The organism is Sinorhizobium sp. 6-70, assembly GCF_030124375.1.
Lineage (GTDB): Bacteria > Pseudomonadota > Alphaproteobacteria > Rhizobiales > Rhizobiaceae > Sinorhizobium.
This window is the reverse complement of the sequence record NZ_JASKLS010000015.1, coordinates 1-57529: the sequence shown is the minus strand read 5'-3', so window position 1 is coordinate 57529 and position 57529 is coordinate 1. Positions and strand designations below refer to the sequence as shown.

Sequence of the window (57529 nt, the reverse complement as noted above, 5' to 3'; positions counted from 1 at the left end):
ACCATTTCGCGTGTGGCCGGATCGGGAGCGGCAAACGGTGGAACGTCCGCGAACGTGGCACACCGAAGAGTCTTGGATGACATGATGTTGTCCAGCTGATCAGCCTTTGCGGGCGCTACGGCGCTCGCGCCGGCAAGGACAACGCCAAGCGTGATGCATTTCCATTTCATTTGCTGTTCTCCTTTGTTGATTTGATTAGTGCCGCAAGTCCGCGAGGAAACGCTGCGCACGCGGATGCTGCGGATTCTTGAAGAACTCGTCCGGAGTTGCGGTTTCCAGGATCTGGCCTGCATCGATGAACCAGATGCGATCCGCAACATCGCGGGCAAAGCCCATTTCGTGGGTGACGCAGAGCATCGTCATGCCCTCGGACGCCAGGCTCTTCATCACGCTCAGCACCTCGCCGACCATTTCCGGGTCGAGAGCACTCGTTGGCTCGTCGAACAGCATGACCGGAGGTTCCATGGCCAGCGCCCGGGCAATTGCCACGCGCTGCTGCTGACCGCCCGACAGTTGCCCCGGATAGGCGTTCTGCTTGTCGGCGAGACCGACCCGCTCGAGGAGCTTGACGGCCTTGGCGCGGGCTTCTGCCGCCGGCACACCCTTCACGCGAATGGGCGACATCGCAATGTTGTCGAGCACGGAGAGGTGCGGGAACAGATTGAAATTCTGAAACACGAAGCCGATCCGGCTGCGCAGGAGGTTGAGCTCCTTCGTGCGCATCGGGGCATGAATGTCGTGGCCGTTGAAGCTGATCGAGCCGCTGTTGATCTCCTCGAGACGGTTCACGGTCCGGATCAGGGTCGACTTTCCCGAGCCGGACGGACCGCAGATGACGACGACTTCGCCACGGGACACTTCGGCACTGATGTCCTTCAGAACCTTGTACTGGCCATAGCTCTTGCAGACATTGGAGATTCGAATGGCCTGCGGATCCCGCGGCTCGTTGGCTGATGTGCTCATGGCTGCTCCGTTATCATCTTGGTTGCCTGCGCCGTCTCCGAGATCGTGGCACTGACGGTACCCGCCCGGCGGCGTGCGATGCGCCGCTCGATGCGGTTTGCAACATGGGTCAGGCTCCAGCAGAGCGCGTAGTAGACAAGCGCGAGGATCAGGAAGACCTGGAACGGCTGGGTCAGAAGCTGGTTGTTCACCTGGCTCGCGGCAAAGGTCAGATCCGGCACGTTGATCACGTATCCAAGCGTCGTGTCCTTGATCGTCGACACGAAGGTGGAGAGGATGCTCGGGATCATGTTGTAGAGCGCCTGCGGCAGGATGACGAAACGCATCGCGCCGAGATAGCTGTGCCCAAGGGCCCGGGCTGCGTCCATCTGGCCATGACCGAGCGAGACGATCCCCGCCCGTACGACTTCGCTCAAGAACGCGCCTTGATAGACCACGAGCGTCGTCAGCATGATCACGAAGCTCGGAACATCGGTGCCCGTCACAAGCGGCACGACAAAGTAGCACCACAGGATCAGCATCAAGAGCGGCACGCCCCGCGTCACATAGACGAGCATCGTGACCGGCCAGCGCAACGGCGTCCATTTCGAAAGTCGTGCCAGCGCGAGCAGGATGCTGACCGGGAATGCAAGCGCGATGCTCAGCGCTGAAAGGATGAGCGTGTTGGCAAGGCCGCCCAGCGGTCCATTCGGGTACTGGCCGATCAGAAGCAGCAGCCAGTAATCGCGGATGATGGCGATAAGGTCGGTGATCATGCGTGCCCCCCTACCGCCGGGTTCGCCCGCATCGACAGGTAAGCGCCGCCCGCCATGATCAGGAGTGAGATGAAGAGATAAATGAGCGTCCCGACCAGATAGATTTCGAAGGTCCGGAAGCTCAGGTTCTCGATCTCCTTGATCGCGTGCGTCAGCTCCGGCGCACCTATGACAAGCGCAAGGCTGCTGTTCTTGAAAAGCGAAACGCTGTGATTGACGAGCGGCGGCAGTGCGTTGCGCACACCCTGCGGCATGACCACGAAACGCATGGCGGAGACATAGCCATGCCCGAGCGCCTTGGCGGCCTCCATCTGGCCGGGGCTGACGGCTCTTAGACCAGAGCGAAGATCCTCACTGAAATAGGCGGCCTGGCAAAGTCCAAGGCCAATGATTGCGAAGATCACTTCGGCGTTATGGCTCGCCAGCCATCCGGTCAGCCAATCCGGCATCAGCGTGAATATACCGAAGTACCAAAGCATCAGCTGGACCAGCGTTGGGACATTGCGATGGTAGGAAACGTAAGCCGCAACCAGGCTGTTTCCGACGGGCAACGGCGAGAACCTGATGCCAAGCAGCAGGATCGCGAGCGACATCGCCAGCGACCAGGAGCCGACATAGATGATGAAGGTCGCCTCGATGCCGTGGAAGAGCATCGAAACGAATTCCGGATTCGAGAGGATCGCGGAAAGGTCAAATCCGTTCACGGCTTCGTCCCTTTCGCGCGACTGGCCGCCACAGCAGGCCCTTCCGGCTTGGCCGTTTGCAGACCGCCCATCACCTGAAGCGTCGGCGTGATCTCCATATGGCCGATATTGACCGCCACGGGGGCAGCGACGGCAAAGGCAATGGCCTCGGCAATGTCGGACGCCTGGGGCAGTTCGAAGCCATCGATGAAGCGCTCCCTCACAGAAGGGTCGTCACCGTGGACATGGGCGAAAATGTCGGTCGCGACCCGGCCGGGGCAAATCTCCGTCACCCTTACCCGCTTGCCGAAAGCATCGATGCGCAGCTGGTTCGACAGCATGCTGACGCCGGCCTTCGTAGCGTGATAGGTCGAGTTTCCGCCGAAATTATACGCGCCGGCAATCGACGAGATATTGATGACGTGGCCGCGATCGCGCTTGACCATGCCGGGCACGACCATGCGGCAAAGATGCAGCACGGCCCTGAGGTTCACGTCCACGAGCAGGTCGATGTCGCCGTCCTCGGCCTCCAGAAACTTCTTGGGGCGATCGACGCCGGCATTGTTGACGAGGATGTCGAACTCGACCTCGTTGGCGAGTGCCGACAGCGCGTGCCGGTCGGTTACGTCGATGGCATGCGGCAGACAGCCGGTGCGCTCGGCGAGCCGTTGAAGCGCCTCTGCGCTGCGCGCGACCGCATGGACCTCGAGCCCTTCACGGCAAAATCGCTCGACTACCGCAGCACCGATACCGGAGGATGCTCCTGTGACCAAAGCGGTCTTGTAATCTGAAAACGGCATCGCGCTCCCCTTTGTTTCAATCACCCTAGCGAAGCTTTGGGGCCTTGCCTAAGACCGATTATCTCTGGAGCAATAAGCAAGCCTTATGGAGCCTGGCAGGCCCCTGTCCGACGGAGGCTGGCGACGTTCGAGCAAAGCCGCCACAGCTATCACGGCGGCAAACCGCCGGCGCGCGGTTGCAAAACGACATCCAACTTGTAACATGCTAAAAAGACTTACAAATGATCCGCACGGGCCATGGACATCAGGCGCCTGAAATCCTTCATCGTCATCGTCGACAGCGGCAGCATCACACGGGCCGCTGACATCCTTCATGTTGCCCAGCCGGCGCTCAGCCAGCAGCTTGCGGCGCTGGAAGATCATTTCGGACAGAAGCTCCTGATCCGCAGTCAACAGGGGGTGAGCATGACCGATGCCGGTCATGCGGTGTACCGCCACGCCCAGATCATCCTGCGCCAGATGGAACAGGCCCAGGCCGACGCGGCAGCCGCGGGCAACTCCCTGGCCGGCCGTGTCTCGGTTGGCCTTGTGCCATTCAGCAGCGCCGCGACGCTTTCGGGCGACCTTCTCGCCGAAACCAGAAAGCGTCATCCCGGCATACTGCTCCACCTGACGGAAAGTGTCGGTCAGACCTATAGCCAGATGATCATGAATGGCCGCCTGGAGATGGCACTCCTCCACGGAACTGGGCCTATCAAAGGCGTTCGTTTTGAACCGCTGCTCAGCGAAGAGTTCTTTCTCGTCGCTCATCGGGACTTTGCGATCGAAGCCGATAACAAGCCGGTCCCGGTCGCAGCACTCGACGGCATCCCTTTCCTGCTGCCGCCCGCCTACAACTTCGTGCGCCGTGCCGTCGACACGGCCTTCACCCGGACGCGCACCAATCTCAAGGTCGTCGGCGAGGTGGAGATCGTTCGAACGCTCGCGCATGCCGTCGGCGGAGGGTTGGGGGCGACAATCATGCCCAAGGCGATCGCCGACCGTATCGTCAAGGAGTCGAGCGAGCCGCTGATATGCCGCGTGGTATCGCCGAGGATCGAGGAGACGCTGTCGCTTTGCGTCTCCGACCACACTGCGCTGTCGGAGCCGGCGGCGGCTGTCAAAGAAATTCTTCTCGAGCTGACGGCCAGGCTCAAGCCATAGCCCAGCTTCGGGCGCCGGTTCGGCTGGAACCCCGCCGCTACCTCATCTCGGCACAGAACTGGGCGATGCGCGTGCAACCTTCGGCCAGTTGCTCCATGCTCGTAGCATAGGAAATGCGGAAATAAGGGCTCATTCCGTAGGCCGCGCCCTGAACGGTTGCCACGTGATGCTCGTCGATTAATGCCGTGACGAAATCCACGTCGGTCTCGATCTTTCGGCCACCCTTGGTGGTCTTGCCGATAAACCCTGCGATGTTCGGAAAGATGTAAAAGGCGCCTTCCGGCCGGTGACAGCGTAAGCCTTCGATCTCCGCAAGCTTCTCCAAAACGAAATCCCGGCGGGCCTTGTAGATTTCCGCCCGCTCACGAAGAAGGTTCTGAGGACCGTCGAGTGCGGCGACCGCGGCTGCCTGCGTGAGCGTGGAGGTGCCGCCGCTGTTCTGGCCGTTGACGTTACTGATCGCCGAGATGAGGTCCTTAGGGCCGCCGCAGAAGCCGAGACGCCAGCCTGTCATCGCATAGGCCTTGGAGACGCCGTTCATGGTCAACACACGGTCGTAAAGCCGCGGCTCCACCTCGGCGATGGTGCAGAACTCGAAGTCGTCGTAGACAAGGTGCTCATAGATGTCGTCGGTCAGGATCCAGACATGCGGATGGCGCAGCATCACCTCCGCGATGGCGGCCATTTCGGCCCGTGAGCAAGCTGCACCTGTCGGGTTGTTCGGAAAATTGAGGATGAGCCACTTCGTGCGCGGCGTGATCGCTGCGTCCAGAGCTTCGGCACGCAACTTGAAGCCCGCCTGTTCAGGGCAGGGAACCGGTACCGGAACTCCGCCGGCGAGCTTGACGATATCGGCGTAGCTCACCCAGGACGGAGTCGGGATGACCACCTCATCGCCGGGGTTGCAAGTGGCGAGGATCGCATTGAAGATCACCTGCTTGCCGCCGCCGGAAACGACTATCTGGCTCGGTTCATAGTCGAGATTGTTGTCACGCTTGAACTTCCGGATGATCGCGGCTTTCAGCGCCGCAGTCCCGTCCATCGGCGGATACTTCGTGTCACCGGCAATGGCTGCCGCGTGAGCCGCTTCGATCGCATGGTCGGGTGTGGGAAAATCGGGCTCGCCCGAGGAAAGGCTTATGACCTTCACGCCTTGGGCAGCGAGTTCCCTTGCGCGCTGGGTCATCGCGGCGGAAGCGGAAACCGCGACGTTCTTCAATCGGTCGGCAGTAGCAGGCATGATCTTGTCTTTCGATTGGTGGAGGGAATTGGCTGGAGCCTGAGTAGAGCTACCAGGCGACCTCGGAGGCCGGAGCAAGCACACCGCCGGCGGCTTCGATTTCGCTCCGGACGATTCTGGCAAGTTCAAGGGCTCCGGGTGTGTCGCTGTGCACAAGGATCGATCGGGCTGGAACGGCGACCGTGGCACCGTCGATGGTCTTGACGGTACCGTCGACCAGAAGCTGGCGCACCCTTGCGCGAACGGCACTTTCTTCCTTGACCAGGGCACCGGGCTCGCCGCGCGGGACGAGCCGGCCACCCGCGTCATAGGCGCGGTCGGCAAGGAAAAGCGCGAGCGTCTTCAATCGGGCCCGCTTCGCGGCCGCCTCGATTTCGCTGCCGGGCATGGCAAAGACAATAAGGTCGCTATCCACTGCGCGGATCGCATCCATCATGAGATCCGCCAGCTTGGGGTCGCGACCGACCATGTTGCCCATTGCGGCGTGAAAGCTGAAGTGCGACACGCGTTGCCCCTCGCTGCGTGCGATCGCGATCAAGGCGCCGAGCTGGTAGAGCATCTGCTGGCGCAGTTCATCCGCCTGGAATGGCAATTCGCGACGGCCGAAGCCCGCTCGATCCGGCAAGCCGGGATGCGCGCCGATGCCCACACCGTTCGCCTTCGCAAGGCGCACCATGCGCGCCATCGTGTCCGGATCGCCGCCATGGAAGCCACAAGCGATGTTGGCCGACGAAACGACCGTCATCATCGCTTCGTCGTCGCAAAGCCGGTAGGGTCCGAAGCCTTCACCCATGTCGGAATTCAGATCGATCTTCACTGATTGCTCCTTTCGCCGGCTCACGCCATGGTATTCAGCGCTCGGGTGACCATTCCGCAGGTGACACGAACATCGTCGAGGAAGAGCGTCATGGCCTTTTCGACGTCGAGCGCCTCTCGATGTGTCGCCCGGACAAACCTCACACGACTGCCGATGCGGGCCTGACCGAGCCGCCACAGATCAGCATCAATCACGCCGGCGATCTTCGGATACCCTCCTGCCGTGTTCGCATCGCTCATCTGGACGATCGGCTCACCACTCGGCGGGACCTGGATCACGCCTGGAACCACGCCATGCGAGCGCATCTCGACGGGTGTCGTCGGTTTGACCGGTTCGCCAGAGAGGCGATAGCCGGTCCGGTCACTCTTCGAAGAGATCTGCCAGATCTGGGTCCAGAAACGCTCCGCGTCGTTTCCGAAGAGATCGTGCTCACCGGCCGGCAAGGCACGGATAATCAAGGATCCGTCATCGGAAGTCGGTAGGTGGTCGGCGAGAGCGAATGCCGGATCCACGACTGAAATGCCGGCGCGCGGCCGATGACCGCTTGTTTCGGCACAGAGCGCAAGCCGGTCCGTGGCCGTCAGGAACCGGCCGCCATTGCCACCGAACGCCCCGCGCAAGGACGTGCTGCGCGATCCCATGACGGGTTCGACATCCAGACCACCCGCGAAGCAAAGATAGGCGCGCGCGCCCGTGCGAGGGCGACCAAGTTCGAGTGCCTGGCCGGCATCGGCGGCATGGGTGCACCATGGCAAGAGCGGGTGCTCGTCGAGTTTCGCGCCGCAATCCGCGCCCGTTACCGTGAAGACGACCGGGCCGGTAAAGCGCAGCCTGAAGGGAAAGGTCTGAACCTCGATGGCCGCCGCCCCGGGTGCGTTGCCGACGAGCACATTGCCGATCTTGAGACCAAAGGGGTCCATGGCCCCGCTCGCGGTGACACCGATCTTCCTGTAGCCTGGGCGTCCGAGGTCCTGGACGGTGTTGAACGGGCCGGTCTCGATAATCTCGATCATAACTCCACCCTCACAGGCACGAAGCGCACGGTGTCGCCGGGGGCCATGATGGCCGGCGTTGCCGATGAAGGGTCGAACATCCGCAACTCGGCAAAACCGATGGAATTCCAGCCGTTCGGGCCGGTGAGAACAGCCACGCCCGTCTGCATGCCGCCGATCGTCACGCAGCCCCTGGCCATGTTGATCGAGGGCACGGTCTTGCGAGGCATGTAGATGCGGGGGTCAAGCCCATGCAGATACCCAAATCCGGGAGCACTGCCCAAGGCGAAGACGCGATAGGTCGCCTCGTGGTGGATGCGGATGACCTCCCGGTCGCTGAGGCCAGAGCGGTCGCAAAGTGCGGGCAGATCCGTCGCATGTTCGCCGCCGTAACAAACCTCGATCTCGATCGTCTTGCCGTTGAGATCGATGCTCCGTGCTCCGTCCCAGGCTTCCAGGATACGCGTCACGGGCGGCTCCGGGTCCTCGGGGATCTCCTTGAAAATCACGAGGAGATTGGTCATCCCCGGAACGATCTCGGAGATGTCGTCCCATGCTTCGACGGCCCTCGACAAAGCCCAGATGCGCCGCTGCGACGCGAGGTCGAATTCGCCCAGCGCCTCCAGGAGGAAGGCGCGGGCGCCGATGGCGGAGACGCGGGCGCCGCCACGGGTCGATTGGAGAACTTCCGGCGAAGACGTGAGCATGGCAAATGAAGCGTTCATGACTGAAGCTCGATTTCAAAGAGAGGGTCGCCGAAACCGACGATGGCGCCGTGCTCGGCGACACGCCGCATGATCCGGGCGGACGCTGGTGCTGTGAGTGGAACCAGGATCGGGCCTATACGCAGGAAGCCGATGATATCGCCTTGCTCCACATCATCCGAACGATGCAGGGTCGTGGGCCGCGACGGGTCGTGGGTGAGGAACACGCCCGCGATCGGCGCCTTCACGGTCGTGCGCGATGCACCAGCAACGGCGAGCCCCTCTGGCCGGCGGATGACAGCCGGTCTTCCGCGTGCGAGGATGATCCGAAGACCCTGGTCCGGGCGCTCGAGTTGCAGGCCGTCGACCCCGGCAGCTTCGAGAGCCGCCATCAGCTCGGCGATCGTGGCGGGGTCGGTGAAATCCACTTGGCTCATGCCGCGCTCCGTTCCCTCAGCCAGTTTTCGAGGTAGTGAATGTCCGTTTCGCCGCGCGCAAAGCCCTCGCCCTCGAAGAGGGCGCGAAGGAACGAAACGTTGGTGGCGATGCCCTCGAGCCTCAACTTAGCAAGTGCTCCGCGTATTCTCGCGATCGCCTCGGCACGCGTCGCGCCATGGACGATCAGCTTGACGACGAGGGAGTCGTAGTAAGGCGATATCCTATAGCCTTCGAAGACGTGGGTATCGACGCGAATGCCAGGACCACTCGGAAGCTCTAGCGCGGTGATGACGCCGGCGGAGGGCATGAAGGTCGCCGGATCCTCCGCATTGATGCGGCACTCGATGGAGTGCCCCTTACAGGTGACATCCTCCTGCGAGATACCCAGCGGCTCTCCAAGCGCCACCTTGAGCTGGGCCTGGACGATATCGATCCCGCTCGTCATCTCCGTGACCGGGTGTTCGACCTGGAGGCGGGTGTTCATTTCGATGAAATAGAACGCACCATCCTCGTAGAGAAACTCGAAGGTGCCGACGCCGCGATAGCCGATCTGCCGACAAGCCGCGACGCAGGCGCTGCCGACCGAGGCGATAAGGTCAGGTGGGATGCCGGGCGCCGGCGCTTCTTCGACGACCTTCTGGTGACGGCGCTGCATGGAGCAGTCGCGGTGCCCGAGCCAAACCGCGTTGCCGTGCATATCGCAAAGTACCTGGATTTCGACATGTCTTGGATGCTGGAGGAACTTCTCCATATAAAGCGCCGGTGAGCCGAAGGCCTTGCGCGCCTCCTCGCGCGTGAGCGTGACGGCATCCTCGAGCGCGGCTTCATTCGCCACGACCCGCATGCCGCGACCGCCGCCGCCGCCGGCGGCCTTGATGATCACGGGATAGCCGATCTCAGCCGCGATCTCGCGGATCGCTCCGGATTTGCTCGGAAGCTCCTGATCGGGCCCCGGAACACAAGGGACGCCGGCAGCCTTCATGGCCGTCTTTGCCGCGATCTTGTCACCCATGGTCGCGATGGCCGATGCCACGGGCCCGACAAAGACGAGCCCCGCCTCCTCGACCGCAGCGCTGAAGGCGGCGTTCTCCGACAGGAACCCGTAACCGGGGTGGATGGCTCCGGCACCGGAAAGCCGCGCCGCAAGAAGAAGCGCATCCTTGTTGAGGTAACTCTTCGTTGCAGCCGCAGGGCCGATGCAAAGGAACATGTCCGCACTCTGACCGTAGAGCGCATCGCGGTCGGCTTCCGAGCACACGGCAACGGTCTTCAGGCCGAGCGCATGACAGGCACGCTGTATCCTGAGTGCGATCTCGCCGCGATTGGCGATGAGAACCGTGCTGAAGCGACGCTTCGATTGCGTCGGGTCTGATCGATCGTGCATCACGCGATCTCCGCAAGCAGTTGGCCGGCCTCAACCTCGGTCGCATCGGCCACGGCGATACGGGCGATACACCCGGCTCGGGGCGCGGCAATCCTGTTCAAAACCTTCATGGCCTCGATGATAAAGAGCGTCTGGCCCTCCTCGACTTCATCTCCCTCCTTGACAAAAGCAGCCTCGCCCGGGGCCGGCGCTACATGCAGCACGCCGAAGATCGGCGAAGTAACGGGCAAGACAGACATCGCACCACCCGTCTCGGCCGGAACGGCCCGGCTATCGTCGGACGAAGCGGCAACGGACGGAGTGACGCTCTCATCCTCCAACGGCCTCTCATCGGTACGCTCGCGAAAGATCCGGACCGTCGTATCCTTCTCCCTCACGGTCAGTTCCGTGATGTTTGATCGCCCGACGAACTCGATCAGGGTCTTGATTTTCGAAAGGTCCATTCTTCAACTCGGCATTCGGGACGCAGTGCCACGCGCCATTGTTCGGGGGGCGCGGCCACTTCCCTTTCTTGGTAACACGAGCAATGAACCGATGGGGTCAGACGAAGTTTTGATGGACCGGCCGCGATCGCGGCCATCTCAATGAAAAATAAGCATACCAGGCGCTTGAAGCGCCGAAACCCGTTCGCATAGTCGCCAGCCATAAAGGGCGGCCGCGGCAGGAATTCAAAGTTCCGCGTGGCGGCGGAAGACGTCCTTCGCAGACGATGGTGATGTAAGTTCGTGGCGGCGTTTATAACGATGATCCGTCATCAGGTTGCAGCATAGATTGGACGACATCATCTACTGGATCCATCATGGGAGGGCCAAGTGCCGATCCCGGAAAGAAGCGCGGACCGCGAAACGATGTCAAACGCTGCACAAGCCGGACGCAGCCAAGGATCGCCTACTTTCAATGGAGCGGCGATTTCGGCTGGAAGCGGACTTTTGCTGCCGTTGCATCCATTCTGCTTACCGCCTCGCCAGCATTGGCAAGATCAAGCCCCATCCGGTCTCTTGAGGTGGCCCAGACGGTTCGAACCCCAACTTCTTGTAGACGGCTATCGCCCGTTCATTGTCTGGGTGCGGATCGGTCGCGATCACAGGTGCGCCCTCATCGAAAAGAGCCTGCATCCTCATTCCGATAAACACTGAACCATGTCCAACGCCGACCATTTCGGGGTCTCCGATATATTGATCAATTCCCCGCGACCCTTTGGGAAGACCGGCAAAATGGTGATCTTCCCATCCGTGCACCGTGTAGTCCTGCAAGAACGCAAAGGGCCGTTCGTTAATTGAAATGATCCAGCGAGCCACCCGAGGATCAAATAGTTCTGCTTCACCATACGGCTCACCAGAACCCCACCATTCCAGGACATGCGGGTTCGACCGCCACGCCTTGAGTAAAGCGAGATCATTGAGGGTCGCTCTGCGAAACTCGTAAGGATTGGTCGCGGACATTAGATCACCATAGCAGATTGTGGGACGGTGAGTGCGGGCCGAATCCAGACGTCTTCGACTCAGCTGTGAAAAATCGCATGACGCCGGAACGCCGACTGGAGAAGCGCCGCCCCTAAGGGCGGAAACCGGGACGACTGCCCGGCAAGTACTCCGTTTACGCGGGCGAGCCCGCGCCGCCCCTCGCTTCCCCGGCCCGCGGTCGGATCCTCCTTGTTCCACGCGACCCCAAGCCCAATCCTGAAGTCGACGCCGCTGACCTTGCGAAGCTCGAAATTGCGGTTCGGCATGCCTTGCGTCCATCCCGTGGCAAAGCCGATGCCGCGGCCGGCGGAGACCAGGGACACGAGAGAGAAGGTGTCGTCGCAGGTATAGGCGATGTTCTTCGTCAGATCGTGTTCCTCGAACTTCTCGGCAAAATAGCGCTCGGTGTAGGAGAGGTTCGCTCGGGAAAAGGAGATGATCTTCCGGTCTCTGAGATCCTCGATGCCGATCTCGTTTCGAACGCCAAGCGGACTGCTTTTCTCCACCGCCAGCAGATTGCGCTCATGGGCGATCGAAAAGAAATTACGATAAGATGTTTCACCATTTCCGGTTCTTGAGGTCCAATGTCTGAAGTCGATTGGTTAAGCCATCTCTTGCAAATCATTACCGTTACCGGCCAGCTCGAGGTCCGCTGCGCCTACGGTGCGCCGTGGCGGGTTGCCTGGAGCAGGGCGGGTGCGAACGAAATTCCCTACCACGTCATCGTCAACGGCCGGGCCATTCTCGAGGATCCGGAGACGAGGGCAGCAAGGGAGCTGGTGAGCGGAGATATTGTGCTGCTGCCTCACGGCGCGGCGCATGTGCTGCACGACGGTAGCGGGCAAACTCCTATCCATACCCGGCAACACCGGAGGTCTGCCGGATGGATGCTGAGCGAGAACGATAGCCAGGGCGAGCAACTCGATCTGTTGTGTGGTCGAATTTTTCATCGCGCCGCCCCATGATCGACTGATCCGTAACTACCTGCCCACAAATCTCGTGGCGCGGGCTATGGACGGCCGTGGAGAAGATGGTATCCGTTCCGCTTCCAACCAACTGGCCAGTCTGGTGAGGCTGATGCGAATGGAGTCCGCCGGCGACCGAGCGGGAGGACGCGCCGTTCTCAACGCCCTTTCTTCGGCCCTGTTCACACTGGTACTGCGAGCGGCGAGCGAAGCCGAGAAGGCGCCCGAAGGCTTGTTGGCCCTGGCCGGCCATCCGCGGCTGGCACCAGCAATTGCGGCGATGTTTGCCGATCCAGTGCGGTCTTGGAAACTGCCTGATTTGGCGGACATGTGCGGCATGTCGCGGGCCACGTTCATGAGGCACTTTCAAGACAGGCTAGGGTGCTCTGCCCTCGATTTGTTGACCGATCTCCGCATGAGCCTGGCCGCCAACGAGTTGAAAAAGCCAGCGATCAGCACCGAGGCTGTGGCCGAGACGGTCGGATATCAATCCGTTTCGGCATTCCGCCGTGTGTTTGCGGAAAGGATGGGGATGACACCGGGAGAATGGCGCCGACTGGCGCACAAAGGCGAGTAGGCGCGCCTGGCCTCGGAACCATAAGGACCAATTTGATCCTTTCGCGCATAATACTGAGCCAATCCAGTCTCGAATTTTGCACATCCGGCCGTAAATTGGGCTCCGTAATCACTTGATGAGGGAGCCACCCCAATGAACTACATCAGTATCGCCGCCAACGACGAACCGGCAACCGGTGCAGCCACCGAAATCTCCGCGCGGACCGAGACAAGCGGAATCGCTCTCGCGCCCCAACCTTCGCATTCGCCCACGCGGCCGATGCCGACGAACGCCGTCATCGAAACTATTCTGAGCCGTAGTGCTGCCAAGTACTACGACCCTACCGCTACCCTAAGCGACGATCAGATCCGCGACCTGGTACGGATCGGCACTTCCGCGCCGACATCCTTCCACCTGCAGAACTGGCGGTTTATCGCCGTCCGTACGCCTGAGGCCAAGGCCCGGCTACGTCCGATCGCCTGGAACCAGCCCGCGATCACCGACGCGGCCGTTACCTTCATCATCATCGGCCAGTTGGCCGATGCCAGCACCGTTCCTGAGCGCCTGGCGGCGGTGGTGGAAGCCGGCATCATGCCGGCGCACCTGGTGCCGGAATGGGAAATCCCCGCGCGCGGGCTGTATGACGGTCAACCGCAGCGGCAGCGCGACGAGGCGGTACGCTCCGCGACCTTTGGCACCGCGGCGATCATCTACGCGGCCCGCTCGCTCGGCCTGGGTTCGACGCCGATGATCGGTTTCGACGCTGAAGCCGTGCACCGCGAGTTCGGCCTGGCCGAAGACGAAGTGCCGGTGATGCTGCTGACCGTCGGGCCGGAGCGAGCCGGCAACTGGCCGCAGAAGCCGCGCCTGCCGGTGGCCGATGTGCTTGATTTCGCATAATTCCCAAATAACTCAAGATCTTATGGAGACTACGATGGCAAGAACTGCTGCTCTGAAGCCTGACCAGGTGCCGGCCGAATCGAAACCGACTCTCGATGCTTTTACAAAGAACATCGGGTTCACCCCAAATATGATGGCGGCCTTCGCGCAGAGCCCCATCGCGTTCAACTCTTGGGCCACCCTACTCGGCTCCCTGAGCAAAGCGCTCGATGTGAGGACGCGCGACAGCATCGGGCTCGCCGTCTCCGAAGTGAACGGTTGCAACTATTGCCTGACGGTTCACAGCTTCACGGCCGAACACATGGCCAAGCTATCGGCCGATGACATCATTCTTGCCCGAAAGGGCCACGCCAATGACGCGAAACGCGACGCCGCCGTCCAGTTTGCGCGTAAAGTCATCGAGACCCGCGGTCACGTCGGTGACGCCGATCTAAAGGCTGTCCGCGAGGTTGGCTACACCGATGCGAACATCATCGAGATCGTCGCACTGGTAGCCATGTACTCGCTGACGAACTTCTTCAACAACGTGTTCGATCCCGAGAAGGACTTTCCCGCCGTTACACCGGCTGGCTCGATCTGACGGACATGGGGAGGCTTCGCGGCGTCGATGGTCGCCCTGCAGTGCTCAGGCACCGGTAGACTGTGTCGCGAGGCACACCCTCTGCTTCGGGGGAGCGTCGCACCGGGAGTTCCTAAGGGCGCGCCGCAAGCTCTTGGCACGCCCTCACCATAATCCTCCGGCCTCCGCCGGACTATGAACATGAGGTCTTTTGATGATTTCACCTCCAGGTACGAGAGTAACAGCCGATGATCGCGGGACGCTTCCTCAAATCGGCGACAGGATCACCGACAAATCAGCACCACCCGATGACAGCGCCGTCCGCGAATGGATCGGACCAGATGCGTTCGAGCGTTGGGCCGAGCTGCGGAACTGGATCGACGAATTCTACCCTGGAGTTTTCGCGCCGGACTGGCTCTACGGTGGCAAGAACCGCGGTTGGTCCCTGCGCTACAAGAAGACCAAGGCGTTCTGCACCTTGGTGCCGCAATACCGGCTGTTTTCGGCTGTGGTGGTCATGGGGGGAGCAGAACGAGCGAGGTTTGAGGAGCGGCGTTATATCTGGCGTCCGCATCTGGCCAAGCTCTACGACGAAGCGAAAACATACGCAGACGGGAAATGGCTGACGATTGCCATCTCGTCGGAGGAAGATCTGCATGATGTGACGGAGCTTCTGACTATGAAGCGCCCGCCACCGTCGCGCGGTTGAAGATCACAAAACTCTGGATTCGCGGCGCGGTGGCTCCGAGAAACCGAGCAGCGGTCTCGTCGATATCACACAGCAATTCGCCATCAAAGTCGTCGCGGAAGGCGCGAGCTGAGAGCTAATTGACTGAGAGATCGAAAAGACCTTCCACGCCTGCAATTTACCCCGACCCAACAAATGTCCGAGGAGACAATTCCCATGAAAGCGATCGTAGTGACGGACCAGGCTGCGGGAACGGCCGGCATGACGCTGGTGGCGCGGCCCGAGCCACAGCCAGCGATAAACGACGTTATCGTTGAGGTTCATGCGTCGGGCTTCGTCCCGACCGAACTGACCTGGCCTTCGACCTGGGTTGATCGCCTCGAGCGTGCGCGGACGCCATCAATTCCCGGGCACGAGCTGGCCGGGGTGATCACCGCTCTCGGCTATGGCACGGCGGGGCTGTCAGTCGGGCAGCGGGTGTTCGGCCTCACGGACTGGTATCGGGACGGCACCCTGGCGGAGTACGTGGCTGTCGAGGCACGCAACCTCGCGCCGCTGCCGGGCGACGTCGACTTCACGGTTGGCGCAAGCCTGCCGATCTCGGGCCTGACCGCCTGGCAGGGACTGTTCGAGCACGGCCGCCTGAGGGCGGGCCAGAGCGTCCTTGTGCATGGCGCCGCCGGCGCGGTCGGGTCGATGGTGACACAGCTCGCAGGTGAGTTCGGCGCCTATGTCATCGGCACTGGACGCTCTGCCGACCGCCAGAACGCGCTCGATTTCGGCGCGCAGGAGTTCGTGGATCTTGAGAACGATGTCCTCGAAGACGTTGGCGGTGTCGATCTGGTGTTCGATGTCATCGGCGGCGACATCGGAAAGCGGTCCGCGGGCCTAGTCCGAGCCGGCGGAACGCTGGTATCCATCGTCGGGCCGGTCGAGGCGCGGCCCGACGATGGCTTGGCGATCGACTTCGTCGTCGACTCCGATCGCGCCCAACTGAACGAGATCGTTCAGCGGGTGCGAGATGGACGGCTGCGGACGAATATCGGCACCGTCTCGACTCTCGATAATGCCATCGCCGCCTTCAACCCGATCGAGCGACGCACCGGGAAAACGATCATCCGCGTCCGTCCGTAAGAACTTGGGGAGAGAAGGCCTTTTGGAGCGCTGGAACGACCGCATTGAAGCTGAACGCCGCTACGACGACGCCGTTTGCTCTTGTTAGCAGGTGAAACAGTATTTGCCGTGATGCCGTCCACGGCAACCGCCTTTCGAAGAAACGCGCTGAGATCGCTCCCTGCGCCGGGTCGCAGTCCCGCTCAAGACGCTGCAACCGGCCTGGTGCGAGCGTCCCAGCCCGTCAGCGCGACCTGCGCAACCGCTTCCAGCTCGGCGCGTCCGACCCCGTCGCGCGCCAGGACGGACATGCCGAACTGAATGGTCTGCACGAAGCGAGCGAGCGCATGGATGTCGGTCGAGGCTGGAATTTCGCCATCGTCCACGGCCCGGTCGAGGCGCGCCTCCAGGCGCTCGAGCGTCGCGGCGCGCGCGGTGCGAACACGTTCGCCGAGTTCCGCATGGCCCTCGCTGCCGACGGAGGAGAGCGTCACCATGCAGCCCAGCGGAAGATCCGCGACACAGCCCGTCAGGGCGGCAGCGGAGTCCATGAGTAAGGAGGCGACCGCCTCGCGCGCCGTGGCGGCGGAGAAGAACCCAGCCCACACCAGCCCCTCGTTGCTCTGGTGATAAAATTCCAGCGCCTCCGCATAAAGCGCCTCCTTCGAGCCGAAGGCCGCATAAAGGCTGGGCGATCCGATCCCCATTGCTTCGGTCAGATCGACCATCGAGGTGGCCTCGAAACCCTTGAGCCAGAAAAGGCGGGTGGCCTGAGCCAAGGCGGCTTCGCGATCAAACGCGCGACGGCGGCCCCGCGAGCGAGTGGGCGAGGATTCGGATTTCCGAAGGTCCTGGTCAGATTTCTGCATCGATCGTTATATAATCTTTCGCCCTCCGGTGGGCAACGCTCCCTATTTTGTGCTGATCGATACATAAATACCTTGACACCCCGCAACCGTTCCCCCAGTTATTCTGTGTCGACCATTACAGAAAGGTTCAATGATGACTGAATTGAGTGGTAAGCGGGCGCTCGTCACCGGCGCCTCGCGCGGGATTGGCGCCGCCATCGCAACAATGCTCGCCGACAAGGGCGCGGATGTCGCCATCACCTACGAGCGTTCGGCCGAGCGTGCCGCGGAGGTCGTCAGGGCAATCGAGAGCAAGGGTCGCAGATCGGTCGCCATCCAGGCGGACAGCGCCGATCCGGCGGCCGTGAAGCGATCGGTCGATGAGGCGGTCCAGGCGCTCGGCGGCCTCGACATCCTCGTCAACAACGCCGCAATTGCGCTCTACGATACGATTGCCAACATCAGTGTCGGCGACATCGATGCCCTGCTGAGCGTCAATGTCCGGTCGCCCCTGCTTGCCTCGCAGGCCGCCATTCCGCATCTCAAGGAGGGCGGCCGTATCGTCACCATCGGCTCGGCCGGCGCCGAACGCATCGTCGGCGACACCGGCACGGTGTACTACATGACGAAATCCGCGCTGCATTCTTTCACACGCGGCCTTGCGCGCGAACTCGGGTCCCGTGACGTCACCGTCAACCTGGTCCAGCCAGGATCGACGGATACGGACATGAACCCCGCCAATGGTGAATTCGCCGATTTCCAGCGCTCGCTCAGTCCCCTCGGCCGTTTTGGCAAACCGGATGACATCGCCGCCGCCGTGGCCTTCCTGGCAAGCCCCGCGGCAAGGCAGATCACCGGCGCGATCCTTACGGTCGACGGCGGTCAAACCACCTGATCGGGCGGCGGCGCGAAATACCGGGACCGACGAAGGTTGGTCCCAGGAGCGATAGCAAACGGCCTGGATGCCATCCCGCCTTTAAGGACTGATCCGTCGCAGCTACTCCTCCGTCTCGATCCGATGCCCTTGCGCATCGAACCGTGCCTGGCGCTCAGTTCGGCGCGTACAAGGCCGGCAAGAAATAGCGCACCTGTCTCGTGGCGAGCCACCACGGGCGAACATTGCGGCCGGGAAAGAGCGATGCCAGCCGGAATTGGAGGGGCCGACATCGCTAGTTGCCGGCCCTCGTCGGACCGGCAGCCTCCGTGAGGATCGCTAACAAAAGCGACCGATCTTCAAACGATATTTTCAGTGCATCGTTCCCCTCTTGAATGCGCATAGGACCTTTGCCCAACCTATATCGGGCTAAAGTCCCATAGATCGAATCCGCGACAGAGGCGTGCGACTCGCCTGATGCGGCTGCGCCGCTTGCCACAACTCGCCAAATTTCTTCTCGAACGAAATAGGGGAACCCTTCGTGCTCAGCACGGTTTGCTCCACAGCGCAATCAGATGCACTGCATCCCCAAACACTCGAGCGAACAGCACAATATCAATACGTCTCATAGCACTTACTGCCCTCCCGCTTCTCCTGTCTGCGCCGGCATTTGCGGACTGCCGTCAAGAACTCGATAAACTCGAGCCAGCCATCGTCTCCGCAGAAACGGGGGCGGCCGGCAGCGGCTCCGGCGCGTCCGTTACTGAGCACCAGGAAGAAGTCATGCCCGGCAAACAGAAGAAGGGCGTTGGAACTGAAATAACGGGATCAACCGGCGCCCAGACGGAAGCAACTTCACCTCATCAGGAGCAAGTAACCGGGAAACGGACCGGTCAAACTGCCGATAAACCAAGCCAGCTCGCGACAGAAGCCCGGAAAATGGCCAAGGCTGGTGATGAGCAGGGCTGCATGAAGAAGCTGGCGGAAATCAAGGACGTGATCGGGGAAAAGTGAGGACCTCCCTTAAGACGTCTTCAAGCCGATGGATGAGGCGCCTAGAGCAATTCCAGGAAAAGTGTGTAACGGTCTTCCGTCCGGAATTGCGCAGTTTCAAAGAGTTAGATCATTTCGCAGTTTCAATGAAACAATGAAATGATCTAGAACGGCGCATGCGCCCGGAATTTGCCGGATCGTAAAGGTCTGACAAGTAGCGCCGACAAGACGCCCGCGTCGGGAGAGCGAAGTTCCCAAGGCATCGAGCGCTCATGCATCCGCGCACATTTTCCCTGATGCCGCTCAAGCGCGTCGTGCGTTCAGAAGAACGCGCAATGCGTCGGTCATTCTTTCACTCCCGAGTAACCCCGCTTCCAGCGAAACCGGCCGGAAGCGGGATTGTCGTATCGTCAACCTCCGACGACCGCGCGTTCCTCCTCGACCGAAAGCGCGTCCGCGACCTCCAGTTCGCGCCGCTCCCTTTCGGTTTCGATGGCGACATCGAGCACTTTCTGCAGGTCGGCGGCATGACGGAAGTTGGGTTCGACAGCCTGACGTTCGGCGACCGCCGCGGCGAAGCGCTGGTAATTGGTCGGCACCGTGCCGGCGTCGAGGTCGCGCCAGATCGCTTTCTCGACATCGGGGCCAAGGCAGGCCTTGAGGAGCGAGCCGTCCGGCGTATGAAACACCTCCAGCGCACCCTTGTCGCCGTGCAGCCGCAGCCTCAACTCGTTGAGATGCCCCGTCGCCCAGCGGCTGGCGTGGATCACGCCCATCGCGCCGTTTTCAAACTCCGCCGTCATCGCGAAGCTGTCATTGGCGTCGAGGTCGTATTCGCCGATGCGGTTGTCGGGCGCTTTGTCGAACGCCTTCAGGCGGGCAAAGACGCGCTCGACCGCGCTGCCGGCGCCATAGCCGGCGAAGTCGAGGATGTGGATGCCGACGTCGCCGAGCACGCCGTTGGAACCGTGCTTGGTCGACAGTCGCCACAGCCATTTCGATTCGCTCGCCCAGTCGCCCCACGCCTTCGACACCAGCCAGCTCTGCAAGTAGGAGGCTTCGAGATGGCGCACCCTGCCGATTTCGCCGGCAAGCACCAGCTCGCGTGCCCGCTGAAGCGGCGCGACATTGCGGTAGGTGAGGTTCACCATGTTGACGACACCGGCGCGCTCCGCGGCTTCGGCCATTTCGGCGGCCTTGTCGTAGTTTTCCGCCAGTGGCTTTTCGCACAGCACGTGCTTGCCGGCGGCGATCAGCGCCAGCGTCGTCGGGTGATGGGCCTTGTCCGGCGTGACATTGGTCGCCGCGTCGAATTCGCCCCAGGCGATCGCGTCGTCAAGCGAGGTGAAGACGCGGGCAATGCCGTGCATGTCGGCAAAGGCGCGCGCCCGCGACGGGTCGACATCGACGGCCGCGACAAGTTCGACGCCATCGATCTTGGCAAAGGCGAGCGCATGGCTGTTGGCCATACCGCCGGTTCCGAGAATGAGCAAACGCATGATGGACCTCATCGATATCCTGCTTCGCCGGCCTGGTGGAGCTTCGGCCCCCGCTCGACGATCGGCTCCAGCGCCTTCTCCACCGGCACGTTCGGCGCGTCGTGGATCGCCTTGTACGTGCCCTGCGGATTGTGCGCCCATTTCACCGCGTTGCGCAGCACCGTCTGCACCGTCGCGTCATGATAGGTGGGGTAGGTTTCGTGACCGGGACGGAAATAGAAGATGTTGCCGGTGCCGCGCCGCCAGGTCAGCCCCGAGCGGAACACCTCGCCGCCGGCAAACCAGGAGATGAACACCGTCTCCAGCGGCTCCGGCACGGAAAACTGCTCGCCATACATCTCTTCGTTTTCCAGCACGAAATTCTCGCCGAGACCGGCGGCGATCGGATGGCGCGGATTGACCACCCAGACGCGCTCGCGCTCGCCCGCCTCGCGCCATTTGAGCGCGCAGGGCGTGCCCATCAGCCGCTTGAACACCTTGGAGAAATGGCCGGAATGGAGCACGATCAGCCCCATGCCCTCCCACACGCGCCTGGCCACCCGCTCGACGACACGGTCGTCGACGGCGCCATGGTCCTTGTGGCCCCACCAGACGAGCACGTCGGTCGAGGCCAGTCGTTCTTCGCTCAACCCGTGCTCCGGCTCCTGCAAGGTCGCCGTCGTCGCGGCAATCGCGGCGTCCTCGTTCAGCGCCGCCGCGATCGTGTTGTGCATGCCGTTCGGATAAATCTCCCGAACCACCGCATTCGTCTGCTCGTGGATATTCTCACCCCACACGATGGTGTTGATAGCCAAGGTCATTCTCCTCGTGGTTACTGCATCCGCTGCCGGATGCCCTTGTCTGGTGGTTAATTTGCGGCGAGGTTACGCCGCGCCGCGCAATTCGGTGCGGCCGATCGCGCGTCCTGCCGCATCGAAGCGATGAATTTGGCAGGCGGCAGGCGAAACCTGCACTGTCTGTCCGGGCTCGTGCCTGGAGATCCCGCTTTCCCGGACGATCAACGGCTCACCGGCGCCGATATCGATATAGACATAGCTGTCGGAGCCGAGCATTTCGGCGTGGACGATCGTGCCGTGCCATTGCCCGGCACCCTCGACGACCTCCAGATGTTCCGCCCTGATGCCGATCGTCTGCGCCTCGTAGGGTTCCGCGAAGGCGTCGGTCAGGAAGTTCATTTTCGGCGAGCCGATGAAGCCGGCGACGAAGATCGAATTCGGTCTTTCATAGACGTCGAGCGGCGTGCCGATCTGCTCGACAAGCCCGTCCCGAAGCACGCAGATCCGGTCGGCGAGCGTCATTGCCTCCACCTGGTCGTGCGTCACGTAAATCATCGTCGTATCGTGCATACTACGATGGAGCTTGGCGATCTCAAGCCTGGTCGCGACACGCAGTGCCGCATCGAGATTGGAAAGCGGTTCGTCGAAGAGAAAGACCTTCGGGTCGCGCACGATCGCACGGCCGATCGCCACGCGCTGCCGCTGCCCGCCGGAGAGCTGGCGGGGCAGACGCTTGAGATAGGGGGTAAGCTGCAGCATTTCGGCCGCCGCCTCGACCCTTTTTCTGCATTGTTCCTTGTCCTTGCCGGCGAGCTGCATGCCGAAGGCCATGTTGTCGAAAACGGTCATGTGCGGATAAAGCGCATAAGACTGAAACACCATGGCGATACCGCGGCGGGACGGGGCGAGCTGATTGACGATCTGCCCGTCGAAGGAAAGCGTTCCGGAGGTGATTTCCTCCAGACCCGAAATCAGGCGGAGCAGCGTGGACTTGCCGCAGCCCGACGGCCCGACGAAGACCATGAATTCGCCCGCGCGGATGTCCATGCTGACACCCTTGATGACCTCGAACGAGCCGAAGGACTTGCGAATGTCCCGCAATTGAAGCTCTGCCATTTCCTTCTCCTAAATCAAGCGGGATGCGGGTGGAAAACCGCTCACACGTCCCCTCATCGCCTAGCCTTTGACGCCGCCGGCCGTGAGCCCGGAAATGATGCGCCGCTGAAAGATCAGGACGAGGACCACGAGCGGCACCGTGACAATCACCGAGGCCGCCATGATGTTGCCCCAGGGGACTTCGAACTGGCTGCCGCCCGAGAGCAGCGCGATCGCGACCGGCACCGTGCGCTGCGTGTCCGACGACGTGAATGTCAGTGCGAAGAGGAATTCGTTCCAGGAAGCGATAAAGGCGAGCAGCCCGGTCGTGACCAGCGCCGGCCACATCAGCGGCATGAACACGCGGGTGATGATCACCCAGGGCGAGGCGCCGTCGACAATCGCCGCCTCCTCGATTTCGACCGGCAGATCGCGCATGAAGGTGGTGAGCACCCATACCGTGAACGGCAGCATGAAGATCATGTAGGAAAAGATCAGCGCCAGCGGCGTATTGAAAATGCCGATCCAGCGCACGAGCTCGAACAGGCCGGCAAGCACGGCGATCTGCGGAAACATCGACACCGACAGGATGGCGAGGAGAAGCAAGCCCCGGCCCCGGAAGCGGACGCGCGCAAGCGCGAAGGCGGCGGTGATCGCCAGCAGCAGCGACACGGCGACGACCAGCGTCGCAACGAGCAGCGAATTGCCGAGATTCCTCAGGAAACTGCCATGCGTCAGGATCTCTTGGTAATTGGCAAGCGAGGGCGTCGACAGCCAATAGTCGACACGGAACAGCGCCGTACCGGATTTGAAGCTCGTCAGGATTGCGTAATAAAACGGGAACACCGCGACGACGACGATGACGGCGACAAGCGCATAGAACGCGGTTCGTTTTACGGCTCTCATGAGCATCAGCGTTCGCCTTCCAGATTGACTCGCCCGAACCACATGTAGAGCACGGTGATCGCCGCGATGATGAGGAACAGCATGGTCGAGGCGGCGGCGCCGTAGGCAAACTTGTCGAAATCGAAAAGGTTCTCGCGGGCGAGCACCGACATCGTCTTCGTTTGCGTGTTGTTCGGCGTCAGCACGTAGATCAGATCGAAGATGCGCAGCGCGTCCAGCATGCGGAAGATGACCGCGACCATCAGCGCCGGCCGTATCAGCGGCAGGGTGATGCGCCAGAAGACCTTGACCGGATGGACGCCGTCGATCTTGGTGGCCTCGTAGATTTCGCCCGGCACCATCTGCAGGCCGGCGAGGATCAGGAGCGCCATGAACGGCGTCGTCTTCCAGACATCGACGATCAGCACCGCGATCATTGCGGTATCGGGACTCGCGGTCCAGGCGATCTTCTGGCTGATCAGACCGAGGCTAAGCAGGATGTCGTTCAGGATGCCGAACTGGTCGTTGAGCATCCATGCCCACATTTTCGCGGAGACGATGGTCGGGATCGCCCACGGAATGAGTATCGCGGCACGCACGAGGCCGCGTCCGGGAAACTGTGCATTGAGTACAAGCGCCACGATCAGGCCCAGCACCGTCTCGATGCTGACCGAGATCACCGTGAACCTGAGCGTATTCCACACCGCGTTCCACCAGGCCGTGTCGGCGAGCAGGCCCCTGTAGATCGTGCGTCCGCTCTTCAGCGTGACCCAGGAGAGATAATTCTGGAGGCCGACGAACTCGGCAGCGGAGAGATTGGTCAGCGAGGCGTTGGTAAAGCTGAAATAGATGGTACGGACGAGCGGCCAGCCGGCGACCATCGCCAGCACCAGGAAAGTCGGCGCCAGGAAAAGCCAGGCCGAACGGAGACGCTGCGCCTGAAGGTCTGAGCCTATCCTTTTGCCCGCCATCGCAGACGGCGGCCCCGCGAGAGAAACTTCGGTCATGACACGAGCTCACTGGTTGGCGTCCAGCTCTGGGCGGAACGCTCGACCTGCTGCATGGTTCCCTGGATCTCGGGGATCGGGGGAACGCACCATATTCAAAGGGTTGAAATGCTCTTCGGGATTCCGAAGGGTCTGCGATGCTGCTTTAGGCGGCAGCCGACGAGCGGCTGCCATCCTCGTTTGTGCATGTCGCTACCCCAAAACCGCTTCATAACTTTGGGCCACATGCATTGAGACCGTGGGATTTACCAACCGTCTCCCTGGAGCTCGGTCAGGTCGACTTCGAGCAGCTCGAGGTTTTCGGCGGCCGTGCCGTTGCCCGAGAGCGTGTTGTGAACGGCGCTCCAGAACTTGGAGGAAACCTCGTTGTACTTCACCTTCGCCACGGCCGAGGGGCGCGGCACGGCATTCTCGAAGATCGGTTTCCAGTTCGGCATGAAGGGCTGCGCGGCGGCGACCTCCCTGTCGTCATAGAGTGCGGCGATCGTCGGCAGGTTCGACAGCTGGATGGCGCGCGCCTTCTGGACTTCCGGCGAGGTCAGGAACTTGACCAAGGTGATCGACGCTTCCTGTTCGTCCGAATATTTCGAAACTGCAAGGTTCCATCCGCCGAGCGTCGAGGAGTGTTGATCGCCGCCTGTCGCCATCGGCAGCGGCGTCACGTCGAACTTGCCCTTGACCGCGCTGTCGTCGCCGTTTCCGAGCGCATAGGCGTAGGGCCAGTTGCGCATGAACACGGCATTGCCCGTCTGCCAGACGCCGCGCGACTCCTCCTCCTGATAGGCGAGCACGCCACGGGGAGAGATCGTGCCGATCCAACCCTTGACCCGTTCGAGGGCCGCGGCCGCCTTTTCGTTGTTGACGGAGATCGTGCCGTCGGGTTCGACGATCTGGCCGCCGCCGGAGGACTTGATCCATTCGAGCGCGTTGCAGGTCAGGCCCTCATAGGCGTTGCCCTGGAAGACAAAGCCCCAGATGTCGGGATTGCCGGCCGCGCGCTCCTTGTCCTGGATTTCCTTCGCCGTGGCGGCGAGCTCATCCCAGGTCTCGGGCGGCTTCTTGCCGTATTTGTCCAGGAGATCCTTGCGATAATAAAGCGCCGGCGCGTCGGTGTAGAACGGCAGCGCGACCAGCTTGCCGTTGACGGTTTGCGATTGAACGATCGAGGGGAAGTGCGCGCCGGCCACGTCCTTCGTGGCCTCGGTCAGATCGACGAATTGATCGGCAAGCTGCGGCGCCCAGATGACGTCGGTCTGATAGACGTCGACATCCTTGTTCCCGGCCGCGAGCCAGAGGCGATACTGGCTGAACTGCTCACTGCTCGAGGGCGGCATCGTCACCAGGTTGACCTTGTGACCCGTGTCCTTTTCGAACTTGGCGATCTGCTCGCGCAGAAAGCTCAGGTTCTTGCCGGTCGAATTGGCCGCCACCGATATCTCGGCCGCCGCGGCGAGATCGGCAGCACCCGTGATCGCGGCGCAAAAAATCAGCGTCCTTACGATAGGCTTCATGTTCTTCTAGCTCCTCCAAGCGCCCCCGGTTTCGTGACATCCCCTGAATTCGAAAACGGTTTGGCTGCCGAGCAAGCTGGCAGAAGCCAAAACTTCTGTCAAGGCGTGTTCCAGGACCGTCGCTGCAACGGAAACGTGCACATTTATTCGATTGTTTTTTAACGATAAACTCAGAAATTAGGCCTGTGAATCGTCGCGACCACGGCAGTCCGCGGAGGGTCCAGCTCAGGCGGGAAATCGTGGGAAATTTAAAACGATTTGGACGACCGCGAGCCCCCGCCGTCTCGTTGATCCGCGGCCCCTTTCCGCCACGAGCGGATTGTTACCGCCGGCGAACAGCGTATAGTCCAGCGCAAATGCCGCGGCGCCGCGTGCTCGATCAGACGCGCAAGGTCGCCACAGCAGGTTGAATGGCTGCATGATTTCGGATCGGCTTCGATCAAACCATGCAGTTGGGGGGCGCGCAGGGAATACGATCGGTCACATGAAGCTCAAGGAGTTCGCCAAGCAGTTGGGCCTGTCCCCGACGACGGTCAGCCGCGCTTTGAGCGGCTATCCCGAGGTCAGTGAGAAGACCCGCAAGCGCGTCGCGGAAGAAGCGGTGCGTCTCGGCTACCGACCGAACGTCAACGCCGTGCGCCTCGTCACCGGCCGTGCCGGCGCGATCGGCGTGGTGATGGGCCGCAGCGGCGAATTCCAGTTCTCGGAATACATGAGCGGGATGGCCGAGCGACTGGATAGCGAAGACATCGACATTCTCGTCAGCCCCATCGCGGAGCAGGGCGGCAAGGACGAGAGCCAGCTCTATAGCCGGCTGGCAACCAGCGGCCGGGTCGATGCGGTGATCATCCATTCGCCGATGCCCGACGATAAGCGCATCGCGCTCCTGCACAGGCTGGGAATGCCGTTCCTCGTCCATGGCCGTTCCGAGACCGACGTCCCGCACGCCTGGCTCGACATCGACAACGAGGGCGCCATCCGGCGCGCAACCTCGCATCTCCTCGATCTCGGCCACAGGCGCATCGCGATGATCAACGGCCGCGCCGGCCTGACCTTTTCACTCCATCGCGACAAGGGCTATCGCAAAGCCCTTGAACAACGTGGCATCCCGTTCGATCCGCGCCTCGTCGCCCACGGCCACTTCACCGACGAACTCGGCTTCCGCTTCGCCCGCTCCTTCCTCGAACAATCACCGCGGCCGACGGCCTTCGTTGCGGGTTCGATGATGACAGCGCTCGGCGTCTACCGCGCCGTACGCTCCTTCGGCCTCGTGGTCGGCCGGGACATTTCCGTCATCGCCCATGACGACGTCTTTCCCTATCTCACCGCCGACAACATGGTCCCCTCGCTTTCGACCACCCGCTCGTCGCTGCGCGCCGCCGGCGCGCGTTCCGCCGACCTCGTCCTGCAGCTCCTGTCGGGCAGGCCCGCGACCGAGATTCACGAGCTCTGGCCGGTCGAACTCATTCTTCGCGAATCCACTGGTCCCCTGCCGCAGGCGTCTGAGTAGAGCAATTCCAGGAAAGTGGATGCTCCAGGGCGCGGCTTCATTAACGCGGAGGCGTAGCCTAATGGATGCCAGCCGGATGAAGGCGATCGCCCACAGGCGGCCCTATCCTCATGTGTAGCTCGACCGCCGACACGCCTCAACATAGCGTCCCCGTCGTGGCTCGTGACGACACGCCTCGATCACGCAAACCAGGAGTGCATCATGTCACAGGCAGAAATGAAACGCCGTACGATTGGTCAGCAGGAGACAAACATGAGCTTGGACAACACCTCACACACCACTAGACGCGCGCCCGAAGAGCTGGTTCCGTCGCGCTACGCTGTGCGGGTCGGCGAGATCGACGTGCTGGTGGTCAGCGATGGGGTGCTACCGCTCCCGACCAAGATGTTGGGACACAACGCCGAAGCGGCCGACCGCGCGGGTTGGCTGAACGACATGTTCCTGCCGCAGGACGCTTTCGACTGGGCGCTGAACGTGGTCCTGGTGCGTAGCGGCGGGCAGACGATACTCATCGACGCCGGGCTAGGGTTGGATCCGGACTTGAACTTGCCGCGGGCCGGGCAATTGGTCAAGCGACTGGAGGCCGCCGGCATCGATCTTGCATCCGTGACCGACTTGGTCCTTACCCACATGCACATGGACCACATCGGCGGGCTGCTCGTCGACGGGGTGAAGGACCGGCTGCGTCCGGACCTGCGGATCCATGTGGCGGCCGCCGAGGTCAAATTCTGGGAGTCGCCCGATTTCTCCCACACCTCCATGCCGGCGGGGTTCCCGGACGCACTTCGCTCGGCCGCCAAGCGGTTCACGAAAGAGTACCACAACCATCTGCGGCAGTTCGAGGACGAGTACGAGGTGGCGCCGGGTGTGATCGTCTCTCGCACCGGCGGCCATACCCCCGGGCACAGCGTGGTCCGCGTGGCGTCCGGCGGCGACCGGCTGATGTTCGCCGGCGACGCCGTGTTTGCGGTCGGGTTTGACCACCCGGACTGGCACAACGGTTTCGAACACGACCCCGAGGAAGCGACCCGCGTTCGGGTCCGCCTTATGCAGGAGCTGGCGGCGACCGGCTCGTTGCTGGTGGCCACGCACCTGCCGTTCCCGTCCGTCGGCCGGGTGGCGGTCGACGGCGACACCTTTCGTTGGGTACCGGTTTTCTGGGACTACTGACGGCTTATCGGGTTAGGCCCGAACGAGACGACTGCATGGGATCGTACAACTGGTCGACCTCGTACGACACCGCCCGTATCGCGGTGTCGTACGAGTTTCTCCTGCCAGCAAGCGGCCCTTCGCGTCCTTCGTGCAACTGCGGACGGAGAACCGACCGGTGAGTCGGCCCGGATACGGCCGCATGCCCACAGGCGTCGACCGCCTCGAGCGCACGCCCTTGCGCCCTGCCCCCGGAGAGGCCAAGACTGCGCACGAAGATTCGTACGTCAGACAGGCAGATGAAGAGAAGAGAGATCGCGATCATCGGCGGCGGGCCGGCGGGCCTCATGGCGGCAGACGTGTTGTCCCGCCTTGACCATTCGGTGACGATCTATGACGGCATGCCGACGGTCGGGCGCAAGTTCCTGCTCGCGGGAAAATCCGGCCTCAACATTACGCACGCCGAAGATTATGCGCTTTTCTCGACGCGCTTCGGCTCCGCGTCGGATCGATTGCGCCCCGCGCTTGACGCCTTCACGCCGAATGACGTGCGGGATTGGGCGGCCGAGCTCGGTACGGAAACCTTTGTCGGCTCCTCGGGCCGTGTCTTTCCGAAGGTCATGAAGGCGTCCCCGCTTCTGCGCGCCTGGCTGCGCAGGCTGGAAGCGCAGGGCGCCAGGCTTCTCACTCGTCATCGCTGGTTGGGCTTTGACGATCAGGGCTTTGTCTTCGAGACCCCGGAGGGGCGGAAAGTCGTCCATTGCGACGCCGCCCTGCTGGCGCTTGGCGGGGCGAGCTTGCCGCGGCTCGGATCCGATGCCGGCTGGTTGGCCTTGCTGCGCGACACAGGTGTCGCTGTCAGCGATTTTCGGCCCGCCAATTGCGGCTTCGACGTCGCCTGGAGTGAAAGCTTTCGCGAACGTTTCGCCGGCGAACCGCTGAAATCGGTGACGGCTTCATCCGATGCCGGCGTCTTTCCGGGCGAATTCGTGGTGACCCGGCATGGCATCGAAGGCAGCCTCGTCTACGCCCATGCGTCGGGCCTGCGCGACCGGCTGGAGCACGACAGCGAAGCCACGCTGCTCATCGACCTTGTACCCGGACGGCCAGCGGAACGCCTTGCCCGCGACTTTGAGCGCCAGCAAGGTAAGGCAAGTTTCTCCAACCGTCTTCGCAAAGCCGCGGGCCTTGCCGGCGTCAAGGCCGCGCTCGTGCGGGAGGTGGCGCCTCAGGCCCTTCAGGCCGATCCGCATGATCTCGCCAGCCTGATCAAGGCCTTGCCGATTCCGGTTCTAAGGCCGCGGCCGATCGCAGAGGCGATTTCCTCGGCAGGCGGCGTCAGCTTCAGGAGCGTCAACGACGACTATATGCTCACGGCGCTTCCGGGTGTTTTCGTCGCCGGCGAAATGCTCGATTGGGAAGCCCCGACCGGCGGCTATCTGCTCACAGCCTGCTTTGCCACGGGACGGGCGGCAGCACGCGGGATTGCGGCCTGGCTTCAGCAGTAGCGGTTAAGCTCAACCATTTTGAGCTGCGCGCCCGCATCGCCAGGGCGAGACCGGCCAAGATCAGAGCAACCCCGGTCATGAACTGGAACCCTGCAGATTCCATCGGGCATGCCATCGTCCCGGAATTGCTCTACGCCGTCTCCTGGCGGAGTTCTTTGATGTCGCCAGCCCCTCGCACCGCCGGGCTGCCATAGGCGCGCAGGAAGGTGCGCACGGCCGCCCGCGCAGACTTCTCGAGTTCCCCGTCCGTCGGCGTTCCGCCAAAGAAGCTGTTCGTCTGCAGATCGGCATTGACCAAGGCGAGGAACTGCTTGGCGGCAAGGTCGAAGTCGTCGATATCGAGCCGCGCGACATGGGAAAGCCGGGCAAAGAGCGCCGCCACGGCAGTTCCGATCTTGCCCGGTCCCTGCTGGCGCCAGATCTCGAAGAGATGCGGATAACGCTCGCCCTCCGTCTGGACCAGCTTGCGGATGAACTTTCCGTCGTGATTGCACACGCAGTTCTTGTTGAGCCGGACGGCAAAGGCGGTCAGATCGTCTTCGAGATTGTCGGCGTTGTCGGGAAAGGTCGCCAGAATCGAGAACAGCGCGGCATTGGCTCGGTCCAGGATGTCCTGAACGACGGCCATGAACAGCGTCTCTTTTTCGCGGTAGTGGTTGTAGACGGTCTGGCGCGAGACGCAGGCTTCCATCGCGATTTCGTCGATGCTGGCGCCGGCAAAACCTTCCCGGCAAAAGACTTCGGCAGCGGCGTCCAATATCGAGACGCGTTTGGCGCATTGGCCTTTCTGAGTGGGGCCGCCCGGCTTCGGTTGCGGCGCTTTCGGTTTTTTCATGCCCTGAAAATAAGACGTGTTGACGAATTAGACAATGGTGTCTAACTTTACACGCGTGTCCAAATTATTCGACACGAGCAGTCGCAGGCAGTGCGATCCTCCCAAGCCGCATCCTGCCTGTCCGGCGGCCGCTTTTCCGTTTCAACCTTTAGCGACAGCGATGGGCCGGCAGGTGCATCCGGCTCTGTCTTCGCGGTTTCTGAAAGAACATCATCATGACGGCCTCATTTTTACGCACTGCGATTATTCTCGGTCTTTTGTCGGCCATCGGGCCGTTTGCGATCGACATGTACCTGCCGGCCCTGCCCTCGATCGGCAAGGATCTCGGCGCTGAAAACAATGTCGTGCAACTGAGCCTGCTCTCCTTCTTCATCTCCTTCGCACTGTTCCAGCTCATCTACGGACCGCTTTCGGACATCTGGGGCCGCAAGGCGCCTCTCTATCTCGGCATCGGTCTTTTCGCGCTCGCGAGCATCGGCTGCGCGGTGGCGAGCGACATCGAAACCCTCATCGCATTCCGCTTCCTTCAGGGCATCGGCGGTGCCGCCGGCATGGTCATTCCCCGCGCGGTCGTGCGCGACATGCACACCGGCGTCCAGGCGGCGCGGCTGATGTCGTTGCTCATGCTCGTCTTCAGCATCTCGCCCATCCTCGCACCGCTGACGGGAAGCGCCGTGATCGAATTCTACGGCTGGCGCGGCGTCTTCTATGCGGTGACGATCGCCGCCGCGGTCGGGCTGGTGCTGCTTTCGACGCAGCTCAAGGAGACCCGGCCGAAGGAGCACCGCTCGGACAGCACGGTCGGCAGCGCGATCGCCGCCTATCGGCTGCTTCTTGGCGACCGCAACTTCCTGACGCTGACCTTCATCGGCGGTCTCGGCATCTCGAGCTTCCTCGTCTATCTCGCAAACTCGCCCTTCGTGCTGATCGACCATTACGGCCTGACGCCGACGCAATACAGCCTTGCCTTCTCGATCAACGCCGTGTCGTTCTTCACGGTATCGCAGGCGACCGGCTGGCTCGGCGAACGTTTCGGGCTCGTCCGGTTGATGCGGATGGCGGTGACGATGTTCGCGTTGACCATGATCAGCATGTTCGTCGTCATGAGCCTCGGCATCAATCAGTTGCCGGTCATGGCGGCCTTCCTCTTCGTCGGCTACGGCGTTCTTGGCCTCGTCATTCCGACGTCGTCGGTGCTGGCGCTCGAGGATCATGGCGAGATCGCCGGCACCGCTTCGGCGCTGATGGGAACGCTGCATTTCGTGACCTCGGCCGTCGCGATGGTCATCACCAGTATTTTTTTCGACGGCACCGCGCTGCCGATGGTGGCGGGCATCGCGCTCTGTGCCCTTGGAGCCTTTCTCGTTACCCAGGCAACGATCGGCCGTCGCCGCCGCGTCGTTGCCGCGGAATAGACAATCCCCCACGCATCCGAAAAGGGTGCGCGGGCCGGTCCTTTGGCTGCTTCGCAAACAGGCCGATGACCGCTTTGTGAAGCTGCGCCCGTCGATTACGTGCTAACGTCTATCGACGGGCGCGGCGCAATCCCAAGAGTTTCCTTACTCGAAGCACCGGCGCCGCGCCGAGCACTGCATGTTTCCTTAAATCGCAGCCAATTTGAGGATAAAGACGTGCAGCAAAGAAGTGCTACAGCGTTCTTTGCGCGTTTGAATAAGACGCGCGGCGCTGGAGAGGCGTGAAAGGAGCCGGCCATGCTTCCAACGCGACGTTCGCTGCTGACTGCTTTTCTAGCAATCCCGGCCTTGCCCATCGTCAACCTCCGCGGGGCCGCCGCGCAGCGGCGCCTCCTACCGCCAACGCCGGCCTGCGGCAGTGATCGCGACCTGACCCTCGCCCGCACGGCCGGTCCCTTCTACAAACCCGACGCGCCCCTGCGTCACGAACTCTTTGCTGATTCCCCCGACGGCGAGCGCATCACGCTCGCCGGCTACGTCCTCGACGCCGACTGCCGGCCGCTCGCCAACAGCCTCGTCGAGATCTGGCATGCCGACGACACCGGCGCCTATGACACGCGCGGCTTCAGGCTGCGCGCGCACCAGTTCACCGATTCAAACGGGCGCTGGTGGTTCGCCACGATCGTCCCCGCGCGTTACACTGGCCGAACCCGGCACTATCATCTCCGCGTGCAGCGCCGTGGCGGCGGGCTGCTCACGACGCAGCTCTTCTTTCCGAACGAACCCGCCAATGCCAGCGACGGGCTCTATTCGGACGCACTGCTGCTCGATATCCGCAACACTGCCGACGGCAAATTCGGCCGGTTTGATTTCGTTGTCTAAGGTGCAGCACGGGCCGCCGCTCTCGGTGGCGGCGCGGCCAGGCCCCAAGGTTTCACTCAGTGCTCGTTCGCATGCGCCCCATGCGCGGTGATCACGCTCTGGGCTTCCTTGCCGTAAAGCTCCTCGAAATGATCGAAGCCCTTGGAAAAGTAACCGATCCCCTGTGTGGCGGATCTCAGCGAGCGCGCCAGGTCGTCCAGCGCGGAGCCTGGGATCAGGGCGCGGAAGATATCCCACCCCTTCGCCCCTTCGTCCCGGTCGAAACCGAGAACCTGCCCTTTCAGCGTCGAAACGATCGGCACGAGACTGCCGGAATAGATGGATGGGATATGAATCTCCACGCGGAAGATCGGCTGCATCAGCACGGCCGAGGCCTGTGAGAGGGCCTGGCGAACGCCCATCTTCCCGGCCGTGCGGAACGCGTATTCCGAACTGTCGACGGAGTGATGCTGGCCGTCGGTCAGCATTACGCCGACGTCGATGACCTTGAAGCCGAGCGGGCCTTTGTCCATCGCTTCGCGCGCCCCTGCTTCGACCGCCGGTATGAAGTTTCTCGGAACGGCGCCGCCCTTGACGGTCTCGGCAAAGGTGAATCCGCCGCCGCGTTCATTGGGGTGAACACTGAGCTTCACATCCGCAAACTGGCCGGCGCCGCCGGTCTGCTTGCGGTGACGATAATGCACGTCCGACGACTTCGAGATCGTCTCGCGATAGATCGGACTCGGCGGTTGCTCGCTGACCTCGACGTGAAAGATATCGGAGAGCGTCCGGCACAGGTCGCGCAGGTGCACCGGCCCCTGCGCGCAGACCAGTTGCGCGCCGGTCCCCTCCTCCTGCATGACCTTCAGGCCGCGATCGGTTTCGGAAAGCTTGGCGAGCGTTTCGGAAAGCTTGGTCTCGTCGCGCTCGCTTTCCGGCACCAGGATGCGCTCCATCATCGGCGTCGGCGGAGTTGTCCATTCCGGCGGCCCCAGGGTGGCATTGGCCGTCAGCAGCGACGGCACGACGAGGTGATCGGATTTCACCGCGGCGAAAACCTGACCGGGCGCCGGTGTCGCCGATGTCAGAGGGCGGCCGTTCGCCGGATCCTGCAGGGCCCCGAGCCCGGAGCCGCCGAGCATGGCTCCCTGCTTCACGCCGTTTTCGAGCGCGCGAACAAGCACGGTCTTGCCGACGCTCGGGCGATGATGGGCATGAAAGCTGACGGCGGAAAGCGTCGCATCGGCGATGCCGCCAGCCGTAGCAAGGCGTTTTCTAAGCGCATCCACGCGCGGCGCGTCGTGACGGAGCGCCTTCATCAGCCGCAGAATGCCGTTGCTGTGGCTTGCCGCGCCGACCAGCACCGGAATGATCTTGTTTTCGCTCAGGACCCGCGTCGAGATCGTATAGATTGCGTCGCTCGCCGGCTCGCGGTCCTCGATCAGTTCCTCCAGCAGCCAGTCATCGAATTCGGAAAGATGCTCCAGCAGTTCGGTGCGCGCCTCGTGTTCGCGCTCGACGACGCTTTCGGGGAGTTCGAAAAGCGCCGACGTCTGGCCTTCCCGGTAGCGCCAGGCACGCTCGGAAATCAGGTCGCAGCTGCCGATGATCTTGTCACCGTCGCGGATCGGAATCTGCCTGAGGACGAAAGGGTGGTTGGAATAGTCCTGGAGAGCGGCGACGACGTCCCTCAGCCGTCCCCTCGGCTCATCCATGCGGTTGACGAAAAGGATGCAGGGCGTTCCCGACGCCTCGATCGCCTTGAGGTAGGGCGCCGCGAGCACGGCCTCCTCCGGCACCGGCGAAACGCAGAGCACGCAGGCATCGCTGGCGAGCAAGGCATCCTGTGCGTGCGCCAGCGCCTCGTTGGTTCCGGGTGTGTCCAGCGCACACCACTCCTCGTTTCCAAATTCGAACTCCGTTAGGCTCAAGCCATAGGGAGAGGCGGATTTTCTTGGCTGGCCTTCGAGCAGACCGAGCTTTTCCACGAGCGTGGATTTTCCGGTCTGCGAAGGCCCAAGTACCGTGAAGCAGCGCATCGGCGATCCTCCTACCACGATGACACGTTTTCTACAGCGCCGCGCGTCTCTTCAGACGCGCAAAGGTCGCTGTAGCACTTTGAATCGCTGCATGTTTTTACCCTTAAATCGGCTCCGATTTAAGGAAACATGCAGTAGAGCGGGATGAGGAAAAGCGTGCGCGGTTTTCCGCCCGCATCCCGCGTCTCAGCTTATTAGAATCGATCACGTTTATGACTTAGGTCGATTAGACCTAAAGTCATCGTCATCTAGCGCCGTGGTTTCCTTAATTCGGCTTCGACTTAAGAAAACATGCGGCGGGCCAAGATGCCGCGCTCAGGCACGGTAGACCGGAGATCGATGGCTTGCTCCGGGCTCGCGCCCTCCCCCGCGAGGGTCAAGGCTCGACCAAGGGTGCACCCGTGCCCGTCGCTGCGCAAGGCTGAGATTGACGATCTGAAGAAAAGGTCGCGGACCTACTGCATGTTTCCTCAAACCGCAGCCGATTTGCGGACAACAACATGCAGCAAACCAAAGTGCTGCACCGGTCTTTGCGCGGTCTGAAAAGACGCGCGTCGCTGTGGGCGGCGAAAGCCGCGCCGAGTGCTGCATCGGAGGGAAGGTTGCACCCGCATTCGCCCCTGTCGCGCGATCTACCCGATTGCGCTCGGCGCAAATTCCGCGACCAGTTCGTGGCGATCGCCCGGATAGGTCAGCCGCACGCTGGTGACCGGCGCACCGCCGCTCCAGGTCCGCCGTTCGATGACGAGGCAGGGCGATCCGACCGCAATGCCGAGGGCTTGTGCGGCCTGACGGCTCGCAGCCACAGCGCGGATGCGATGCTCGGCCGTACTCCACGGCACCTTGCCGAGCAGCCACGAACCGGGTGCGACGACATCGAATGGTTCGGCTTCGGCCTCCGGCACCGCCGAAAGGTTGATGAGCCGTTCCTCAAGGCAAAAGGGCCGGCCGCTCGCCAGATGCCGGCAGGTGATATCGAGCAGCCGCGCCGAGGCCGGCAGGTCTATGCGTCCCGTATCATCGGCACCGACTTTGCGGACATGCCGCTCATCGAGACGATAGCCGTATTCGAGGCCGCGCGACTGCACCTCGAGTTTCACGTCGTGGATTTCCATGACCGCGGACTGGACGTGCGGAAAGGTGACGTAGCTGCCGGACTTGCGCCGCCGCTCGATCAATCCTTTCTTGACGAGCTCGGTCAGGGCCTTGTTCACGGTCATGCGCGAACAACCATATTGCTCCGTCAACTCGTGCTCGAAAGGAATACGGTGTCCCGGCGGCCAGTCGCCGGACAGAATATGCCCCTCGACGTCACCGAGAATCCGCTGGTGCAGGGAGAGCGGCTGCTCTGCACGGTTGTCCTCGTGGGAAGAACGATCGTTGGGAATGACGGGATCCTCGGCTGGTGACTGACCCCGTACCTTAAACATTTCCCGCCGCGGCAACAGTCCCGCCGATGATGCCCGCCGGTTTTCCACGGCGGATGCTGCACGGTCAACGTATTACGATGGCCCGCCCGAGCCGATAATCATCGCAGGGAGTGCCGCCCGCAGCAGAGATGCGACGCCGTCTTCACAAAGCCGGGATGCGGGGGAGAACCGCGCTACCAGGCCGTCCACTCCCCCTTTTCAGTAGAAGAGATGCCAAGGCGTCAGGAACGCACGCGCCCATTCCTGTTCCTGCTCCCGTTCGCGCTCCGCCGCAGCATCAACACGGACGGCATTGCACGCGGCCCTTTCGTTGCGCTCCGCCGCCTTCGACACCGGCGGCTCGAAATGGCCAAGCGTCATTCCACCGAGATAGAACATTGGGCGCCCTTCGCTGTTTGCGTTTTTCAATCACAATCCTGCCACAATGCAGCGGCCTGTCAATAGTCTACTAATTTTATGTTCTAAAAGGCCTATCTCCAGCCGCCGGTCAACCGCTCTCGACGAGGTTCGACCTGGTGCGAAATCACGGCGGCGTTCGCCAGCTCGCAGGCAGAAACGACGCGTGACCGCCCGAATAGGAACAAAACAAATTCAAGGTCTTAGATCGGCTTCAGCGGCAACGGCTACAGTGGCACGACAGCAATGCTGCCCACCGCATGTTTCCTTAAATCGACCTCGATCTAAGGACAAAGGCATGCAGCAGATCAAAGTGCTACAGAGACCTTTGCGCGTCTGATAAGACGCGCGGCGCTGTCGTCGGTTGCAGCGCAACGAGGCCTCTCCCTCATCCTCGGCTTCCCCCTGCCCGATCGAAAACATACCGATCAGGCTCTCGTCGAGCCGTGCCGCAGCTTGCGGCCGCCACTGTGCTCGGCCCCGCGTTGTCCGCGGACAACCGAATCGGGACCGCCCACAAAAGTTGTCCGCGGACAACTGTTAAACAGAGAAATTCATAAAACTGCGACGTCCCGGCGGGATAAACGGGGTTTTTGTTAAGCGTTTGTAAATTGGCAACGAATCGGCGCATAGTATAACTGCGCAGATAGGGGCTTATTGTCGAATTTTGCGCAGTTTTCCGGAGAGGGCGATGTTGCAGCAGAGAATCCAGAGTCTTGAGGAGCAGGAGCATTTGCCATCGCTGCTGTCCGCCGACGCTCAGGAGCTTGCTCACCAACTGCAGGAACACCAGAAAAAGATCTTCTCCCCGACGGCGCAAAAAACGATGCGCCTGTTCACCCCGGCCGAGGCGGCGGCCTTCATCGGAATCGGTGAAGGATACCTCCGTCAGATCGCTTCAGAAGGCCATGGGCCGCAGCCGCTGTCAAACGGCCGGCGCATGTATGCCGTCGACGATATCGATCGCATCCGCCATGTGCTCGACGAGGGCGCGAAGACCGGCAAGTACATCCCTCACCGCCGACCAGGCGAAAAGCTCCAGGTCATTTCGGTGATGAATTTCAAGGGTGGGTCGGGCAAGACGACGACGTCGGCCCATCTCTCTCAATATCTCGCGCTGCGCGGCTATCGCGTGCTGGCGATCGACCTCGATCCGCAGGCCTCGCTTTCCGCCCTCTTCGGCCACCAGCCGGAGCTCGACGTCGGCGAGGCGGAAACGCTTTATGGCGCCATCCGCTACGAGAACCCGCGCGCCATCGCCGATATCGTCCGCTCGACCTACACCACCAATCTTCACCTGATCCCGGGCAATCTCGAACTGATGGAGTTCGAGCACGAGACGCCGAAGGCAATGATCGGCGGATCGGCCGAAACCTTGTTCTTCGCCCGGATCGGCGAGGCGCTTTCCGAGATCGAGAGTTTCTACGATATCGTCGTCATCGACTGCCCGCCGCAGCTCGGCTTTTTGACTATGTCCGCGCTCTGCGCGGCGACGTCGGTGCTTATCACCGTGCATCCGCAGATGCTCGACGTGATGTCGATGTCGCAGTTCCTGTCGATGACGAGCGACCTGATGACCGTGGTCGAAAAAGCGGGCGGACGCACGAGCTATGACTGGATGCGCTATCTGGTCACCCGTTTCGAGCCGAATGACGGGCCTCAGAGCCAGATGACCGGCTTCATGCGGGCGATCTTCGGCAATCGCATGCTCCAGAACGCCATGGTGAAGTCGACCGCCATCTCGGACGCAGGCGTCACCAAGCAGACGCTCTACGAGGTGGAACGCTCGCAATTCATCCGCGGCACCTATGACCGGGCAATGGATTCGCTCTCGCTCGTCAATGCCGAGATCGAGGAGATGATCCGCAAGGTCTGGGGAAGGAAGTAATCGATGGCGCGCAAGAACCTGATCGGCATTTCCGACAGCCCTACGGCTCCGCTCGACGGAGAGCGACCGGCTGTCGAACGCCCGATCGCCGGCCTTGCACCGGGCCACCGGCCAAGCGGCCTCGTCGGCGGCATCACCAGGTCGCTCACGAACATCACCCAGAAGGTGGAGCGCGCTGAGGAATTGGAGCGCCAGCTTGCCGAAGGGCAATCGATCGTCGATCTCGACCCTTCGCTGATCGATGCTTCCTTCGTCGTCGACCGGCTCGGTGTTACCGCCGAGGCGCAAGCGGCGCTGGTGCAGCAGATCCGCGACCACGGACAACAGGTCCCGATCCTCGTCAGACCGCATCCGACGGCTAAGGAGCGCTACCAGGTCGCCTATGGTCACCGGCGGCTTGCCGCGGTCCGCGAGATCGGCGGGAAGGTCAAGGCGGTCATTCGCAACCTCAGCGACGAACAGCTCGTCGTCTCCCAGGGGCAGGAGAACAACGCCCGCACGGACCTCTCCTTCATCGAGCGCGCCCTGTTTGCCACGCGTCTGGAAGATCGCGGCTTTTCCCGCGAGATCATCATGTCGTCGCTTGGTATCGACAAAGCGGCGCTCTCGAAGATGATCACGGTGGTGCGCCGGCTACCGGTCGAAGTGATCGAGGCGGTCGGTGCCGCGCCCGCTTTTGGCCGCCGGCGATGGATCGAGCTCGCCGATCTTATCGATCTCGCCGGCAACCGGTCGCGAGCGCTCGAATTTATCGAAAAGACCGAGTTTCCAGCCGGCGAAAGCGATCAGCGCTTCGAAAATCTGTTCGGCTTCCTCAGTACGGCCAAGGAGCGCGCAAAGGCGGAGGCCTGGATCGCGCCTGACCGCACACGTCCAGTACGCATCCGCGAGACGGAGTCAGAAACGACCCTTGCCTTCAGCAAGAAGGCGGCCCCCGGTTTTGCCGATTTCGTGAGGCAGAGGCTGCAATCTCTGTACCTCGAATACCAACAGGAAACAGGAGATTAAACAGAGCAAAAGAAAAAGGCTTCCGAACGACTAGCGCTGCGGAAACCCTTCTCTCGTGTAGCAACTAGAGAATCCCATTTCCGCGAATCAGTGTCAAGAGTTTTTGACGTCGTTTCGGCGAACGGTTTTCTTTTGCCTTGGATAAGGTGAAGAAAAATGGAACGTGGAAGTGTGACGACGCCTTTTGGGCGGCGGCCGATGACGCTTGGCATGCTCTCAAGCCAAATCACCGCCAGCCGCACCCAGGCGGGGCGGTCTGTCGACAAATGGAAATTGTTTCGCTGGCTCTGCGAAGCGAAGAGCCTTGTGGGCGTGTCCGATCGCTCGCTGGCGGTGCTCAACGCGCTGCTGAGCTTTTATCCCGGCACCGAACTGTCCAGGGAAAGCGGCCTCGTCGTTTTTCCGTCCAATACCCAGCTTTCACTTCGAGCGCACGGCATGGCCGGAACGACCTTGCGGCGTCACCTCGCCGCTCTCATCGAAGCCGGCTTGATCCTTCGGCGCGACAGCCCGAATGGCAAGCGTTACGCGCGGCGAAACCACAGCGGTGCCGTCGGAGAAGCCTTCGGGTTCGATCTTTCTCCGCTGATCGCACGAGCTACCGAAATCGAAACCGCCGCCGCTGAGCTCGCCGCGGAACGGCAGCATATGCGCATCATGCGTGAGCGATTGAGCCTCTGCCGGCGCGACGTTGCCAAGTTGCTGGAGCTCGTCCACGAAAGCGCTCCGCAAAGCGATTGGCAGAATTACGAATTGCAGTTCGAAGAGCTCATTGACCAGCTTCCCCGCAAGCCCTCAACCGCCGAAATCGAAACCGTGCTCGGCTCAATGGACCGTCTTCGTTGTGATCTCACCAACCAATTGGAAAACTTGCTCAATTTCCAAAAAACGGACACCTATGATCACCAGAATGGATGCCACATACAGAATTCACATCCAGACTCTCTTTCTGAATCTGAAGTTGGCCTGGGAAAAGGACGGGAACCGCTTTTGCGAAAGGCGGCCGGTGGCGACGCTGCAGAGGCTTTGACAGAACCTCCACCGAAACTGGCCACACAAAACGCAGCGTCACCTCCCACCGCCGTTGATCGCTCGGGTACGGTACCTCAACGACCGTGCCGCGAAATCCCGCTGCCGGCGATCCTGCAAGCCTGCCCGCAGATCGCCGACTATGGGCCTTCTGGCCGGATTTCCGGTTGGAAAGATCTGATGACGGCGGCGATCGTGGTCCGCTCCATGCTCAATGTCAGCGCGGATGCCTATGACGAAGCCTGCTCCGTCCTTGGCTGCGAGAACGCGGCAACCATTGTCGCCTGCATTCTGGAAAGAGCGGAGCAAATCGCATCGCCGGGCGGCTACCTGCGCGAACTGACAAGGCGGGCGCAGCGCCAGGAGTTTTCGCTTGGCCCAATGGTCGTGGCGTTGAGCCGAGCTAAGCGAAATGGAGGAGTTGCCGTGGCAAGTTAATCCATGCCACCCAAAATGTGTGCAGCAGTGTTGGAACGACGACACGCATGAAAGCGAAGACCTAAAGCGTGTAGCATGAGGCCGTCTGAACGCGGCGCTCTTTAGGACCAGGCCGTCGGGACGGAGCAACTTTCTCGTCGGCCGCAGTGGAGAAATAGGCAGGGGACAAGTCGCACTGTCCCACGGCTGCATCGTGCCGAACCATTGCCTTGACGAGCAAAATATCCGAAACTCGATGCTGTGATGGATTCGCCGGGATATGCGTTTAACTGTGTCTGGTGGCGCTTTCTTAACAATTCTGCGGCTATCGTAACGCATTGGCAAAAAAGCCTTTAATTTCGCCTTACGGAAGCTATCTCGCTCGTAATTTCCGACACCTCGGACGACCTGAAACAGCCACTTTCCGCATTATCGGCAACCGAACGACCCCGGCGTCGGCGACTTCTCACAAAACCGGGACATTGTCCGAAGTTGACAGCTGTCAACGGCTGTGGCGACACTGCGCTCGATCCGCTTCACGGGCAAAAAAACGACGGACAGACGCCAGGTCAGCGGTCCCCTTGACTCCGCCGGATTTCCTCACTTCCGCAGCAGTGCTTCTACAGCATCGCGCGTCTTATCGGACGGGCAAAGGACGCGGCAGCATTTCGAATGCTGCACGCTTCTTATCCTTGAATGGTCTCCGATTTGAAGAAACAGCCAGCGGGTCAATTCCAGGAATGGTCTGTGACGGCTTTCCGCCCCGGAATCGCCTCAGAGCATTGGAGCGCTTCACCGCTGAAGCCGCTTACTCGTGCCAATGCTCCGCCACCCATGGCGTCGGGCGGATGTAGTGACGCAGATAGCGGAATGCGCTTTTCTCCCGCCGATCTGGCGCAAACAGGCCGCGAATATGCCCGAGCGGGGTCGTCGGCCGGCTCCTGTAGCCGAACTGGCCGTCGATAGCATGCTGCGGCAGCAAACTGCGGGGGAAGAGCACCACGCGGCCATCGGCAGGCAGCCGTGGCGCAAGGAAATAGTTGAGCGGAAAGGGCCAGCGGCAATCCTGGCGAAAATGCAAAACCCAGCGCCGCGGAAAGAGTTTGACGCCGCCCGGCGCATTGCGGGTGACGAAGCGTTGCTCGAAGCTGTATTCGTCCGCCACCCCTTGTGGATCGGCCCGGAACTTCTCCTGCAGGGGTACGAGCTTGCCGACCGGAAACCGGAACAGCGACGTCTGTCCGAGCCGTTCAAACGGCGTCGTCTGATTTCGAGCGAGCACCACATCGTCCGGCCCGCCAAATTCGAAGAAGGGATCGAGAGATCCGACAATCACCAGATCGAGGTCGAGGAACAGCACCGGACCGGTGAGGTTCCCGAGCTTCGGACCCCAGAGCCGTGCTTTCGGCCAGATGCCTTTGGTATTCACCGGCATCGCGGCATCGAGCGGCGGCAGATCTTCGCAGAGGATTTCGGGACGCAGGCCGCTGCGGTTGTCGGTGAAACAGGTAAATGTGAAAGGCGGCGTAATGTTGCGCGCCACCATGGCGTATAGCCGGTTGATGAAGGGCGGACCGTACTTGGTGCCCCAGTTGATGCATATCACCTGCTTGACGCCGCCACTTGCCGCCAGAACGCTTGCCATGGGCTCTCCACTCTTGCCGGCTGCCGAGAGCTCTTTCCACAGCAGCCGATTTTGTCCATCGGTCTTGAGGCTGTGGCCCAGAACTTCGACAGTCGGGGATTTGCTTTCGACTTCCCATCCTGCTGGTGCGTTCTCACGCATTCAGTAAGGCACGGTCACGAAAATGCCGATTGACGCTTGCCTGCCGAACATCAACGTCGCCTCGAACGAGAACGGCAGCGGCGTCGCAAGCTACGCATCATTCCTGACTCTCCGGCCCGTATTCCTTCCGGGCAACGCAGCCGGCACTTTCGATCGTGGCCGACTTCATATCGGTGTCAGTTGACAGCTGTCAACGGCAGGGCGGTGGCACGGTCGCCTCGCGCCTCCTTCGGTCATGGAACCGCTGAGGCCGTGCGGATGCACGACACCGGCGCGACCAAGGAAAGACGCCGACCTTCGCTGTGAGCGTTGACAGCTGTCAACCGCGATAAGAGGCATTGACGTCGTGCGATGTGCGCGACCGAAAGCCAGCCGACCGCATTTTCCTGCGAGCGGGCGCCGATCCGCATATTAGCAGGGGAGAAAGGCCGGCAAGCCTGTGACGGAAAGAAATCGCGTGTTACCTTCCGTTTCGTCGATAACGCTTCGTCTTTAAAATGAGATACGAGACCCCGGATCCGCTCCATCCAACGCTGCTGCCGGCACTGATAGCGGCGGAAGACAGCCTTGCGCGTCTCGACGAGCGGGCCGGCCGGCACCCGGTTTCGGAGGGGTTTCGCGAGCGCGGGCAGTTCTTCGATGCGGCAGCGGCGCTCTGGGTCGCCGGCGAATTGGTGCATGTCGAGGATCTGGTCCTGCATGATGCGCACATGGATGCGCGCGCACCCTCTCACGAGTTGACCATCGCCCATGCGGTGTTGCGTGCCCGCCGTCGTTTGGATCTTGCCGAGCCGGACTGGGCGTTGACGAGCGCCGGACTGAACGTGCTGAGAGGCGAGGGCGGGGCGATCGCCGAGCACAACCATCGCCAGGAGCTATCGACCGACGCTCGCCGGGATACCGCGCTTGCGGAGAGTGAAGACGAAGCCGACGAAAATCCGCTCGCCGCTGAATTTGCCGAACTCGATGCGGCGATAGCTCGGTCTCAACGCTTGCTGGACGTTCACGCGAGCGGTATCGCCGAGATGGATTCGCTGTCGCCAGCCGCGAAGGCGAGTTCGGAACCCATGGGCCAACTCGGATTGCTGTTCGAGGAGGACTGGGACGAGGAGCAACGGCTCGATGCCTGGCGCGCCGTTCTGGCGACTGCCGATCAGTTGCCGGCTTCTCTTGGAGCGGCAGTCCTCTACGACGCCTGGGACCGCATCGAGCCACTCAGGCGGCAGCATTGGCTCGGCTCGCTGCTCGTCGGGGTCTACCTGCGTTTTCGCGGAAAGGTGTCTACGCATGTGCTGGCGTTCAACACCGGCCTGAAGACGATCCGCCACGAACGGCGCCGGTCGAAGGACAGGCTGACGCGGCTCGTTGCCTTCCTCGAGGCGATGACGGTGACGGCCGATCTCGGCATGAAGGAGCTCGACCGCCTTTCTCTGGCAAAGACGCAGATGGAAATGCGGATCAAAGACCGGCGTTCGAGCAGCAATCTGCCGGGATTGATCGATCTCGTTCTGTCACGACCGATCGTCTCGACGGCGTTGATCGCCCGCCACGTCGGCGTCACGCCGCGTAGTGCGCTCAATCTGGTCCGCGAACTCGGCGTGCGCGAGATGACGGGCAGGGGACGCTATCGTGGCTGGGGCGTGCTTTAGGGCAATTCCGGGAAAAGTGTGTAACGGTTTTCCGTCCGGAACTGCGTAGTTTCAGAGAGTTAGAGCATTTCACTGTTCAATGAAACAATGAAATGATCTAGCGCAACGGCGCTATTGCCGCTGCAGATTGATGTCGCTGGTAACAACCTTGTCCCCGGAGTTGGGATCGACATCGGTCGTCACGAGTCTCATGCCGTTCTGTCCGACCTTCTGCACGGTCAGGTTTGCGCTGCGGTCGCCGTTCACCAGCCGCGGCCAGCGGATCGTCAGATTGATCGCATTGCCCCGTCGGCTTCCGGTCAAGCCGGCCGGTCTTCCGCTCGGCCCGACATAGGTTCCGCTGTAGTTTGCCCCATTGAACTTCAGGTCGGCGCCGACGGCGCGCGACACGACAATGAGGCCGCGACAGGTCCCCTTCATCGACAGGGCCTGGCCACGCGCATCCGAATCGAAAACACAGGACACGTTCATCGGCGAGCGGTTGATCCGCACTTTCACCATGCCGCTGCCGGCCCATTTTCCCTCGAGTGATCCGAGAAATGCCGTCTCGTCGGCCTGCGCTGCCCCAACGGCAAAAAACAGGCTGCCTGCGGCCAGCAGTCGCTGCATCATCTTCGTGGGACCTCCCTCCCGAGGATCGGAATCGGCGAAGCCCGGGTGTGGCTCGCCGATTGCGTGTTGAACGCCCCAACCGGCATGAGGTTCCTTTCCGGCGCGGCTGTCAACCGTGAAGCGGCTGGCGGCCCCATTTGGCGTCGCTCAATCCTCCTCGACGAAGACCTCCTCGCGCTTGGCCTTGACGGCCGGCAGGAAGACGACGACCAGCACGATCGCCGCGATCAGCAACAACACCGCGCTGATCGGCCGGGTGACGAAGGTCGTCGGGTCGCCGCGCGACAGGATCATCGCGCGCCTCAAATTCTCTTCGAGCAACGGCCCGAGCACGAAGCCGAGCAAAAGCGGCGCCGGTTCGCAGCGCAGCTTCAGGAGAAGGTAACCGACGAGCCCGAAGAAGGCGACGGCGTAAAGGTCGTAGACGTTGGAATTGACGCTGTAGACGCCGATCGAGCAGAAGGCCATGATGATCGGAAACAGCACGAAATAGGGGATCTTCAGGAGCTTTACCCAGAGCCCGATCAGCGGCAGGTTCAAGACCACCAGCATCAGGTTGCCGATCCACATCGAGGCGATGATGCCCCAGAAGAGCGCCGGCTGTTCCACCGCTACATTCGGGCCGGGCACGATGCCCTGGATGATCATCGCCCCGATCATCAGCGCCATCACCGGGTTTGCCGGAATGCCGAGCGTCAGCAGCGGAATGAAGGACGTCTGCGCGCCGGCATTGTTGGCGCTTTCCGGTCCCGCGACACCGGCAATGGCGCCGCGGCCGAATTCCTCCGGCCGATCGGAGATGCGCTTTTCCACCGTATACGAGGCAAAGGCGGCGAGGATCGCGCCGCCGCCCGGCAGAATGCCGAGCGCCGAACCGATGACGGTACCGCGCACCACCGGCGCGAACATCCGCTTGAAATCATCGCGCGTCGGCATCAGGTCGCTGACCTTGGCCATCAGCACTTCTCGGGTCTTCTCGCTTTCGAGATTGCGCAGGATTTCGGCAATGCCGAAGACGCCGACGGCGAGTGCCACGAAATTGAGACCGTCGGCATATTCGCGGATGCCGAGGGTGAAGCGCGGCGTACCGGTATAGATGTCGGTGCCGACGAGGCCGAGCAAGAGGCCGAGCGCGACCATCGCCAGCGCCTTGACGATCGAGCCGTGCGCCAGCGCGACGGAGGAGACGAGGCCGACGATCATCAGCGAGAAATATTCGGCCGCGCCGAACTCCAGGGCGATCTCGGTCAGCGGCGGCGCGAAGATCGCGACGAGAAAGGTCGAGACGGTTCCGGCAAAGAACGAGCCGAGCGCGGCAATCGCGAGCGCCGCGCCGGCGCGGCCCTTGCGCGCCATTTGGTAGCCGTCGATCGCGGTGACCGCGGAGGAGGATTCGCCCGGCATGTTGATCAGGATTGCCGTGGTCGAGCCGCCGTACTGCGCGCCGTAATAGATGCCGGCGAGCATGATCAGCGAGGAGACCGGCTCGAGCTGGAACGTGATCGGCAGAAGCATGGCGATCGTCGCGGTGGCGCCGATGCCGGGCAGTACGCCGATCAACGTGCCCAGCATAACGCCGATCAGGCAGAAGAGAAGATTAGCCGGCGAGGCAGCGGTGGTAAAGCCGAGGGCGAGATTGCTGAAAAGTTCCATGACCGCCTCCTAGAACCGGACCCAGGGGCCGAAGCGCTCGAAGGGCAGGTTGAGCCCGTAACTGAACACCGCGACCGAGAAGACGGCCAGCACCAGCGAGATGGCGATCGCCCAATGCGGCTTCATGCGATGCGAGGCAAAACAGGCGATAAGCGCCGTGAAGAAGATTGCCGGAGCGAAGCCCAGTCCTCGTACCGTCAGCCCGAAAAAGATCGGCGCAGGCAGGATGAAGAACATGCCGCGGATTGCGATCGCCCCCATCGGCTCGCCTTGCACGCGCGCCGACTGCACGAGAATGACGGCGCCGAGCAGCGTCAACACGCAGGCCAGTAGAAGCGGGAAGTAGCCGGGGCCCATGCGGAAGGCGGTGCCGAGCTCGAGGCCGAGCGATTGCCAGACGAAGAACAGCCCGACAGCAGTCAGGATACCGCCGCAAAGGGCATTGGTGGTGTCGAAGGAGATGGATTTCATCGTGTCCCCATTTTTGTTCGGGAGCCGTTGAGCTGCGCTCCCTCCACTGCATGTTTCGTTAAATCCTAGCTTATTTAAGGATAAAAACATGCAGCAATTCAAAGTGCTGCAGCGTTCCTTGCGTGTCTCGAAGGACGCGCGGCACTGTAGACGAATGTGCTCGCCTCTTGTCCTGCGGGCAAGAGGCGCCGAACCGTCATCGAGTTGACAGCTGTCAACGTCCCGTCGCGGGCGCGGAATGAGGAGGGAATGAACAGCACCTCGCCCACATTCCCGAGCCGAATGCGTCCCTCACCGAACGAAGACAAGGCCGCCGCCGCCGCTCTGTCTTGCGACAGGCGATGGCGGCGGCAATTCCGTAACGCGGTTAGTCGGCGAACTGGCCGGCGGCCTCGATCACCGGCTTCCAGCGGGCGATCTCGCTTTCGAGCTTGGCCTTCAGTGCCGCCGGCGTTGCGTCCTCCTGGCTCGACGGTTCGGTGCCGAGTTCGGCGAAGCGTGCGACGACGTTCTCGTCCTTGAGCGCCAGCTGCAGCGACTTCGACAGGCGCTCTGTCACCTCGGCAGGCGTGCCCTTCGGCGCATAGATGCCGTGCCAGATGCCGACCTGGAAACCGGAGAGACCGGCTTCTTCCGCCGTCGGCAGATCAGGGAAGATCTTGAGACGGGCGGGAGAGGTGACGGCATAGGCCTTGATCGTGCCGCCCTGGATCTGCTTCGTCGTGTTCGTCGTCTGGTCGCACATCATATCGACCTGGCCGCCGAGCAGATCGGTCATCGCCGGGCCAGTGCCCTTGTACGGCACGGTCGTGAGCTGGGTGTCGATCGCGCTCATGAACATCATGCCGCAGAGATGCGATGCGGCGCCGATGCCGGCATTGGCGACCGTCACCGTGTCCTTGTTGGCCTTGACGTAGTCGATCAGCCCCTTGAGGTCGGTCGGTTCGAAATCCTTGCGGGCGACGATCGTCATCGGCACTTCGGTGACGAGGCCGACATATTCGAAAGCGTTCAGTGTGTCATAGGCGAGCTTGCGATAAAGCGTGGCGCTGGTCGCCATGCCGATATGGTGGAGCAGCACCGTATAGCCATCCGGATCGGCCTGGGCGACGCGACCCGCGCCGAGCGTGCCGCCAGCGCCGCCGACATTCTCGACGATGATCTGCTGACCGAGATCCTTCGACATGGATTCGGCGACGAGGCGGGCGACCGTGTCGGTCGGGCCGCCGGCCGAGAAGGGCACAACCATCGTGATCGAGCGCTCCGGATAATTTTGAGCGCTGGCAGAGGCGGCAAACAGGGAAACGGCGGCGACAGCGCCCAGAAGCGCTTGCAGAATTTTCATCTTTTCCTCCCGATGAAATTATGGACCAGCCGGCATGGTTCCTCCCGTGCCGGTACTGGATCGCCTATTTGCAGACGGGATTTTACCACAGACAACCGCCGCCTGCGGTCACATTGCCGATTTCCGCGCCCGATGCGCGCGATATGGGTGGATTTGGAAACAAAGTCGTCGGGCGATGGGTGGAAATCCACCCATCGCGTCGCTCAAGTCTCGAGGCCGGTGCGCCGGCGGAGATATCGGATTTCGGCTTCGGTGAGCGCCCGGACCGAGCCTTTCGCCAGGTCGCCAAGCTTTATCTCGCCGATCGAGACACGCACGAGCCGCAGGCACTCGAAGCCGAGCACGTCCAGCATGCGGCGGATCTGCCGGTTTCGTCCCTCCTGCAATTCGACCTCGATCCAGCTGTTGCGGTCGCCGCTTCTCAGCCGCTGCACGCTCGTGGCTACCAGCCGTTCACCGCCCTCGGTGACCCCTTCGATCATTCCAGCAACCGCGTCGTCACCGAAGACGCCGCTCACCTGCACATGGTAGATCTTGCCGAGATGCGTCTCCGGATCGAGCAGGCGCTGCGCCAGCACCGTATCGTTGGTGAAGAGCAGAAGCCCCTCACTCGCCTTGTCGAGCCTTCCGACCGGAGAGAGGAACCGCGCGTCGGCGGCGCCGAGGCAAGAATAGACGGTCGGCCGTCCCTCCGGGTCTTCGCGCGTGGTGACAAGCCCGCGCGGCTTGTTCAGCATCAGGTAAGTCTTTGCTTCCGCTGCTACGGTTACGCCGTCGACGGCAATCCTGTCGGCGTCGATGTCGACCCAGCGTGAAAGATCCGTCGTCGTTCGACCGCCGACGCTGACGCGGCCATCGGTGATCAGCTTCTCGGCTTGCGTGCGGGAGCAGTAGCCGAGTTTGGAAAGCGCACGCGCGAGTGTTACGCGCTTGCCGGCTTCGGCTTTCGTTTCGCCGCCATGTCTCTTCGGCGAGGGGCGTCCCTGCTTCACCACTTCCGGTCTCCAAGAGTGTTGGACCATGGTCCATCTGGCACAGTCGGCGCCGCTCCGCCAGGGTTGAAACCCATTGATTGTTGTAGCTTTGACACGAACATCAAGAGTGGTAGTCTCGCTTGCGACTTGTAGACAGGGCCTGTCTCGGAACGGTCAACCGCTTCCTTAGAAAGCGACGCATTCTCCGACAGGCGATTTGGGAGGCGTTGTCAATGATCAAGTCAATTCTGCGGGGCGTGAGCGCCTTCGCGGCGTTATCGCTGCTGCACATCGGAGGCGGCCCCTTTCTCGTAACGAATGCCTTTGCCCAGCAGACGGCCGCCGCTCCTGCAGCGCCGGCCGAGGCCGCGCCCGAACCGCTGACGGATGACGAGCTCGAGGTGCTGGTTGCCCGCATCGCGCTCTACCCGGACGAACTGGTGGCGCTGATCTCCGCGGCATCGCTCTATCCGCTGCAGATCGTCGAGGCCGAGCGCTTTCTCGAGGCCCGCGAAAAGAATTCCGAGCTGAAGCCGAAAGATAGTTGGGACGGCAGCGTCGTTTCGCTGTTGAACTATCCGCAAGTCGTCAAGATGATGAGCGAAGACCTCGAATGGACGCAGGCCTTCGGTGAGGCGATCGCCAACCAGCAGAAGGATGTGCTGATCGCCATCCAGCAATTGCGCGACGAGGCGGTGGCCAAGGACATCATCAAGACGGACGACAAGGTGACGGTGGTCGAGGAGGGTGACAACATCATCATCCAGTCGGCAAATCCGGAAACGATCTACGTGCCGCAGTATCCGCCCGAGATGCTTTATGTCCCGGATTATGCGCCGGCGCCGATTACATATTACGAAGAACCCTATCCCGCCTATTGGTATCCCGGAGCGGCCTTCTTCGCCGGCGCCGTCACCGGAGCGGCCTTTGCCGCCATCGTCGACTGGGACGATTGGGGTGTATGGGGTGGCCGCTGGGACGGCGACATTAACGTCGACTGCAACAAGTGCTTCAACAACATCGACTTCGACGGCAAGGTCAACTGGAACGACATCGACTGGAAGAATGTCGACCGCAGCAAGATCAATTTCGACCGCGATCAGCTGAACAAGTTCGATCGGACCAGCATCAAGAACGACATCAAGGCCAGGGGTGACAACAACCTCCGCAACCGTGCCGCCGAGATCAATCGCGACCGGCCGCAGGCACGCCCGGGTGGTGCCGGCGGTGGCCAACTCAAGGACGTGCGCAAGAGCACGCTGGAGGGACTGAAGGCGCAGCAGAGGCCGGCGGCGGGGACGCGACCGAACGTCGACCGGTCGGCAATTGCGGCCGCGCGGCCGGACGGCGGCAAGCCGAGCATCAACCGGCCGAAGGGCGGCAGCAAGCCTTCGGTCGACCGGCCGTCCGGCAAGAAGAAGATGGCCTCGAAGGCGCAGAACCGGCCGAAGAAACCGCCCGGCCTCGGCAATGTCAATTCCGGGCGGCGTGAGGTGGCCTCGTCGCGGCGCGGCGGCCACAGCATGGGCGGCGGTCATCGCGGCGGCGGACGGCCGCAGATGAGCCGCGGCGGCGGCAGGCCGCCGATGCACCGGGGCGGCGGGGGCCGCGGCGGTGGTGGACGCAGGCGCTGAGCGGAGGGAGAACGGCCATGACCAAGCTTTTGCACACACTTCTCCTCGGATCGGCGGTCTCGCTTGCGAGCGTCCTTGCGATCGACGCCGCTGTCGCGCAGACGCAGCAACAGCAGCAGCCGGACCAGGCGCAGCTGCCGGCCGGGATGGACGACTATGCCGCGGCGGAAGACCCGCCGGTGTTCGACGATCCATTGAAGGCGGTGGAAGCGTTCAAATCGGCGCTCGCCGCCAATGATTTCGATGGCCTGGCGAAGCTCTTGGGCCTCGATGCGGCAAAGCTCAGGACGGGCGAAGGCGTCATGGACACCTTCGCTCTCATTCGTGAGGGGGCGGCCCGCAATGTTGTCGTGCGCGACCTTGACGAGCGCAAGGTTATCGAAATCGGCGATCGCCTCTGGCCGCTGCCGTTTCCGATCGCCAAGGGCGATGACGGAAAGTGGGCCTTCGACACCTATGTCGGGTTGGAGGAGATCATCAACCGCCGCGTCGGCGAGAACGAGCTCGAGGCGATCGAAGCGGCGCGCGCCTATGTCGATGCGCAGAAGGACTATGCCGCACAGGACCGCGATGCGGACGGCGTCCTCGAATATGCCCAGAAGCTGATCAGCAGCCCGGGGCAGACCGACGGGCTCTACTGGCCGGCCGATCAGGGCGAGGAGACAAGCCCGGTCGGCGACGCGATCAGCGAGGCGGCGCTCGAAAAGGCGAAGGCCGGCGAGGGCTATTTCGGCTACCGCTTCCGCATCCTGAGCTCACAAGGGGACAACATCGCCGGCGGCAAATACGACTACGTCATCAACGACAACATGATCGCCGGCTTCGGGCTGATCGCCTGGCCGGTCACCTATGCCGAGACCGGCGTCAAGACCTTTCTCGTCAACCAGCAGGGCATCGTCTACGAACGCGATCTCGGCCCGAGCACCGACGCCATCGTGCCGTTCATCGACCGCTTCGACCCGGATGACAAATGGACCGTGGTGGCGGATTGAGGTCCTGCCGGTCGCGCCTGTCGAACCTGTGCACCAACTGCCTGCCGCTGCAACGGCAGGCAGTCTGCGCGCAGGCCGCACCAGCCCCAGAGCCAAGGCGGCCGAAAGGGCTCTCAGCGCCAATACAATCGCACGCAGGGTGGCGCTCTCGCGTTGAGCGCGAGTTGGGGAGAACTCTGCAAAGTGTCCGAAAGGTCGCTTTCCGCTTCCGAAAAACGCTGAAGTACGGATATACGGTGTAGTGTCATCAATTTATTGCGTAACCGCAGTCAAGTGGCGCGGATCTGGTAATGGTGTCAGAGGGGAATACCGATGCCTGAAGGGATGGATCTCCGCGCGCGCGGCGACAGCCTTGGGAAAGCTGGACGAAGAGCCGCCGGAGCGTTGTTGGCGCTTGCCGTATTGGTCGGATGCGGAGGTCATCCAAAGGGCGTGATGACGCCGGTGGCGCTGACGGCGCCGGCCAAGACCTCGCAGGTCGATATGCTGGTCGCGACGACGCGCCAGCCTTCCGGGAATCCTGCGACCCTCTTTTCCGGCGAACGAAACGCAGCGCTTTCCTTGACGGATGTCGCCGTGTCGATCCCGCCGGATTCGCAACGCAAGCCTGGTACCGTGCAGTGGCCCCGCCGCTTGCCTCCCAATCCGGAAACCGATTTCGCCGTGACGCGCGTGCACGAACTGGCATCGCGCGACGAGGCGCGTGCCTGGTTCCGCGAGAATAGCGTCGGCGGAAACATCCTCCTGTTCGTGCACGGTTTCAACAACACTTACGAGGATTCGGTCTTCCGGCTGGCGCAGATCGTGCATGATTCCGGCGCCGAGGCGACGCCGATGCTGTTCACCTGGCCATCCCGCGCCCGTGTGTTCGACTACAACTACGACAAGGAAAGCACCAACTATTCGAGAACGGCGCTCGAGGACGCTTTGCGCTCCTTGGCGAACGCCCCCGATGTCAACGAAGTCACCATTCTCGCCCATTCGATGGGGACTTGGCTGACGATGGAGTCGCTGCGGCAGATGGGCATTCGCGACGGCGGCATCGCGCCCAAGATCAAGAACGTGATCCTCGCATCGCCCGACATCGACCTCGATGTTTTCGCGAAGCAATTCGTGGAATTGGGCGAGAAGCGACCAAAATTCACGATCTTCGTGTCGCAGGACGACCGGGCCCTCGCTGTCTCGAGCTTCATATCGGGCGACGTCTCGCGGCTGGGCGCGATCGATCCGACAGCAGAACCTTACCGCACTCAGCTTGAAAGGGCGGGCATCACCGCAATCGACCTCACCAAGGTCCAATCCGAGGATAGCCTGCATCATGGCAAGTTCGCCGAAAGCCCGCAAATCGTGCAACTGATCGGCCAGCGCATCGTCAATGGCCAGACCCTGACCGATTCCCAGGTGACTTTGGGTGACAGCATCACCGCCGTTGTTGCCGGTACCGCCAAGAATGTCGGCACGGTCGCGGCGGCAACGATCAGCGCGCCCGTGAAGGTGCTCGAACAGCCGGTGCTGCCCAAAAAACGAACGCACCTGGACGAAACGCTCGGAAGCGGCGCGCATGCAGGAGCGGCTACCAACTAGGGTATCCCTGCTTTCAATCGTTGAAAGCGGATGAGATGCTCTAGAATCAAAGCGATATGGCGTCTTTCGTGCGTTCATTTGAATGCACGGCGCCCTAGCTGGCGTGCGCTTCGGCGACTCCGAGACACCCGGAGGATCATGCGATGAGCAATTTGAACGACAGCAGTTCCGAGGCTTTGCCACGCCCTACGGTCGGCAAGGCTGCACTGGCGGAGCTTCGGCGAACACCTCTCTTGGCGCTCATCGTATTCGTGCCTCTCGTCATCCTTCTGGAGCAGACGGCGCCAGAGGCGCACACGTGGCTGTTTCTCCTGTCGGTGGTAGCGATCATTCCGCTCGCTGCACTGTTGAGCCGCGCGACGGAAGCAGTGGCGGCGAAGACCGGCGATACGATCGGAGGCCTGCTTAACGCCACGCTTGGCAACCTGACCGAGCTCGTGATTTCGCTCGCGGCGCTGCAGGCGGGCCAACACCTGCTGGTCAAGGCCTCGCTAGCGGGCGCGATCGTCACCAACACGCTGTTCATGTTGGGCGGCTCCTTCCTCTTGGGCGGCCTCAAGCATCACTTGCAGGAATTCAACAGGGTGAGCGCCCGCTTCCAAGCTTGCCTGTTGTTCCTGGCGACGATTGCCATTCTGGTTCCCTCGGTCATCAGCGAAGTGGATCGGGCTCCAGCCGCCGCCTTCTCCCAGAAGCTGAGCCTGGGACTGGCGATACTTCTGATCGCCGTTTACGGCCTGGGCATGCTGTTTTCGCTGAGGACACACCGGGAGCTCTTCGCCGCCGTCGGCCACGCCGACGAGGATGAGAAACCATGGCCTCTTTCGGTAAGCATCGTCGTTCTGATTGTCGTTACGCTGCTGGTCGCTCTCGTCAGCGAGATTTTCGTCGGTTCGGTGCAGGTTGCCGCCGAGCATCTCGGGATGACGCCCGCGTTCGTCGGCTTCATCATTGTCGCCCTGGTTGGCGGCGCCGCCGAGATGACGACAGCCTTCTCGGCGGCGCGTGCCAATCGCCTCGATCTCAGCGTTGGCATTGCGCTCGGCAGCGCCGCGCAGATCGCGCTGTTTGTCGCCCCGGTTCTGGTGCTCGTCAGCTATTTTGTCGGCCCCGAACCGATGTCCCTGCAGTTCTGGCCGGGCGCGGTCGCGATGATGCTGGTCGCGACGATGGCCGCCACGCTGCTTTCCAACGGCGGACGCGCGGCTTGGTACATGGGTGTCATGGCGCTGGCGACCTATGCCATATTCGGCATGACGCTGTTTCTCCTGCCACCCGCAGCGCCGTCGTGATAGAGGCGGGGTCGGAGGCCCCGCGCGGATCTAGTCATGGTGCCGGTCCAGTCCCGGCTCGGCGCGGAAATAGAGGCGCTGGATGACGGCCATCATCAGCGCCGTAGCCCAGCCGAAGATGATCCAGCCATTGACCGCCTCGAACGTGGCAACCTGGCGCCAGTCCCTGCCGAGAACGATGTCGCCGTATCCCACCGTGGTGAACGTGACGGTCGAGAAATAGAAGGATTCTTCGAAGGTCGGCAAAGCGTTCGCGAGATAATAGAACGTCGCCCACAGGCAGACGTCAATTATGATTGGGAATATCAGGTATATTACCCAGGCAACCGTCACCACGGTCGGGTGGCGAAGCGCGAAATATTTTCGGTTCTCCTCCAGCCGGCGCAAAACATTCAGTCCGGCGGACATGAATAGAGCCTGAATGGCGACTGTCATCGCGATCAGGCCACAGGCAATGGAAAGCCGAATTATCACGATGCCTCCTTGGTCGGGCGGAGCGAAGCCGGGGCGCATTCAAAGCCCGCGTTACCGCGCCGCCGGATTTCCGAGCGTCAATCTAGCAAAGGCGGCCGCGTCGGTGAACACGGGTCGTCTGTGGCGCTGCGAGTGAGCGGGCAGGCAAGCGCTGTTCGATTCGACTTTAGTATGACTTATTAGGCATCGCTTATTTTTGATTGCCTTGTCCGTGCAATTGTGTAATCTCCTAATTGCGCGGACACATCTTCAAGCATTTTCCTTGTAGTTCCCCTGCCTTGATGATGTTCTGAAGACGTATTGCGGTGTCGGTGCTCAATTGCGTCGCCTCCATGATCTCCGTTGGAATTGAAGAGGCTCCGACTTTCCGTCGGAGCCTCTTCAGTTTGTCGGGATGCAGTGGGAATTATATTATTAGTTACTTGTGTGGAATTTTATATTCTTTCGTCCCTTTGCAATTCCCGGGTTAATACGTCGTCGCAGATCAAACGGGCCGCCGGAAAACCGGCAGAGACATTTCGCAGTGGCCAGCCGCGGCGCCGAAATTTTCGGATCACGCCGTCGCATGGCGGGTCCCATCGACCACCGAAAAGCGCAGGCGATATTCCTTGGGCGAGACGCCGAGAATCTTGCGGAAGATCTTCCGGTAGGCGTTGGTATCGTCGTACCCGCTCTGCCAGGCGACCTGCTCGATCGAGAGATAGGAGCGCTCCAAAAGCTCGCGCGACTTCGCGATCCTCAGCCTTTGGCAATATTCCGTCGGATTGAGGCCCGTCGCCTTCTGGAAGCGCCGGAGAAATGTGCGTTCTCCAAGGCCGGCGCGCTCGGCCATCATCTGCAGCGTCACGCCTTTGGTGCTGCTGCCGTGCAGCCAATGCTGGATCTTCAGGATGACCGGGTCGCCATGGTCGAGCTTGGGGGCGAAAACGCTGTAATAGCTCTGTTCGCGCGCGCCCGGGTCGACCAGCATGAAGCGCGCCGTCGCAAGCATCACGGCGGTGCCGAGCAGCCGGTCGACCAGCTTCAGGCCGAGATTGATCCAGGCCATCATGCCGCCGGCGGTAATGATGTCGCCCTCGTCGATGACCAGCTTGTCGGTGTCGATACGCACGTCGCGGTAGCGGTCGGCGATGAGGTCCTGGTGTGACCAGTGCGTGGTAACCGTGCGGCCGGAGGCAAGACCGGATTCGGCGAGCAGATAGGCGCCGCCGCAGACCGAGCAGATCGTCGCACCGCCGGCGTGCTGCTCCCTGATCCAGGCGGGCAGGTCGCCCATGCGGCTGCCGACCGGCAAATCCGCAAGCGTCGGCGGCAGGATGAGCGCGCTCAGTCCGCCCGACGGTCCCGGGTGAGTATCCACCGTTTTCCGGACCGTACCATCCTCCATCAATTGCCAATGGCTGACACGGACCTGGGGTGCTGCGGCTCCGCCCTGTTCGAGGCTCTGCATGCCGGCCACCTGAAACATGTCCGTCAGCCCGTAGATCGCCGACATCAGTGCGCCGGGATAGACGACGATGCCGATCTCGTCCGGGCCGGTTAATGCTGCCTTTGTCAATTCTGCCCCCATCGTTGTCAGCTTTGCCGGTCGTGAGGTTAGGCGGCCGAGCGTATCAATTCAACCAGCGCTCCGGAACGGAGGCGACAGGTTCAAACCACACGGAAAAGGAGAGGATCATGGTACAGTCGAAAGCAGTCACCGCCGCAGCAACGGTATCCCGCCGCAATGTCATCGCCGCCGCCCTCGGGGCCGCCACGACCGCCGCAGCCGTTCCGGCCGTCATCCGCCCGGCCAGGGCGCAAACACCCGCGAATGCAACCACCACAGCCAGCGAAGGAGCAAGGACCATGGGAAGCAGGATCGTCACCCGCGACGGCGTCGAAATCTATTACAAGGACTGGGGTCCGAAGGACGGGCCGGTGGTCG

52 protein-coding genes and 3 pseudogenes (1 of these 55 cut by a window edge) are annotated in these 57529 nt (G+C 62.0%); 22 read left to right on the top strand and 33 right to left on the bottom strand.

Annotation, left to right across the window (positions count from 1 at the left end; genetic code table 11):
• The 5 genes in view from QN222_RS24305 to QN222_RS24285 are tightly spaced (at most 25 nt apart) and all read right to left on the bottom strand, a layout consistent with a single transcriptional unit that may run on beyond the window.
• Positions 1-170 carry the beginning of an ABC transporter substrate-binding protein gene (locus QN222_RS24305; RefSeq protein ID WP_284005622.1) on the bottom strand. It extends 667 nt beyond the left edge of the window, so 170 of the gene's 837 nt are visible here — the first part of the coding sequence; the start codon lies at positions 168-170; its stop codon lies beyond the left edge, outside the window.
• Between the two features lie 25 nt (positions 171-195).
• Positions 196-963 (bottom strand): amino acid ABC transporter ATP-binding protein, encoded by a 768-nt coding sequence (locus QN222_RS24300; RefSeq protein WP_283964015.1) that lies wholly within the window; start codon positions 961-963, stop codon positions 196-198.
• Positions 960-1718, bottom strand: a complete 759-nt coding sequence (locus QN222_RS24295; protein ID WP_283964016.1) for an amino acid ABC transporter permease — start codon at positions 1716-1718, stop codon at positions 960-962. The genes QN222_RS24300 and QN222_RS24295 overlap by 4 nt, the downstream gene beginning before the upstream one ends.
• Entirely contained in the window at positions 1715-2422 is a 708-nt protein-coding gene (locus QN222_RS24290) for an amino acid ABC transporter permease (protein WP_283964017.1), read from the bottom strand. Before QN222_RS24290 ends, QN222_RS24295 begins: the two co-directional genes overlap by 4 nt.
• The gene (locus QN222_RS24285) at positions 2419-3201 is read right to left on the bottom strand and encodes an SDR family oxidoreductase (RefSeq protein ID WP_283964018.1); all 783 of its coding nucleotides are present in this window, start codon (positions 3199-3201) and stop codon (positions 2419-2421) included. Before QN222_RS24285 ends, QN222_RS24290 begins: the two co-directional genes overlap by 4 nt.
• A gap of 237 nt (positions 3202-3438) precedes the next feature.
• On the opposite strand from QN222_RS24285, the gene nac reads away from it, so the two are divergent.
• Positions 3439-4344, top strand: coding sequence for a nitrogen assimilation transcriptional regulator NAC (nac, locus tag QN222_RS24280; RefSeq protein ID WP_283964019.1), 906 nt, complete (start codon positions 3439-3441; stop codon positions 4342-4344).
• A 37-nt stretch (positions 4345-4381) separates the two neighbouring features.
• Here nac and QN222_RS24275 read toward each other — a convergent pair whose 3' ends face one another.
• The 9 genes and pseudogenes from QN222_RS24275 to QN222_RS24235 form a co-directional block, all read right to left on the bottom strand.
• Positions 4382-5584 carry a pyridoxal phosphate-dependent aminotransferase gene (locus QN222_RS24275; RefSeq protein ID WP_283964020.1) on the bottom strand — a complete coding sequence of 401 codons (1203 nt, stop codon included), beginning with the start codon at positions 5582-5584 and terminating at the stop codon, positions 4382-4384.
• A gap of 49 nt (positions 5585-5633) precedes the next feature.
• A complete protein-coding gene (locus QN222_RS24270) occupies positions 5634-6401 on the bottom strand; it encodes a 5-oxoprolinase subunit PxpA (protein ID WP_283964021.1) in 768 nt (255 codons plus the stop codon).
• Between the two features lie 20 nt (positions 6402-6421).
• Entirely contained in the window at positions 6422-7414 is a 993-nt protein-coding gene (locus tag QN222_RS24265; RefSeq protein WP_283964022.1) for a biotin-dependent carboxyltransferase family protein, read from the bottom strand.
• Entirely contained in the window at positions 7411-8118 is a 708-nt protein-coding gene (gene pxpB, locus QN222_RS24260; RefSeq protein WP_284005620.1) for a 5-oxoprolinase subunit PxpB, read from the bottom strand. Before pxpB ends, QN222_RS24265 begins: the two co-directional genes overlap by 4 nt.
• Positions 8115-8534, bottom strand: coding sequence for an acetyl-CoA carboxylase (locus tag QN222_RS24255; RefSeq protein WP_283965914.1), 420 nt, complete (start codon positions 8532-8534; stop codon positions 8115-8117). Before QN222_RS24255 ends, pxpB begins: the two co-directional genes overlap by 4 nt.
• A complete protein-coding gene (accC, locus tag QN222_RS24250) occupies positions 8531-9919 on the bottom strand; it encodes an acetyl-CoA carboxylase biotin carboxylase subunit (protein WP_283965915.1) in 1389 nt (462 codons plus the stop codon). Before accC ends, QN222_RS24255 begins: the two co-directional genes overlap by 4 nt.
• Positions 9919-10362, bottom strand: coding sequence for an acetyl-CoA carboxylase biotin carboxyl carrier protein subunit (locus QN222_RS24245; protein ID WP_283965916.1), 444 nt, complete (start codon positions 10360-10362; stop codon positions 9919-9921). The genes accC and QN222_RS24245 overlap by 1 nt, the downstream gene beginning before the upstream one ends.
• Before the next feature lie 510 nt (positions 10363-10872).
• On the bottom strand, positions 10873-11361 hold the full coding sequence (locus QN222_RS24240; RefSeq protein WP_283965917.1) for a GNAT family N-acetyltransferase: 489 nt from the start codon (positions 11359-11361) through the stop codon (positions 10873-10875).
• A 188-nt stretch (positions 11362-11549) separates the two neighbouring features.
• A pseudogene (locus QN222_RS24235) lies at positions 11550-11924 on the bottom strand (LysR substrate-binding domain-containing protein); the annotation flags it as partial.
• Between the two features lie 42 nt (positions 11925-11966).
• Here QN222_RS24235 and QN222_RS24230 point away from each other — a divergent pair.
• The 5 genes and pseudogenes from QN222_RS24230 to QN222_RS24210 all read left to right on the top strand — a co-directional run bounded on the left by QN222_RS24230 (position 11967) and on the right by QN222_RS24210 (position 16184).
• Positions 11967-12924, top strand: a pseudogene (locus QN222_RS24230) (AraC family transcriptional regulator).
• A gap of 258 nt (positions 12925-13182) precedes the next feature.
• The gene (locus QN222_RS24225; protein ID WP_284005633.1) at positions 13183-13803 is read left to right on the top strand and encodes a nitroreductase family protein; all 621 of its coding nucleotides are present in this window, start codon (positions 13183-13185) and stop codon (positions 13801-13803) included.
• Between the two features lie 34 nt (positions 13804-13837).
• On the top strand, positions 13838-14383 hold the full coding sequence (locus QN222_RS24220) for a peroxidase-related enzyme (protein WP_283963212.1): 546 nt from the start codon (positions 13838-13840) through the stop codon (positions 14381-14383).
• Positions 14384-14576: 193 nt separating this feature from the next.
• The gene (locus QN222_RS24215) at positions 14577-15071 is read left to right on the top strand and encodes a DUF3788 domain-containing protein (protein WP_283963213.1); all 495 of its coding nucleotides are present in this window, start codon (positions 14577-14579) and stop codon (positions 15069-15071) included.
• A gap of 195 nt (positions 15072-15266) precedes the next feature.
• Positions 15267-16184 carry an NADP-dependent oxidoreductase gene (locus QN222_RS24210; RefSeq protein WP_284005619.1) on the top strand — a complete coding sequence of 306 codons (918 nt, stop codon included), beginning with the start codon at positions 15267-15269 and terminating at the stop codon, positions 16182-16184.
• A gap of 182 nt (positions 16185-16366) precedes the next feature.
• Here QN222_RS24210 and QN222_RS24205 read toward each other — a convergent pair whose 3' ends face one another.
• On the bottom strand, positions 16367-17032 hold the full coding sequence (locus QN222_RS24205) for a TetR/AcrR family transcriptional regulator (RefSeq protein ID WP_283963215.1): 666 nt from the start codon (positions 17030-17032) through the stop codon (positions 16367-16369).
• A 133-nt stretch (positions 17033-17165) separates the two neighbouring features.
• On the opposite strand from QN222_RS24205, the gene QN222_RS24200 reads away from it, so the two are divergent.
• Both QN222_RS24200 and QN222_RS24195 read left to right on the top strand, forming a co-directional pair.
• On the top strand, positions 17166-17906 hold the full coding sequence (locus QN222_RS24200) for a 3-oxoacyl-ACP reductase family protein (protein WP_283963216.1): 741 nt from the start codon (positions 17166-17168) through the stop codon (positions 17904-17906).
• 762 nt (positions 17907-18668) lie between these two features.
• Positions 18669-18899, top strand: coding sequence for a hypothetical protein (locus QN222_RS24195; RefSeq protein WP_283963217.1), 231 nt, complete (start codon positions 18669-18671; stop codon positions 18897-18899).
• A gap of 389 nt (positions 18900-19288) precedes the next feature.
• On the opposite strand, the gene QN222_RS24190 is transcribed toward QN222_RS24195, so the two are convergent.
• The 6 genes from QN222_RS24190 to QN222_RS24165 all read right to left on the bottom strand — a co-directional run bounded on the left by QN222_RS24190 (position 19289) and on the right by QN222_RS24165 (position 25651).
• Entirely contained in the window at positions 19289-20377 is a 1089-nt protein-coding gene (locus QN222_RS24190) for a Gfo/Idh/MocA family oxidoreductase (RefSeq protein WP_283963218.1), read from the bottom strand.
• Positions 20378-20385: 8 nt separating this feature from the next.
• A complete protein-coding gene (locus tag QN222_RS24185) occupies positions 20386-21171 on the bottom strand; it encodes a ThuA domain-containing protein (RefSeq protein WP_283963219.1) in 786 nt (261 codons plus the stop codon).
• Between the two features lie 69 nt (positions 21172-21240).
• Complete coding sequence (locus QN222_RS24180) at positions 21241-22269, bottom strand: ABC transporter ATP-binding protein (RefSeq protein WP_283963220.1); 1029 nt, start codon at positions 22267-22269, stop codon at positions 21241-21243.
• 60 nt (positions 22270-22329) lie between these two features.
• Positions 22330-23160: a carbohydrate ABC transporter permease gene (locus tag QN222_RS24175; protein ID WP_283963221.1), complete on the bottom strand. Its 831-nt coding sequence runs from the start codon at positions 23158-23160 to the stop codon at positions 22330-22332.
• Positions 23160-24140, bottom strand: coding sequence for a sugar ABC transporter permease (locus tag QN222_RS24170; protein ID WP_283963222.1), 981 nt, complete (start codon positions 24138-24140; stop codon positions 23160-23162). Before QN222_RS24170 ends, QN222_RS24175 begins: the two co-directional genes overlap by 1 nt.
• A gap of 245 nt (positions 24141-24385) precedes the next feature.
• Positions 24386-25651: an ABC transporter substrate-binding protein gene (locus tag QN222_RS24165; RefSeq protein WP_283963223.1), complete on the bottom strand. Its 1266-nt coding sequence runs from the start codon at positions 25649-25651 to the stop codon at positions 24386-24388.
• Between the two features lie 484 nt (positions 25652-26135).
• Here QN222_RS24165 and QN222_RS24160 point away from each other — a divergent pair, with 484 nt between their 5' ends.
• The 3 genes from QN222_RS24160 to QN222_RS24150 all read left to right on the top strand — a co-directional run bounded on the left by QN222_RS24160 (position 26136) and on the right by QN222_RS24150 (position 29818).
• Positions 26136-27161: a substrate-binding domain-containing protein gene (locus QN222_RS24160; RefSeq protein WP_283963224.1), complete on the top strand. Its 1026-nt coding sequence runs from the start codon at positions 26136-26138 to the stop codon at positions 27159-27161.
• A gap of 201 nt (positions 27162-27362) precedes the next feature.
• A complete protein-coding gene (locus tag QN222_RS24155; RefSeq protein WP_283963225.1) occupies positions 27363-28331 on the top strand; it encodes an MBL fold metallo-hydrolase in 969 nt (322 codons plus the stop codon).
• 278 nt (positions 28332-28609) lie between these two features.
• Positions 28610-29818, top strand: coding sequence for a TIGR03862 family flavoprotein (locus QN222_RS24150; protein WP_283963226.1), 1209 nt, complete (start codon positions 28610-28612; stop codon positions 29816-29818).
• 130 nt (positions 29819-29948) lie between these two features.
• On the opposite strand, the gene QN222_RS24145 is transcribed toward QN222_RS24150, so the two are convergent.
• Positions 29949-30653, bottom strand: coding sequence for a TetR/AcrR family transcriptional regulator (locus tag QN222_RS24145; protein ID WP_283963227.1), 705 nt, complete (start codon positions 30651-30653; stop codon positions 29949-29951).
• Between the two features lie 215 nt (positions 30654-30868).
• On the opposite strand from QN222_RS24145, the gene QN222_RS24140 reads away from it, so the two are divergent.
• Together QN222_RS24140 and QN222_RS24135 are read left to right on the top strand one after the other, a co-directional pair.
• On the top strand, positions 30869-32068 hold the full coding sequence (locus QN222_RS24140) for a multidrug effflux MFS transporter (RefSeq protein ID WP_283963228.1): 1200 nt from the start codon (positions 30869-30871) through the stop codon (positions 32066-32068).
• A 297-nt stretch (positions 32069-32365) separates the two neighbouring features.
• A complete protein-coding gene (locus QN222_RS24135; protein WP_283963229.1) occupies positions 32366-32950 on the top strand; it encodes an intradiol ring-cleavage dioxygenase in 585 nt (194 codons plus the stop codon).
• 56 nt (positions 32951-33006) lie between these two features.
• Here the strand turns inward: QN222_RS24135 and QN222_RS24130 are convergent, their stop codons facing one another.
• From QN222_RS24130 to QN222_RS24120, 3 genes are all read right to left on the bottom strand, one after another.
• Complete coding sequence (locus tag QN222_RS24130; protein WP_283963230.1) at positions 33007-34968, bottom strand: elongation factor G; 1962 nt, start codon at positions 34966-34968, stop codon at positions 33007-33009.
• 632 nt (positions 34969-35600) lie between these two features.
• Positions 35601-36302 carry a histidine utilization repressor gene (gene hutC, locus QN222_RS24125; protein WP_336621041.1) on the bottom strand — a complete coding sequence of 234 codons (702 nt, stop codon included), beginning with the start codon at positions 36300-36302 and terminating at the stop codon, positions 35601-35603.
• Positions 36303-36596: 294 nt separating this feature from the next.
• Positions 36597-36776: a hypothetical protein gene (locus QN222_RS24120; protein ID WP_283963232.1), complete on the bottom strand. Its 180-nt coding sequence runs from the start codon at positions 36774-36776 to the stop codon at positions 36597-36599.
• 709 nt (positions 36777-37485) lie between these two features.
• On the opposite strand from QN222_RS24120, the gene repA reads away from it, so the two are divergent.
• From repA to repC, 3 genes are all read left to right on the top strand, one after another.
• Entirely contained in the window at positions 37486-38682 is a 1197-nt protein-coding gene (gene repA, locus QN222_RS24115; protein ID WP_283963233.1) for a plasmid partitioning protein RepA, read from the top strand.
• A gap of 3 nt (positions 38683-38685) precedes the next feature.
• Entirely contained in the window at positions 38686-39690 is a 1005-nt protein-coding gene (gene repB / locus QN222_RS24110) for a plasmid partitioning protein RepB (RefSeq protein WP_283963234.1), read from the top strand.
• A gap of 156 nt (positions 39691-39846) precedes the next feature.
• On the top strand, positions 39847-41157 hold the full coding sequence (gene repC / locus QN222_RS24105) for a plasmid replication protein RepC (protein WP_283963235.1): 1311 nt from the start codon (positions 39847-39849) through the stop codon (positions 41155-41157).
• Between the two features lie 787 nt (positions 41158-41944).
• Here repC and QN222_RS24100 read toward each other — a convergent pair.
• Positions 41945-42781 carry a glycosyl transferase gene (locus QN222_RS24100; RefSeq protein WP_283963236.1) on the bottom strand — a complete coding sequence of 279 codons (837 nt, stop codon included), beginning with the start codon at positions 42779-42781 and terminating at the stop codon, positions 41945-41947.
• 638 nt (positions 42782-43419) lie between these two features.
• Between QN222_RS24100 and QN222_RS24095 the strand changes: the two genes are divergently transcribed.
• Complete coding sequence (locus tag QN222_RS24095) at positions 43420-44571, top strand: RHE_PE00001 family protein (RefSeq protein WP_283963237.1); 1152 nt, start codon at positions 43420-43422, stop codon at positions 44569-44571.
• A gap of 111 nt (positions 44572-44682) precedes the next feature.
• Here QN222_RS24095 and QN222_RS24090 read toward each other — a convergent pair whose 3' ends face one another.
• From QN222_RS24090 to QN222_RS24070, 5 genes are all read right to left on the bottom strand, one after another.
• A complete protein-coding gene (locus QN222_RS24090) occupies positions 44683-45183 on the bottom strand; it encodes a hypothetical protein (protein ID WP_283963238.1) in 501 nt (166 codons plus the stop codon).
• 147 nt (positions 45184-45330) lie between these two features.
• Positions 45331-46836 (bottom strand): tripartite tricarboxylate transporter permease, encoded by a 1506-nt coding sequence (locus tag QN222_RS24085; RefSeq protein ID WP_283963239.1) that lies wholly within the window; start codon positions 46834-46836, stop codon positions 45331-45333.
• 9 nt (positions 46837-46845) lie between these two features.
• Entirely contained in the window at positions 46846-47307 is a 462-nt protein-coding gene (locus QN222_RS24080; RefSeq protein ID WP_283963240.1) for a tripartite tricarboxylate transporter TctB family protein, read from the bottom strand.
• 367 nt (positions 47308-47674) lie between these two features.
• Entirely contained in the window at positions 47675-48652 is a 978-nt protein-coding gene (locus QN222_RS24075) for a tripartite tricarboxylate transporter substrate binding protein BugD (protein WP_283963241.1), read from the bottom strand.
• A 203-nt stretch (positions 48653-48855) separates the two neighbouring features.
• Positions 48856-49644 carry a pseudouridine synthase gene (locus QN222_RS24070; RefSeq protein ID WP_283963248.1) on the bottom strand — a complete coding sequence of 263 codons (789 nt, stop codon included), beginning with the start codon at positions 49642-49644 and terminating at the stop codon, positions 48856-48858.
• A 215-nt stretch (positions 49645-49859) separates the two neighbouring features.
• Between QN222_RS24070 and QN222_RS24065 the strand changes: the two genes are divergently transcribed.
• The 4 genes from QN222_RS24065 (at position 49860) to cax (ending at position 55128) form a co-directional block, all read left to right on the top strand.
• On the top strand, positions 49860-51260 hold the full coding sequence (locus tag QN222_RS24065; protein WP_283963242.1) for a DUF3300 domain-containing protein: 1401 nt from the start codon (positions 49860-49862) through the stop codon (positions 51258-51260).
• 17 nt (positions 51261-51277) lie between these two features.
• Complete coding sequence (locus QN222_RS24060) at positions 51278-52252, top strand: DUF2950 domain-containing protein (protein WP_283963243.1); 975 nt, start codon at positions 51278-51280, stop codon at positions 52250-52252.
• A gap of 312 nt (positions 52253-52564) precedes the next feature.
• Complete coding sequence (locus QN222_RS24055; protein WP_283963244.1) at positions 52565-53836, top strand: alpha/beta hydrolase; 1272 nt, start codon at positions 52565-52567, stop codon at positions 53834-53836.
• Between the two features lie 143 nt (positions 53837-53979).
• Positions 53980-55128 (top strand): calcium/proton exchanger, encoded by a 1149-nt coding sequence (cax, locus tag QN222_RS24050; protein WP_283963245.1) that lies wholly within the window; start codon positions 53980-53982, stop codon positions 55126-55128.
• A gap of 30 nt (positions 55129-55158) precedes the next feature.
• On the opposite strand, the gene QN222_RS24045 is transcribed toward cax, so the two are convergent.
• Both QN222_RS24045 and QN222_RS24040 read right to left on the bottom strand, forming a co-directional pair.
• A complete protein-coding gene (locus QN222_RS24045; RefSeq protein ID WP_283963249.1) occupies positions 55159-55563 on the bottom strand; it encodes a potassium channel family protein in 405 nt (134 codons plus the stop codon).
• Positions 55564-56155: 592 nt separating this feature from the next.
• A complete protein-coding gene (locus tag QN222_RS24040; RefSeq protein ID WP_283963246.1) occupies positions 56156-57160 on the bottom strand; it encodes a GlxA family transcriptional regulator in 1005 nt (334 codons plus the stop codon).
• A gap of 119 nt (positions 57161-57279) precedes the next feature.
• On the opposite strand from QN222_RS24040, the pseudogene QN222_RS24035 reads away from it, so the two are divergent.
• Positions 57280-57529, top strand: a pseudogene (locus tag QN222_RS24035) (alpha/beta hydrolase); the annotation flags it as partial.

Bases quoted from the DNA above. Each gene is read 5' to 3' on its own strand.
- QN222_RS24300 (WP_283964015.1), bottom strand. From the start codon at position 963: ATGAGCACATCAGCCAACGAGCCGCGGGATCCGCAGGCCATTCGAATC.
- QN222_RS24295 (WP_283964016.1), bottom strand. From the start codon at position 1,718: ATGATCACCGACCTTATCGCCATCATCCGCGATTACTGGCTGCTGCTT.
- QN222_RS24285 (WP_283964018.1), bottom strand. From the start codon at position 3,201: ATGCCGTTTTCAGATTACAAGACCGCTTTGGTCACAGGAGCATCCTCC.
- nac (WP_283964019.1), top strand. From the start codon at position 3,439: ATGGACATCAGGCGCCTGAAATCCTTCATCGTCATCGTCGACAGCGGC.
- QN222_RS24275 (WP_283964020.1), bottom strand. From the start codon at position 5,584: ATGCCTGCTACTGCCGACCGATTGAAGAACGTCGCGGTTTCCGCTTCC.
- QN222_RS24265 (WP_283964022.1), bottom strand. From the start codon at position 7,414: ATGATCGAGATTATCGAGACCGGCCCGTTCAACACCGTCCAGGACCTC.
- pxpB (WP_284005620.1), bottom strand. From the start codon at position 8,118: ATGAACGCTTCATTTGCCATGCTCACGTCTTCGCCGGAAGTTCTCCAA.
- QN222_RS24255 (WP_283965914.1), bottom strand. From the start codon at position 8,534: ATGAGCCAAGTGGATTTCACCGACCCCGCCACGATCGCCGAGCTGATG.
- accC (WP_283965915.1), bottom strand. From the start codon at position 9,919: ATGCACGATCGATCAGACCCGACGCAATCGAAGCGTCGCTTCAGCACG.
- QN222_RS24245 (WP_283965916.1), bottom strand. From the start codon at position 10,362: ATGGACCTTTCGAAAATCAAGACCCTGATCGAGTTCGTCGGGCGATCA.
- QN222_RS24240 (WP_283965917.1), bottom strand. From the start codon at position 11,361: ATGTCCGCGACCAATCCTTACGAGTTTCGCAGAGCGACCCTCAATGAT.
- QN222_RS24225 (WP_284005633.1), top strand. From the start codon at position 13,183: ATGCCGACGAACGCCGTCATCGAAACTATTCTGAGCCGTAGTGCTGCC.
- QN222_RS24220 (WP_283963212.1), top strand. From the start codon at position 13,838: ATGGCAAGAACTGCTGCTCTGAAGCCTGACCAGGTGCCGGCCGAATCG.
- QN222_RS24215 (WP_283963213.1), top strand. From the start codon at position 14,577: ATGATTTCACCTCCAGGTACGAGAGTAACAGCCGATGATCGCGGGACG.
- QN222_RS24210 (WP_284005619.1), top strand. From the start codon at position 15,267: ATGAAAGCGATCGTAGTGACGGACCAGGCTGCGGGAACGGCCGGCATG.
- QN222_RS24205 (WP_283963215.1), bottom strand. From the start codon at position 17,032: ATGCAGAAATCTGACCAGGACCTTCGGAAATCCGAATCCTCGCCCACT.
- QN222_RS24200 (WP_283963216.1), top strand. From the start codon at position 17,166: ATGACTGAATTGAGTGGTAAGCGGGCGCTCGTCACCGGCGCCTCGCGC.
- QN222_RS24195 (WP_283963217.1), top strand. From the start codon at position 18,669: ATGCCCGGCAAACAGAAGAAGGGCGTTGGAACTGAAATAACGGGATCA.
- QN222_RS24190 (WP_283963218.1), bottom strand. From the start codon at position 20,377: ATGCGTTTGCTCATTCTCGGAACCGGCGGTATGGCCAACAGCCATGCG.
- QN222_RS24180 (WP_283963220.1), bottom strand. From the start codon at position 22,269: ATGGCAGAGCTTCAATTGCGGGACATTCGCAAGTCCTTCGGCTCGTTC.
- QN222_RS24175 (WP_283963221.1), bottom strand. From the start codon at position 23,160: ATGCTCATGAGAGCCGTAAAACGAACCGCGTTCTATGCGCTTGTCGCC.
- QN222_RS24170 (WP_283963222.1), bottom strand. From the start codon at position 24,140: ATGACCGAAGTTTCTCTCGCGGGGCCGCCGTCTGCGATGGCGGGCAAA.
- QN222_RS24165 (WP_283963223.1), bottom strand. From the start codon at position 25,651: ATGAAGCCTATCGTAAGGACGCTGATTTTTTGCGCCGCGATCACGGGT.
- QN222_RS24160 (WP_283963224.1), top strand. From the start codon at position 26,136: ATGAAGCTCAAGGAGTTCGCCAAGCAGTTGGGCCTGTCCCCGACGACG.
- QN222_RS24155 (WP_283963225.1), top strand. From the start codon at position 27,363: ATGTCACAGGCAGAAATGAAACGCCGTACGATTGGTCAGCAGGAGACA.
- QN222_RS24150 (WP_283963226.1), top strand. From the start codon at position 28,610: ATGAAGAGAAGAGAGATCGCGATCATCGGCGGCGGGCCGGCGGGCCTC.
- QN222_RS24145 (WP_283963227.1), bottom strand. From the start codon at position 30,653: ATGAAAAAACCGAAAGCGCCGCAACCGAAGCCGGGCGGCCCCACTCAG.
- QN222_RS24140 (WP_283963228.1), top strand. From the start codon at position 30,869: ATGACGGCCTCATTTTTACGCACTGCGATTATTCTCGGTCTTTTGTCG.
- QN222_RS24135 (WP_283963229.1), top strand. From the start codon at position 32,366: ATGCTTCCAACGCGACGTTCGCTGCTGACTGCTTTTCTAGCAATCCCG.
- QN222_RS24130 (WP_283963230.1), bottom strand. From the start codon at position 34,968: ATGCGCTGCTTCACGGTACTTGGGCCTTCGCAGACCGGAAAATCCACG.
- QN222_RS24120 (WP_283963232.1), bottom strand. From the start codon at position 36,776: ATGTTCTATCTCGGTGGAATGACGCTTGGCCATTTCGAGCCGCCGGTG.
- repA (WP_283963233.1), top strand. From the start codon at position 37,486: ATGTTGCAGCAGAGAATCCAGAGTCTTGAGGAGCAGGAGCATTTGCCA.
- repB (WP_283963234.1), top strand. From the start codon at position 38,686: ATGGCGCGCAAGAACCTGATCGGCATTTCCGACAGCCCTACGGCTCCG.
- repC (WP_283963235.1), top strand. From the start codon at position 39,847: ATGGAACGTGGAAGTGTGACGACGCCTTTTGGGCGGCGGCCGATGACG.
- QN222_RS24100 (WP_283963236.1), bottom strand. From the start codon at position 42,781: ATGGCAAGCGTTCTGGCGGCAAGTGGCGGCGTCAAGCAGGTGATATGC.
- QN222_RS24095 (WP_283963237.1), top strand. From the start codon at position 43,420: ATGAGATACGAGACCCCGGATCCGCTCCATCCAACGCTGCTGCCGGCA.
- QN222_RS24090 (WP_283963238.1), bottom strand. From the start codon at position 45,183: ATGATGCAGCGACTGCTGGCCGCAGGCAGCCTGTTTTTTGCCGTTGGG.
- QN222_RS24085 (WP_283963239.1), bottom strand. From the start codon at position 46,836: ATGGAACTTTTCAGCAATCTCGCCCTCGGCTTTACCACCGCTGCCTCG.
- QN222_RS24080 (WP_283963240.1), bottom strand. From the start codon at position 47,307: ATGAAATCCATCTCCTTCGACACCACCAATGCCCTTTGCGGCGGTATC.
- QN222_RS24075 (WP_283963241.1), bottom strand. From the start codon at position 48,652: ATGAAAATTCTGCAAGCGCTTCTGGGCGCTGTCGCCGCCGTTTCCCTG.
- QN222_RS24065 (WP_283963242.1), top strand. From the start codon at position 49,860: ATGATCAAGTCAATTCTGCGGGGCGTGAGCGCCTTCGCGGCGTTATCG.
- QN222_RS24060 (WP_283963243.1), top strand. From the start codon at position 51,278: ATGACCAAGCTTTTGCACACACTTCTCCTCGGATCGGCGGTCTCGCTT.
- QN222_RS24055 (WP_283963244.1), top strand. From the start codon at position 52,565: ATGCCTGAAGGGATGGATCTCCGCGCGCGCGGCGACAGCCTTGGGAAA.
- cax (WP_283963245.1), top strand. From the start codon at position 53,980: ATGAGCAATTTGAACGACAGCAGTTCCGAGGCTTTGCCACGCCCTACG.
- QN222_RS24045 (WP_283963249.1), bottom strand. From the start codon at position 55,563: ATGACAGTCGCCATTCAGGCTCTATTCATGTCCGCCGGACTGAATGTT.